Source organism: Pseudomonas costantinii (assembly GCF_001870435.1).
In the GTDB taxonomy this organism is placed as follows: Bacteria; Pseudomonadota; Gammaproteobacteria; order Pseudomonadales; family Pseudomonadaceae; genus Aquipseudomonas; species Aquipseudomonas costantinii.
In genome coordinates this window covers 1-57671 of the sequence record NZ_MDDR01000023.1, presented here as the reverse complement: position 1 = coordinate 57671, position 57671 = coordinate 1, and the positions used below count along the sequence as shown (strand labels likewise).

General features: G+C 60.0%; 49 protein-coding genes. 23 read left to right on the top strand and 26 right to left on the bottom strand.

Going from position 1 to position 57671, the window contains the following annotated elements:
- Nucleotides 1–499: 499 nt before the first annotated feature.
- Together pcsA and BFL40_RS12370 are read right to left on the bottom strand one after the other, a co-directional pair.
- A complete protein-coding gene (pcsA, locus tag BFL40_RS12375; RefSeq protein WP_071484258.1) occupies nucleotides 500–1216 on the bottom strand; it encodes a phosphatidylcholine synthase in 717 nt (238 codons plus the stop codon).
- A 150-nt stretch (nucleotides 1217–1366) separates the two neighbouring features.
- Nucleotides 1367–2293, bottom strand: a complete 927-nt coding sequence (locus BFL40_RS12370) for a class I SAM-dependent methyltransferase (RefSeq protein ID WP_071484257.1) — start codon at nucleotides 2291–2293, stop codon at nucleotides 1367–1369.
- Nucleotides 2294–2485: 192 nt separating this feature from the next.
- Here BFL40_RS12370 and mdeB point away from each other — a divergent pair, with 192 nt between their 5' ends.
- The gene (gene mdeB / locus BFL40_RS12365) at nucleotides 2486–5164 is read left to right on the top strand and encodes an alpha-ketoglutarate dehydrogenase (RefSeq protein WP_071484256.1); all 2679 of its coding nucleotides are present in this window, start codon (nucleotides 2486–2488) and stop codon (nucleotides 5162–5164) included.
- Between the two features lie 62 nt (nucleotides 5165–5226).
- On the opposite strand, the gene BFL40_RS12360 is transcribed toward mdeB, so the two are convergent.
- Nucleotides 5227–5715: a DUF1289 domain-containing protein gene (locus tag BFL40_RS12360; protein ID WP_071484255.1), complete on the bottom strand. Its 489-nt coding sequence runs from the start codon at nucleotides 5713–5715 to the stop codon at nucleotides 5227–5229.
- A gap of 87 nt (nucleotides 5716–5802) precedes the next feature.
- Entirely contained in the window at nucleotides 5803–7053 is a 1251-nt protein-coding gene (locus BFL40_RS12355) for a ribonucleotide-diphosphate reductase subunit beta (RefSeq protein ID WP_071484254.1), read from the bottom strand.
- A gap of 271 nt (nucleotides 7054–7324) precedes the next feature.
- Here BFL40_RS12355 and BFL40_RS12350 point away from each other — a divergent pair, with 271 nt between their 5' ends.
- The 5 genes from BFL40_RS12350 (at nucleotide 7325) to BFL40_RS12330 (ending at nucleotide 12371) form a co-directional block, all read left to right on the top strand.
- Nucleotides 7325–7792: a GNAT family N-acetyltransferase gene (locus BFL40_RS12350; protein ID WP_071484253.1), complete on the top strand. Its 468-nt coding sequence runs from the start codon at nucleotides 7325–7327 to the stop codon at nucleotides 7790–7792.
- 116 nt (nucleotides 7793–7908) lie between these two features.
- Nucleotides 7909–8421, top strand: a complete 513-nt coding sequence (gene fae, locus BFL40_RS12345; RefSeq protein ID WP_016974617.1) for a formaldehyde-activating enzyme — start codon at nucleotides 7909–7911, stop codon at nucleotides 8419–8421.
- 10 nt (nucleotides 8422–8431) lie between these two features.
- The gene (locus BFL40_RS12340; RefSeq protein ID WP_071484252.1) at nucleotides 8432–9466 is read left to right on the top strand and encodes an aldo/keto reductase; all 1035 of its coding nucleotides are present in this window, start codon (nucleotides 8432–8434) and stop codon (nucleotides 9464–9466) included.
- Nucleotides 9463–10896 (top strand): NAD-dependent succinate-semialdehyde dehydrogenase, encoded by a 1434-nt coding sequence (locus BFL40_RS12335; RefSeq protein ID WP_071484251.1) that lies wholly within the window; start codon nucleotides 9463–9465, stop codon nucleotides 10894–10896. Before BFL40_RS12340 ends, BFL40_RS12335 begins: the two co-directional genes overlap by 4 nt.
- Before the next feature lie 98 nt (nucleotides 10897–10994).
- Nucleotides 10995–12371: an MFS transporter gene (locus BFL40_RS12330; protein WP_071484261.1), complete on the top strand. Its 1377-nt coding sequence runs from the start codon at nucleotides 10995–10997 to the stop codon at nucleotides 12369–12371.
- On the opposite strand, the gene BFL40_RS12325 is transcribed toward BFL40_RS12330, so the two are convergent.
- The 8 genes from BFL40_RS12325 to BFL40_RS12290 form a co-directional block, all read right to left on the bottom strand.
- Entirely contained in the window at nucleotides 12318–13193 is an 876-nt protein-coding gene (locus tag BFL40_RS12325; RefSeq protein ID WP_071484250.1) for a LysR substrate-binding domain-containing protein, read from the bottom strand. The two genes, BFL40_RS12330 and BFL40_RS12325, sit on opposite strands and share 54 nt — an antisense overlap.
- Before the next feature lie 138 nt (nucleotides 13194–13331).
- Nucleotides 13332–14501, bottom strand: a complete 1170-nt coding sequence (locus tag BFL40_RS12320) for a hypothetical protein (RefSeq protein WP_071484249.1) — start codon at nucleotides 14499–14501, stop codon at nucleotides 13332–13334.
- 84 nt (nucleotides 14502–14585) lie between these two features.
- Entirely contained in the window at nucleotides 14586–16226 is a 1641-nt protein-coding gene (locus BFL40_RS12315; RefSeq protein WP_071484260.1) for a dipeptide ABC transporter ATP-binding protein, read from the bottom strand.
- A 20-nt stretch (nucleotides 16227–16246) separates the two neighbouring features.
- The gene (locus tag BFL40_RS12310) at nucleotides 16247–17083 is read right to left on the bottom strand and encodes an ABC transporter permease (RefSeq protein ID WP_071484248.1); all 837 of its coding nucleotides are present in this window, start codon (nucleotides 17081–17083) and stop codon (nucleotides 16247–16249) included.
- A complete protein-coding gene (locus BFL40_RS12305) occupies nucleotides 17080–18033 on the bottom strand; it encodes an ABC transporter permease (protein WP_071484247.1) in 954 nt (317 codons plus the stop codon). Before BFL40_RS12305 ends, BFL40_RS12310 begins: the two co-directional genes overlap by 4 nt.
- Before the next feature lie 74 nt (nucleotides 18034–18107).
- Nucleotides 18108–19742 carry an ABC transporter substrate-binding protein gene (locus BFL40_RS12300; protein ID WP_071484246.1) on the bottom strand — a complete coding sequence of 545 codons (1635 nt, stop codon included), beginning with the start codon at nucleotides 19740–19742 and terminating at the stop codon, nucleotides 18108–18110.
- 408 nt (nucleotides 19743–20150) lie between these two features.
- Entirely contained in the window at nucleotides 20151–21374 is a 1224-nt protein-coding gene (locus BFL40_RS12295; protein WP_071484245.1) for a M24 family metallopeptidase, read from the bottom strand.
- A gap of 58 nt (nucleotides 21375–21432) precedes the next feature.
- The gene (locus BFL40_RS12290) at nucleotides 21433–22314 is read right to left on the bottom strand and encodes a HalD/BesD family halogenase (RefSeq protein ID WP_071484244.1); all 882 of its coding nucleotides are present in this window, start codon (nucleotides 22312–22314) and stop codon (nucleotides 21433–21435) included.
- Nucleotides 22315–22430: 116 nt separating this feature from the next.
- Between BFL40_RS12290 and BFL40_RS12285 the strand changes: the two genes are divergently transcribed.
- On the top strand, nucleotides 22431–23339 hold the full coding sequence (locus tag BFL40_RS12285) for a LysR family transcriptional regulator (RefSeq protein WP_071484243.1): 909 nt from the start codon (nucleotides 22431–22433) through the stop codon (nucleotides 23337–23339).
- Here the strand turns inward: BFL40_RS12285 and BFL40_RS12280 are convergent.
- Nucleotides 23283–24515, bottom strand: a complete 1233-nt coding sequence (locus BFL40_RS12280; protein ID WP_071484242.1) for an MFS transporter — start codon at nucleotides 24513–24515, stop codon at nucleotides 23283–23285. The genes BFL40_RS12285 and BFL40_RS12280 overlap by 57 nt on opposite strands.
- Nucleotides 24516–24802: 287 nt before the next feature.
- Between BFL40_RS12280 and BFL40_RS12275 the strand changes: the two genes are divergently transcribed.
- Nucleotides 24803–25732: a LysR substrate-binding domain-containing protein gene (locus tag BFL40_RS12275; protein WP_074851738.1), complete on the top strand. Its 930-nt coding sequence runs from the start codon at nucleotides 24803–24805 to the stop codon at nucleotides 25730–25732.
- Between the two features lie 160 nt (nucleotides 25733–25892).
- Here BFL40_RS12275 and tkt read toward each other — a convergent pair whose 3' ends face one another.
- Nucleotides 25893–27947, bottom strand: coding sequence for a transketolase (tkt, locus tag BFL40_RS12270; protein ID WP_071484240.1), 2055 nt, complete (start codon nucleotides 27945–27947; stop codon nucleotides 25893–25895).
- 175 nt (nucleotides 27948–28122) lie between these two features.
- On the opposite strand from tkt, the gene BFL40_RS12265 reads away from it, so the two are divergent.
- Complete coding sequence (locus BFL40_RS12265; protein WP_071484239.1) at nucleotides 28123–28347, top strand: DUF465 domain-containing protein; 225 nt, start codon at nucleotides 28123–28125, stop codon at nucleotides 28345–28347.
- A gap of 155 nt (nucleotides 28348–28502) precedes the next feature.
- Here BFL40_RS12265 and hglS read toward each other — a convergent pair whose 3' ends face one another.
- Nucleotides 28503–29879 (bottom strand): 2-oxoadipate dioxygenase/decarboxylase HglS, encoded by a 1377-nt coding sequence (gene hglS / locus BFL40_RS12260; protein ID WP_071484238.1) that lies wholly within the window; start codon nucleotides 29877–29879, stop codon nucleotides 28503–28505.
- Between the two features lie 287 nt (nucleotides 29880–30166).
- Between hglS and BFL40_RS12255 the strand changes: the two genes are divergently transcribed.
- Both BFL40_RS12255 and BFL40_RS12250 read left to right on the top strand, forming a co-directional pair.
- Nucleotides 30167–31576, top strand: coding sequence for an OprD family outer membrane porin (locus BFL40_RS12255; RefSeq protein ID WP_071484237.1), 1410 nt, complete (start codon nucleotides 30167–30169; stop codon nucleotides 31574–31576).
- A gap of 145 nt (nucleotides 31577–31721) precedes the next feature.
- Nucleotides 31722–34355 carry an MGH1-like glycoside hydrolase domain-containing protein gene (locus BFL40_RS12250; RefSeq protein WP_071484236.1) on the top strand — a complete coding sequence of 878 codons (2634 nt, stop codon included), beginning with the start codon at nucleotides 31722–31724 and terminating at the stop codon, nucleotides 34353–34355.
- A 140-nt stretch (nucleotides 34356–34495) separates the two neighbouring features.
- Here the strand turns inward: BFL40_RS12250 and BFL40_RS12245 are convergent, their stop codons facing one another.
- Nucleotides 34496–34810 carry an SCP2 sterol-binding domain-containing protein gene (locus BFL40_RS12245; protein WP_048730219.1) on the bottom strand — a complete coding sequence of 105 codons (315 nt, stop codon included), beginning with the start codon at nucleotides 34808–34810 and terminating at the stop codon, nucleotides 34496–34498.
- A 57-nt stretch (nucleotides 34811–34867) separates the two neighbouring features.
- Complete coding sequence (locus tag BFL40_RS12240) at nucleotides 34868–35578, bottom strand: histidine phosphatase family protein (protein ID WP_071484235.1); 711 nt, start codon at nucleotides 35576–35578, stop codon at nucleotides 34868–34870.
- A gap of 205 nt (nucleotides 35579–35783) precedes the next feature.
- Here BFL40_RS12240 and sohB point away from each other — a divergent pair, with 205 nt between their 5' ends.
- Complete coding sequence (gene sohB / locus BFL40_RS12235) at nucleotides 35784–36809, top strand: protease SohB (protein ID WP_071484234.1); 1026 nt, start codon at nucleotides 35784–35786, stop codon at nucleotides 36807–36809.
- A 57-nt stretch (nucleotides 36810–36866) separates the two neighbouring features.
- Here the strand turns inward: sohB and BFL40_RS12230 are convergent, their stop codons facing one another.
- Nucleotides 36867–38399, bottom strand: coding sequence for an MFS transporter (locus BFL40_RS12230; protein WP_071484233.1), 1533 nt, complete (start codon nucleotides 38397–38399; stop codon nucleotides 36867–36869).
- Nucleotides 38400–38549: 150 nt separating this feature from the next.
- Here BFL40_RS12230 and BFL40_RS12225 point away from each other — a divergent pair, with 150 nt between their 5' ends.
- Nucleotides 38550–39431, top strand: a complete 882-nt coding sequence (locus BFL40_RS12225) for a LysR family transcriptional regulator (RefSeq protein WP_071484232.1) — start codon at nucleotides 38550–38552, stop codon at nucleotides 39429–39431.
- 107 nt (nucleotides 39432–39538) lie between these two features.
- On the opposite strand, the gene dhaL is transcribed toward BFL40_RS12225, so the two are convergent.
- From dhaL to BFL40_RS12190, 7 genes are read right to left on the bottom strand one after another with little or no spacing between them, the layout of a single operon-like run.
- A complete protein-coding gene (dhaL, locus tag BFL40_RS12220; protein ID WP_071484231.1) occupies nucleotides 39539–40183 on the bottom strand; it encodes a dihydroxyacetone kinase subunit DhaL in 645 nt (214 codons plus the stop codon).
- A gap of 3 nt (nucleotides 40184–40186) precedes the next feature.
- Nucleotides 40187–41188 (bottom strand): dihydroxyacetone kinase subunit DhaK, encoded by a 1002-nt coding sequence (locus tag BFL40_RS12215; protein WP_071484230.1) that lies wholly within the window; start codon nucleotides 41186–41188, stop codon nucleotides 40187–40189.
- A gap of 56 nt (nucleotides 41189–41244) precedes the next feature.
- Nucleotides 41245–42360, bottom strand: coding sequence for an MDR/zinc-dependent alcohol dehydrogenase-like family protein (locus BFL40_RS12210; RefSeq protein ID WP_071484229.1), 1116 nt, complete (start codon nucleotides 42358–42360; stop codon nucleotides 41245–41247).
- Between the two features lie 26 nt (nucleotides 42361–42386).
- The gene (locus BFL40_RS12205) at nucleotides 42387–43142 is read right to left on the bottom strand and encodes an SDR family oxidoreductase (protein ID WP_071484228.1); all 756 of its coding nucleotides are present in this window, start codon (nucleotides 43140–43142) and stop codon (nucleotides 42387–42389) included.
- Between the two features lie 49 nt (nucleotides 43143–43191).
- Nucleotides 43192–44199 (bottom strand): substrate-binding domain-containing protein, encoded by a 1008-nt coding sequence (locus tag BFL40_RS12200; protein ID WP_071484227.1) that lies wholly within the window; start codon nucleotides 44197–44199, stop codon nucleotides 43192–43194.
- Nucleotides 44200–44256: 57 nt separating this feature from the next.
- Complete coding sequence (locus tag BFL40_RS12195; RefSeq protein WP_071484226.1) at nucleotides 44257–45234, bottom strand: ABC transporter permease; 978 nt, start codon at nucleotides 45232–45234, stop codon at nucleotides 44257–44259.
- Entirely contained in the window at nucleotides 45231–46718 is a 1488-nt protein-coding gene (locus BFL40_RS12190) for a sugar ABC transporter ATP-binding protein (protein ID WP_071484225.1), read from the bottom strand. The genes BFL40_RS12195 and BFL40_RS12190 overlap by 4 nt, the downstream gene beginning before the upstream one ends.
- Nucleotides 46719–47001: 283 nt before the next feature.
- Here BFL40_RS12190 and rpiB point away from each other — a divergent pair, with 283 nt between their 5' ends.
- From rpiB to BFL40_RS12175, 3 genes are all read left to right on the top strand, one after another.
- A complete protein-coding gene (gene rpiB / locus BFL40_RS12185) occupies nucleotides 47002–47463 on the top strand; it encodes a ribose 5-phosphate isomerase B (RefSeq protein ID WP_071484224.1) in 462 nt (153 codons plus the stop codon).
- Nucleotides 47464–47526: 63 nt separating this feature from the next.
- Nucleotides 47527–48507 carry a sugar-binding transcriptional regulator gene (locus BFL40_RS12180; RefSeq protein ID WP_071484223.1) on the top strand — a complete coding sequence of 327 codons (981 nt, stop codon included), beginning with the start codon at nucleotides 47527–47529 and terminating at the stop codon, nucleotides 48505–48507.
- A 439-nt stretch (nucleotides 48508–48946) separates the two neighbouring features.
- Complete coding sequence (locus BFL40_RS12175; RefSeq protein WP_071484222.1) at nucleotides 48947–50512, top strand: TerC family protein; 1566 nt, start codon at nucleotides 48947–48949, stop codon at nucleotides 50510–50512.
- Here the strand turns inward: BFL40_RS12175 and BFL40_RS12170 are convergent.
- A complete protein-coding gene (locus BFL40_RS12170; RefSeq protein ID WP_071484221.1) occupies nucleotides 50442–50858 on the bottom strand; it encodes a thioredoxin family protein in 417 nt (138 codons plus the stop codon). The two genes, BFL40_RS12175 and BFL40_RS12170, sit on opposite strands and share 71 nt — an antisense overlap.
- A gap of 554 nt (nucleotides 50859–51412) precedes the next feature.
- Between BFL40_RS12170 and BFL40_RS12165 the strand changes: the two genes are divergently transcribed.
- The 7 genes from BFL40_RS12165 to BFL40_RS12135 all read left to right on the top strand — a co-directional run bounded on the left by BFL40_RS12165 (nucleotide 51413) and on the right by BFL40_RS12135 (nucleotide 56949).
- On the top strand, nucleotides 51413–52261 hold the full coding sequence (locus tag BFL40_RS12165; protein ID WP_017135917.1) for a transporter substrate-binding protein: 849 nt from the start codon (nucleotides 51413–51415) through the stop codon (nucleotides 52259–52261).
- A 52-nt stretch (nucleotides 52262–52313) separates the two neighbouring features.
- Nucleotides 52314–52976, top strand: coding sequence for an amino acid ABC transporter permease (locus BFL40_RS12160; protein ID WP_071484220.1), 663 nt, complete (start codon nucleotides 52314–52316; stop codon nucleotides 52974–52976).
- Nucleotides 52977–52986: 10 nt separating this feature from the next.
- On the top strand, nucleotides 52987–53649 hold the full coding sequence (locus BFL40_RS12155; protein ID WP_071484219.1) for an amino acid ABC transporter permease: 663 nt from the start codon (nucleotides 52987–52989) through the stop codon (nucleotides 53647–53649).
- Nucleotides 53646–54428 carry an amino acid ABC transporter ATP-binding protein gene (locus tag BFL40_RS12150; protein ID WP_071484218.1) on the top strand — a complete coding sequence of 261 codons (783 nt, stop codon included), beginning with the start codon at nucleotides 53646–53648 and terminating at the stop codon, nucleotides 54426–54428. The genes BFL40_RS12155 and BFL40_RS12150 overlap by 4 nt, the downstream gene beginning before the upstream one ends.
- 15 nt (nucleotides 54429–54443) lie before the next feature.
- Nucleotides 54444–54833 (top strand): RidA family protein, encoded by a 390-nt coding sequence (locus BFL40_RS12145; protein WP_017737239.1) that lies wholly within the window; start codon nucleotides 54444–54446, stop codon nucleotides 54831–54833.
- Nucleotides 54834–54966: 133 nt separating this feature from the next.
- The gene (locus tag BFL40_RS12140; RefSeq protein ID WP_071484217.1) at nucleotides 54967–55731 is read left to right on the top strand and encodes an IclR family transcriptional regulator; all 765 of its coding nucleotides are present in this window, start codon (nucleotides 54967–54969) and stop codon (nucleotides 55729–55731) included.
- Nucleotides 55732–55740: 9 nt separating this feature from the next.
- Nucleotides 55741–56949, top strand: a complete 1209-nt coding sequence (locus BFL40_RS12135; RefSeq protein ID WP_071484216.1) for an amino acid deaminase — start codon at nucleotides 55741–55743, stop codon at nucleotides 56947–56949.
- Nucleotides 56950–57671: the final 722 nt, after the last annotated feature.

The following is a 57671-nucleotide window of genomic DNA, read 5'->3' as shown; positions in this document are numbered from 1 at the left end:
AGTGGTGTGGAGCAAAAGCCAGATCAGAAGCAGGGCGGATTGCAGTCTCCCTGATGTATGGAGAGCAAAAATGTGGGAGCTGGCTTGCCTGCGATGCAGACACCTCGGTGTATCAGGCACACCGAGTTGATGCCATCGCAGGCAAGCCAGCTCCCACATTATTAGACCGCTTTTGATCTACACCACTCAGGTCGGCTTTCAGGCCGCCGTGCTGTTGCTTTTGACTTTGATCTTAGGCGCCCCGTTAAACCACGCTGGCCGCAAGTAGGCACGGTGGAGCGGGGAAACCGGCAAGGATGCCGGTTTAGCCGCGCTGGGCCAGGGATGGCCCATCGCGGCGACCCGCGGAGCCGTGCCGGAGTGCGGGCACACCGAGCCACAGCGAGGTGCCGAGTGGTGGGGCAAGAGCGTTTTGGTTACTTTGCCGCTTTTGCAAAGTGACCCGCCGTAAGGGCGGAACCCATATCAATCACAACCCAAAAAACGGATATACCCCCAATCAGCGACGCGCCTCCAACCACTCCAACCCCGTCCGCCAAACGCAAATCCCAAGAAAGTAAGCCGACATCACCGACCACAACCCAAACGTCCAAGGATTAGTATTCGGATAATCCACCACCATCAAAAAGCTGCACAACAACCAGATCGTCGTCACCGCGATATTCAGCGGCATAAACCGCTTCACCCGAAACGGATGCAAAAACTTCATCGGCGTAACCGTCAGCAGCGCCAACCCAATCACCGTTCCCAATGTCACCCAGGCGTGCGGCTGAATGATGTACACACACAACGCCACTACGTTCCAGGCAGCAGGAAAACCGACAAAGTAGTTGTCCTTGCTCTTCATGTTCACATTGCAGAAGCAGAACAACGACGACACCAGGATCACCGACACCGTAAACAGGTGGGTAAAGTCCGGCAGGCCGATATAGCGGTAGATAAACAGCGCGGGAATAAACACATAGGTCAGGTAATCAATCACCAGATCCAGCACCGAACCGTCAAAGCTCGGCAGCACCGTGCTCACATTGACCCGGCGCGCCAGGGAGCCATCGACGCCATCGACCACCAACGCCAGGCCCAGCCAGAGCAGGCAAGCCTTGGGCGAGTTTTCCAGCAGGGCCAGGGTGGCCAGGAAGGCCAGCACCACACCGGTGGCGGTAAAGCCGTGGGCGCCCCAGGCTTTGAGTCTGGCTACATGCAGGGTCGATATCACGGGCGGCTCTCCAAAAGGTGAAACAGGGCAGCCGACAACGTAACGCCGTCGAGTCTGGCCGGGGGAATGCAGGTATCGACCGGGAAGGGGGTCATAAGGTTCACCACCCCGGTGTATCACTTAGCGTAGCAAGCGTAGGACGTTTCGGCATCAGCCCTGACGGAACACCAGTGCCTTTAACCCACTCTGTGGGTCGATATCGGGAAATTCCGGTGGGTTTTCCAATCGCTCGACAAAGCGCAGGCCCGGTGCCTCGCGGGTTACGCCGTCGATCAGGAAGCCTTCGCCGAACGCCGGGTCGTTCATGCACGCCAATACGCTGCCCTGCGGCGTGAGCAAGTCCGGCAGGCGACGCAGTACACGCTGGTAGTCCTTGGTCAGCAGGAAACTGCCTTTCTGGAAGGACGGCGGGTCGATGATGACCAAGTCATAGGGGCCGCTGTTGGTGACTTTGGCCCAGGACTTGAACAGGTCGTGGCCCAGAAAAGTGACTTTGCTCAGGTCATGACCATTCAGGCGATGGTTGTCGCGGCCACGGCTCAGGGCGCCGCGCGCCATGTCCAGGTTCACCACATGCTCGGCGCCGCCCTCGATGGCCGCCACAGAGAAACCGCAGGTGTAGGCAAACAGGTTCAGCACCCGCAGGCCCTTGGCCTGTTCGCCTACCCAGTTGCGGCCGTAGCGCATGTCGAGGAACAGCCCGCTATTCTGTTTCTTACCCAGGTCGATCAGGTAGCGCAGACCGCCTTCGGTAATGGTCAGCTCGTCGATGGCCTCACCCACCAGCCATTCGGTGGTGCTTTGCGGCAGGTAGCGGTGTTGCAGGGCGAGCGTATGCGCGCCGAACCCAGCCCATTCGATCTGTAGCAGCAGTTGCTTCAAGGCTTCCAGTTGCGCGGCCTCGGGTTCCTTGAACAACGAAACCAGTACCACGCCTTGCAACCAGTCCACCGTCAATTGCTCCAGGCCCGGCCAGCAGCGGCCACGGCCGTGGAACAGGCGGCGGGTTTCAGCCGGAGGGCTGGCCAGCGCGGTGAGCAAGTGAGCGTGCAGGGTAGCGAGTGCGTCTGGGTTCATCGTTTAGCGTCGGTCATTGAGCGGGCGGCATTTTAAACACAGTTGTGAGCTTTCGGGGGGGCTTGAGCACAACGTGCTGGAGAAATACGGATTGGCAGTGATTCATGCTCAAAATGCTGAAACGTACACCTGATAACAGGCAAAAAATCCTTTGGCAGCGACATAAACTGGAAAAAAAGCCCGGAGGTGCCCATGAACGGTTTCGCGAGTGCAGTGAATCACACAGCCTTGGATCAGGCAGAGCTGGACGAATGGCGCGACGCCCTGGCCTCGCTGGTGGCCAACGCCGGGCCTGCGCGGGCGCGGCAGATTCTCGACCTGTTGGCCCGTGAAGGCAGCGCCCCGCACATCGACTGGAAACCGCGTCACGGCACGGCCTACATCAATAGCATCAGCGTCGAGCAGCAGCCGGCCTTTCCCGGCGACCTCGCCACCGAGGAGCGCCTGGCCTCGCTGGTGCGCTGGAACGCCTTGGCCATGGTGGTGCGCGCCAACCAGGCGTATGGCGAACTGGGTGGACATATCGCCAGTTACGCCAGTGCGGCGGATTTATTCGAGGTGGGCTTCAACCACTTTTTCCGGGCACGTAATGCAGGCTTTGGCGGCGACCTGGTGTTTTACCAACCGCATTCCGCTCCCGGTATCTACGCCCGTGCCTTTCTTGAAGGGCGCCTCACTGAGCAAGACCTGGCTCATTATCGCCAGGAAATCGGTGGGCCCAAGGTAGGCGCGCGCGGGCTTTCCAGTTACCCCCATCCTTGGTTGATGCCGGACTTCTGGCAGTTCCCCACCGGTTCCATGGGCATTGGTCCCATCAGCTCGATTTTCCAGGCGCGCTTTATGCGCTATCTGCAGCATCGGGGCTTGCAGGACACCACCGACCGCCACGTCTGGGGCGTATTCGGCGATGGCGAAATGGACGAACCGGAAAGCATGTCGGCCCTGACCCTGGCTGCTCGCGAAGGCCTGGACAACCTGACCTGGGTAGTCAACTGCAACCTGCAACGCCTCGACGGCCCGGTGCGCGGCAATGGGCGAATCATCGATGAACTGGAAGCGTTGTTCGCCGGTGCCGGCTGGAACGTGATCAAGCTGGTGTGGGGTTCGGACTGGGATGCCTTGCTGGCCAAGGACGCCGATGGCTCGTTGGTCAACACGCTATCGAACACCGTCGACGGGCAATTCCAGACTTTCGCCGCCAAGGACGGCGCCTATAACCGCGAGCACTTTTTCGGCCAGAGCGAAGCCCTGGCCAAGTTGGTTGATGGCATGAGCGATGAACAGATCGACCGCCTCAAGCGCGGTGGCCACGACATGGTCAAGATTCACGCCGCCTACCATGCAGCGCAGCGGGTCAAAGGCAGGCCCACGGTGATCCTGGCCCAGACCAAAAAGGGCTTCGGCATGGGCGAGGCCGGGCAGGGCAAGATGACCACCCACCAGCAGAAGAAACTCGATCGCGAGGCACTGATCGCCTTCCGCAATCGCTTCCAGTTGCCGCTGACGGATGAGCAGACCGAGTCGTTGAGCTTCTTCAAACCGGCGGATGACAGCCTTGAATTGCGCTACCTGCATCAACGGCGTAACGCGCTGGGCGGTTATGTGCCCGGTCGCAGTCAGGTTGCAGCATCGGTCAGCGTGCCGCCGGTAGCGGGTTACGCGGGTTTCGCCACGGCAGCCGAAGGCAAGGAAATGTCCACCACCATGGCCTTTGTGCGCATGCTCACCAACCTGCTCAAGGACAAGGGCCTTGGCCCGCGTATCGTGCCCATCGTGGCGGATGAGGCGCGTACCTTCGGCATGGCCAACCTGTTCAAGCAGATTGGCATCTATTCCAGCGTCGGTCAGCGTTATGAGCCGGAAGACATCGGCTCGATCCTCAGCTACCGCGAAGCCACCGACGGGCAGATTCTGGAGGAGGGCATCAGCGAAGCCAGCGCCATCAGCTCCTGGGTCGCGGCGGCTACCAGCTATTCGGTACATGGCCTGCGCATGCTGCCGTTCTACATCTATTACTCGATGTTCGGCTTTCAGCGTGTCGGCGACTTGATCTGGGCCGCCGCCGACCAACGCGCCCGTGGCTTCTTGTTGGGGGCCACCGCTGGCCGCACGACGTTGGGCGGCGAAGGTTTGCAGCACCAGGACGGCAGCAGCCACCTGACCGCTGCCACCGTGCCCAATTGCCGGGCTTACGATCCAGCGTTTGCCGGGGAATTCGCGGTGATCCTCGACCACGGCATGCGCCAAATGCTCGAACAGGATGTCGATGAGTTCTACTACGTCACCCTGATGAACGAAAATTACCCACAGCCGACCCTGCTGCAAGGCGTTGAAGCGGCGATCATCAAGGGTATGTATCGCCTGCAAGGGGCATGCGACGCCAAGGTGCGTTTGCTCGGTTCCGGGACGTTGGTGCGTGAAGCCCAGGCTGCGGCGCAATTGCTGGCAGAGGATTGGCAGGTCGCGAGCGAAGTGTTCAGCGTCACCAGTTTCAGCGAGCTGGCGCGGGATGCTCGGGAGGTGGAGCGCTGGAATCGGCTGCACCCGCAGGAGGCTGCACGGGTGAGTCATGTGAATTCATGCCTGCCCCAAGGTTCGCCAGTGATTGCAGTATCCGACTATGTACGGGCAGTTCCGCAGATGATTGGTTCGTATCTGGATTCCAGCTACACCGTGCTGGGCACTGATGGGTTTGGCCGCAGCGATACCCGGGCGGCGTTGCGTGATTTCTTTGAGGTGGATCGCCATCACCTTGTGCTGGCTGCGCTGACGGCATTGGTGGAGCAGGGGAGTCTGGGGCGGGAGGTGTGTCAGCAGGCGATTGAGCGTTATGGCTTGCAGGCCGAGCGCGATCCGTCCTGGACTTCCTGACTGCCACAAATCCACATGTGGGAGCGAGCAAGCCCGCTCCCACATGGGTTTTGTGGTGATCTTCAGAGAGTAGCTATCAATGCAGCTCCAAACGTCTCGCGCAGAAACCCCGGCGCGATATACCGCTCGTAATGTGCCTCGGACAATAGAAAGAACTCTCGGTCGATCGCATCCCGCAGATCCGCAAGGCTGCGCTCACGAAACTCCGGCAACAACGCCAGCCCATACGCATCCAGCTTGGAGATCACCCTCGCGCCCCGGGCAATCAACTGGTACGCCCAGCAATACGGCGACTGGTGCGGCATAAAACGAATCTTGCGATTTTCAAGTTGCAGGCGCAGCAGGTGCGCATCAAACACCTCCAACTTGCTGGTCATCACCTGTACCAGCAATTGTTCCAGACGCAACCACACCGCCTGTTTTTCCTCGGCGTTGTAGCCGTTCCACTGGATCACTTCATGGTGATAACGCTTGCAGCCCCGGCAGACCAGGTCCCCGTAAACGGTGGAGCACAGACCGACGCAGGGCGTCTTGATGGTTTGGTTGGGCATAAATGGCTTGCTTGCAAAATCTAGAGAACACCGCAGACCCCATGTGGGAGCAGGCGTGCTCCCACATTTTTGGATCTGTGTCGTTGATTAGTCCCAGCTCAGCGCGCCGCCAGTTTGGTACTCGATCACACGGGTTTCGAAGAAGTTCTTCTCTTTCTTCAAGTCCATAATCTCGCTCATCCAAGGAAACGGATTCGTTGTCCCCGGATACTCTTCTTTCAAACCAATCTGCGACAGGCGACGGTTAGCGATGAACTTCAGATAATCCTCCATCATCGCCGCATTCATCCCCAACACCCCACGCGGCATGGTATCGCGAGCGTATTCAATCTCCAGCTGCGTCCCCTGCAAAATCATCTGGGTCGCTTCTTCCTTCATCTCGGCATCCCACAAGTGCGGGTTTTCGATTTTGATCTGGTTGATCACATCGATACCGAAGTTCAGGTGCATCGACTCGTCGCGCAGGATGTACTGGAACTGTTCGGCCACGCCGGTCATTTTGTTGCGACGGCCCATGGACAGGATCTGGGTGAAGCCGCAGTAGAAGAAGATGCCTTCCAGGACGCAGTAGTAAGCGACGAGGTTGCGCAGCAGTTCTTTGTCGGTGTCGACGGTGCCGGTTTCGAACTTCGGATCGGAGATCGAGCGGGTGTACTTGAGGCCCCAGGCGGCCTTTTTGGCGACCGATGGAATCTCGTGGTACATGTTGAAGATCTCGCCTTCATCCATGGCCAGCGATTCGATGCAGTATTGGTAAGCGTGGGTGTGGATCGCTTCTTCGAAGGCCTGGCGCAGGATGTACTGGCGGCACTCCGGGTTGGTGATCAGGCGGTACACGGCCAGGACCAGGTTGTTGGCCACCAGGGAGTCGGCGGTGGAGAAGAAGCCGAGGTTGCGCATGACGATGCGGCGTTCGTCGTCGGTCAGGCCTTCGGGGTTTTTCCACAGGGCGATGTCGGCGGTCATGTTGACCTCTTGCGGCATCCAGTGGTTGGCGCAGCCGTCGAGGTACTTTTGCCAGGCCCAGTCGTACTTGAAGGGCACGAGTTGGTTGAGGTCGGCGCGGCAGTTGATCATGCGCTTTTCGTCAACGGCGACACGGGCGGAGGCGCCTTCGAGTTCGGCGAGGCCTTCGGCGACATCCAGGCTATCGAGAGCGGCCTTGGCGCGGATAATCGCGGCGGAGTCGTTGGCGGTCACGTGACGCGCTTCCAGTGCGGCGGCAGCACCGGCACCGTCGAGGCGGTCCATGTTGGCTTCGGTGGCGTGGCCGGCGTTGGCGCCTTTGATCACCGCTGCACCGGTGTCTTCGTTGTCGACTTCATCCCAACTCAACATTGAAATACTCCTTCCTGGTCTGTTCTGACGGCATGTGAGCCCGTCCAAAAATATGCGGTTTGCAGGCTACTAGGCATTGAAATACTGCGGATAGTGTGGTCGGAAAAAACCGATACTGCACACTATGTAGTGGTCTGTTTTGTTTGTGGGCACACTATATGGTGTGTGGCACAGTAGGTCAACGCACACGATGTGCGGTCTTGGGTCGCTGCCAGACGCCCAGTCGGCTATAAAGCTTGAGTTCATTGATTGCACATGGAAACTCAAGGGAATGAAAAAAATACTGATCCGTCCAGCCACGCTCAAAGACGCTGAAAGCATCTTTGAAGTGCATAAAAATTCCGTCGAAAACCTCTGTAATGACGACTACAGCCCCGAACAGATTGCCATGTGGCTCGACGGCCGTTCGCCCGAGACTTACCGTGAGGCCATCACTGCCGGTAATCTGTGGCTGGCGCACACCGATAGGTTGCAAGGTTTCATCGAAATCGATGGACATGAAGTCAGCAAACTATTTATCCGCGGTGATGCAGCCGGGCAGGGCATTGGTGCGCGTTTGCTGAACGAAGCGTTACAGCGCATCAAAACCGCCGGCCACGCCAAGGCTTACCTGGAAGCGACCCTCACCGCCGAAAAATTCTATGCCGCTTTCGGCTTTCGCAAGGTCGGCGAGGGTACGTTCAGCCGTGGCAACAGCCCGGTTTCCATCGAGATCATTAAGATGGAACTCGACCTGTAACGGGGCCATGAGAAAAACTCACAGCCCCATGACTTTTAATGGTTACGGCCGCTTCGAAGTCCAGTGCTAAAAATTCGCAGACAAGCTCCCCATAACAACAACGAGCGTTTGCGAAAATGAAAGCACTTGATCTGTACATCGGCGAAGGCTTCGAAGGCCCAGGCGTCAATGCTGCCCATATCAACATCCTCATCGGCCCACGTAATGGCCCGGCCGGCCAGGCCTTTGCCAATAGTCTCGCATCCCCAAGCCAGGGCCATTGCCCATTCATGGTGATCGCCCAGCCGAACATCCCGGTCAAACCCATGACCCTCTACGTCAACAAAGCTGAAATCAGCAGCGACCTGCACGGCAATGCCACCTGGGGCGCGTCCCAGGCCGGGATCGCCAAGGCGGTCCTCGAAGCCTTGCTGGATGGCACCTTGCCGCCGGAAGCCGAGGACGAGTGGGCCATCGTCACCGCGAACTGGGTCAACCCGGGCTGCGATGACCTCGACGCGGTTTACCTGAACAACTACAACGCTTGCCGAACCGCGATCCGCGCCGCCCTGACCGGCACGCCGTACACCGCGCAGTTGGCCGATGTGGTCAACCACATCAGCAACCCTTTCTACACGCCAAAGGCCTGAGGAGATTCCCATGCAATACATTCGTTTGGGCAACTCCGGCCTGCAAGTATCGCGTCTGTGCCTGGGCACCATGAACATGGGCACCCCGGACTGGAAACCGTGGATCTTCGACGAAAAACAAAGCGAGCCGATCGTCGCCCACGCCCTGGACAACGGCGTCAACTTCATCGACCTGGCCGACTTCTATTCGGCGGGTGTCGGCGAAGAAGTGGTAGGGCGCATCCTCAAGCGCGTGGCGCGGCGTGAAGACATCGTGGTTACCACCAAGGTCGGCTACGGCACCCGCAGCGGCATCAATGCCAGCGGCCACTCGCGCAAGCACATCATGGACAGCATCGACGCCTCCCTCAGCCGCCTCGGCATGGATTACGTCGACGTGTTCATGCTGCATTACTTTGATGTGAACACCCCTGTCGAAGAAACCATGAGCGCCATGAACGACATCGTACGTTCCGGCAAGGCGCGCTACATCGGCGTGTCGACCATGCTCACCGGCCAACTGGCGAAAATCCTCATGGCTTGCGAGCGTAATGGCTGGGTCAAGCCGATCAATATGCAGCTGCAACTGAACTGCGCCTACCGTGAAGAAGAGCGCGAGATGATCCCGTTCTGCCGCAACCAGGGCTTGGGCGTCTCGGTGTTCAGCCCGCTGGCGCGTGGTTTGCTCACCGGCGAAGTGCAGTCGACCCGTAACCAAACCGACTTCTTTACCCAGCAGATGTACAGCGACCAGGCGTCGTTCGATATCGCCCATTCGGTACAACGCGTGGCGCGTGCCCGTGGTGTATCGAATGCGCAGATCGCTCAGGCTTGGGTCGCCAATCACCCTGGCGTCGACGTGATGCTGGTGGGCGCCGACACCACCGCGCAGTTCGACAGCGCCTTGGCAGCCTTGGACACCCAATTGGATGCCGAAGAGCTGCACGAGCTGGAACGCAATTACACCCCGTGCGATGTGATCAACGACTACACCGCCGGCAAGCGCATCCTGCGTGAGGCCCGTCCGGGCCAGGACCGTTTCAACCTGATTGAGGCCGTGGCATGAACCCGCTGATTCGCACTGGTAATTACATCGATGGCCAATGGTCCAGCGGTGGCCCGACTTACCCGGTGGTCAACCCGGCCAATGGCGCGCTGATCGTTGATGTCCAACGTGCCGCCGCCGAAGAAACAGACCTGGCCATCGACGCCGCCAACCGCGCCTTGCCGGCCTGGCGCAAGCTCACGGCCAAGGAGCGCAGCCAGCGCCTCAAGCGCTGGAGCGAGTTGATGCTCAGCAACCAAAAGGACCTGGCGCAACTGCTCAGCCTGGAACAAGGCAAGCCCCTGGCCGAAGCCATGGGCGAAGTGGTCTACGCCGCGAGCTTTCTGGAATGGTTCGGTGAAGAAGCCAAGCGCGCCTACGGCGACGTGATTCCGAGCCACAAGGCGGATGCGCGGATCATTGTCGTGAAGGAAGCCATCGGCGTGGTCGCCGCGATCACCCCGTGGAACTTCCCCCTGGCCATGGTCACCCGCAAGGTCGGTCCGGCGTTGGCGGCAGGTTGCACCATGATCCTCAAACCGTCGGAAGAGACGCCGTTGTCGGCGTTTGCCCTGGCAGTACTGGCCGAGCAGGCGGGTATCCCGGCCGGTGTGTTCAACATTGTCTCCGGCGATGCCGTGGCCATCGGCGGTGCCCTGCAAGCCTCCAGCGTGGTGCGCAAGCTGTCGTTCACCGGCTCCACGCGCACCGGCAAATTGCTGATGCGCCAGGCGGCAGACACCCTGAAAAAAGTCTCCCTGGAACTGGGCGGCAACGCGCCGTTTATCGTGTTCGACGATGCCGATCTGGACGCCGCCGTCAAGGGCGCGATGGCGTCCAAGTTCCGCAACACCGGGCAAACCTGCGTGTGCGTCAACCGCTTCTTCATCCAGGACGGTGTGTACGACGCCTTCACCCGCAAGCTGGCCGAAGCGGTCAGCGCGATGCGCGTCGGCAGCGCCCTGGACGGCGAAACCGAACAGGGCCCGTTGATCAACGCAGCGGCGTTGGCCAAGGTCGAAGCGCATGTGGGTGATGCCTTGGAGAAGGGCGCCAAGTTGCTCTGCGGCGGCCGTCGTCATGCCTTGGGCGGGACGTTCTTTGAACCGACCATCCTCACCGAAGCCCACGGCGACATGTTGATTGCGCAAGAAGAAACCTTCGGCCCGGTGGCGGCGTGTTTCCGCTTCAGTGATGAGGCAGAGGTATTGCAACGCGCCAATGACACGCCGTTCGGTTTGTCGGCGTACTTCTACAGCCGCGATATCGGCCGCGTATGGCGTATGGCCGAAGGCCTGGAAGCCGGCATGGTCGGCATCAACGAAGGAATTATCTCCACCGAAGTCGCGCCGTTTGGCGGTATCAAGGAATCAGGCCTGGGCCGTGAAGGCTCCAAGTACGGCCTGGATGACTATCTGGAGATCAAGTACCTGCTGATGGGTGGTCTGTAAAACACCACCGCCCCCTGTAGGCGCTGGTAAGCCAGCTCCTGCAGGGAATGCAGCTTGCCCGCTGTTACTCCGTCAAGAAAAACAATATGGAGAACACCATGACCGCTCAACCCGTTAATATCGACGACCTGCCGATCGGCCGCTTTCACCTGAAAATCGCCGGCCTGACCTTCGGCGCGCATTTTACCGACGGCTATATCCTCGGCCTGATCGGTATCGCCTTCACCCTGCTTAGCCCGCAGATGCAACTTGATGCGTTCTGGCAAGGCTTGATCGGCGCTTCGGCCCTGATCGGTCTGTTTTTGGGCAGCCTGTTTTTCGGCTGGATCTCCGACACCCTCGGGCGACAGAAAATCTTCCTGGTCAGCTTTGTGCTGATTACCGTGGCGTCGGTGATGCAGTTCTATGCCGAGACAGCCATGGGCCTGTTGCTGTGCCGCATCCTCATTGGCATCGGCCTGGGTGGGGATTTCAGTGTTGGCCATGCGATGCTCGCTGAGTTCTCGCCGAAGAAACACCGTGGCGTGCTGCTCGGTTCGTTCAGCGTGATCTGGACCTTCGGTTATGTCGCGGCGACCTTTGTCGGCACTGCCATGCTCAGCCTGGGTGATGATGCCTGGCGCTGGATGCTGGCGTCCTCCGCAATCCCGGCCGGATTGATCCTGCTCGCGCGTATTGGCACCCCGGAATCCCCGCGCTGGCTGGTCAACCGTGGTCGCATCGCTGAGGCCCGCGCCATCGTCAAAAAGCACCTGGGTGAACATGTGGTGCTGGATGAGGAACCGTCCATAAAAAAACGTTCCGGCTACGGCGTGTTGTTCAGCCGTGAATACCGTAAGCGCACCGCGTTCAACTGCCTGTTCTTTGTGTGCATCGTGATGCCGTATTTCGCGATCTACACCTTCCTGCCGTCGATCCTGCAGAAGATGGGCCTGTCCCAAGGTTTCGGCACTGAGCTGCTGCTGAACCTGCTGCTGATTGTCGGTGCGCTGATGGGCATCTGGTGCACGGTGAAGTTCTCGCGGCGAGGCTTTTTGATCAACTCCTTCATCATCCTTGCGGCGGCGTTGTTCCTGCTGGCGGTGTTGCCGGGCAGCCTGGCATGGCTGATGGTGTTGACGTTCGGCGTGTTCACCCTGGTGCTGTCGGCGGTCAGCAATCTGGTGGGCGTATTCCCGGCGGAAAGCTTCCCCACCGAAGTGCGCGCCAGCGGTATCGGCCTGGCGACGGCGGTGAGCCGCTTGGGTTCGGCGATCAGTACCTTTCTGCTGCCGGTGAGTGTGGCCGGGATTGGCTTGAGCCCGACCATGGGCATTCTGGCGGCGATCCTGGTGTTTGGCGCGATCATCTCCTGGGCCTGGGCGCCGGAAACCAAGGCGTTGACCTTGAGCCAGGCGTGCAAGGCCGAGGCGCCACCGGTGTCAGGGATTGCTGACCTGGCCCAGCCACTGCGTAAACAACCGAACCTTGGATAGGCCCTGCTTTTCCGTCGCCACATCCAGCCAATAGCCATAGGGGCCGATCACTTCCACGGGAGTGATCGGCAGCAGGCTGCCATTGGCCAGCTCGCGTTCGATCATCTGCCGGTCGATCACGGCTAATCCACCGCCTGCCAGGGCGGTGTGAATCACCTGGTCCAGGGTGCTGAATTCCAGCCCCCGGTCCGCATCGATGTCCTCTCGGCCCATGGCCGCCAGCCAGTTCTCCCAGACCTTCAAACGCTTGCCGTCGTGCAGGATGTGCAGCAATGGAAGGCGACGCAGGTCGGGTGGTTGGCCATCGCTGAACAGCTCCGGGCTGGCCACGGCAATGTGGCGTTCCATCACCAGCAATTCGCTGCTGCACTGCGCGGCGGGCTCAAGGCCAAAGCGAATCTGACAGTCGATTTCCGCCAGGCTGTCGTGGCTGCTCTGGTGGGTAACGCTGAGGTTGATATCCGGGTAACGCTCGCAAAAACGCCGCAGGTGTGCGGATAACCAACGGGTGGCCCAGGTGGGTGGCGCGACGATACGCAGGCGCTGGCGCAGGTTGGGTACGCGCACAGCTTGCAGGGCGCGCTCGATATGGTCGAAGGCGTCGCTCAGGTGCGGGGAGAGGGCGAAACCGGCTTCGGTCAGGGACAGGCCTTGGGGCGTGCGGATGAAGAGGGCGACGCCGAGGTAGTCTTCCAGCTGTTTGATTTGGCGGCTGACCGCGCCTTGGGTCACATTGAGGCCCACGGCGGCCTGGCTGAAGCTGCGATGGCGGGCGACTTCTTCGAAGACGCGGAGCATGTTGAGGGAGGGCAGTTGGCGCATGAAAAGGATTCCACACTTATTGTTTTTATGTTGTTTCTGGCGGCCTCATCGCAGGCAAGCCAGCTCCCACATTTGGTTGGCGGCGCGGTCAAAATGTGGGAGCTGGCTTGCCTGCGATGGCGTCAGTGATGACGCCTATTAGAAGTAATAACCAATGTTCATGTACAGCTGATTCTCCCACTGATTACTACCCCCAGCCCCCAGGCTTTGGGTATAGCTGCTGCCCCCAATATACGGGTCGTTCTTGCCGATCAACCACTCCGTCGCGATCCACAACTTGCTGAACGAAAACGAGGTCCCCAGGATCACCCGCTGCGAGGTCTTGAACTCATTTTCAGACTTGTCGAACGCGCTGTAGTTGGCATACAGCTTCACCCCACTGATCTGATCGAACAGGTACTTGCCACCCACGTCATAACTCAAATCCGCCACGTACAAGTTGCCGCGACTGGCGACGTTGAAGGTGCCGTCATACCCGCCCAGCGTCACCACACCATCGGTGCCTTCATTGCGCGGTGACATTTGCTGGCGCGCCGCCTGCAATTGAATGCCCCACGGGCCGTTTTTGCCCAGGTAGTGGATGGCCACGGCGTTGCGGCGGCCGTCGTTGCCGGTGTCTTTGTTTTCCAGGGTCGAGGTGAGGCCGGAGAGGCCGACTTCGGACTTCCAATTACCCAGGTCCATGGCCTTGGCCACGCGCACCACTACGGTGTTGCGTTCTTGGTTATTGCTGCCATCGGCCACGTAGCTGTCGGCTTTGGAGACCACGCTGGAGTAGGTCACGCCATTGCTCGTGCCCTTGCCTTGCCACGCCGGACGCACGTAGTAACCGGCCTGGATATTCCAGTCGCCACTTTGCTGGATGTATTTGGCGCCGACCTGTTGCACGTCTTCCAGACCGATCACGTTACCCAGGGTTTCGTAGAAGGTGCTGCCGAAATACGGCTGCAAGCCGAACGGCACGGTGTTCAGACCCACTTGCACCTGCTGCTCGGGGTTGAACTTGTAGCCAACCCAGGCAAATTTGGCGAACTGGATATCCCCGTAGTTCTTGGTGTACTGGTAGGGGTACGAACGCCCGTAGAAGCGGTATTGCGCCTCACCGATCCAGGTGTCGGAGTTGTACTTGGCGCTGAGGAACGCGGTGTCGAGGCCGAACTTCTGGATGTCGCGGTCCGGGTCATAGTCCCAACGCGCGCGGACGGCACCGCCGAGGTCGAGGTTGTCGGTGACCTGGATGGCCATGGCCGGTGCCGCAAGGGCACCGAGCACGGGGGCCAGGGCGAGGTAACGTAGGGTTGGTCGCATGATTTCGCTCTCGTTATTGGTTTTTTTTGGCAACAGCAGCCCATTGCCGCAGCGAACGCTGCGACGCAGGGAAAAGGGTCAAACTCAGTGCGCGGCGGGACGGATCAGCCGTAGCGGTGGCCCGCCTGTGGGCAGTTCCGATGCGCCCGGCGCTGCCGCCAGCAACGCCTGGGTGTAGGCGTTTTGCGGCCGCAGCAACACCTGTTCGGCGGTGCCGTATTCGACGACTTCACCCTGGCGCATCACCGCGATGTGGTCGCTGATCTGCGCCGCCACGCGCAGGTCGTGGGTGATAAACAGGATGCTCAGGTTCAGCTTTTTCTGAAGGTCGGCCAGCAGCTCCAGCACTTGTTTTTGCACCGACACATCCAGCGCCGAAACGCTTTCATCGGCGATCAACACTTCCGGGCGCATCGCCAGTGCGCGGGCGATGCCGATGCGCTGGCGCTGACCGCCGGAGAACTGCCGGGGTTTGCGCTGCAACGCGTCGCGCTTGAGGCCCACTTGTTCGAGCAGGTCACCGGCTTCGGCCCAGGCGTCCTTGGCGGACAACCCACGTAATTGCGCGGCGCGGGCGATGATGTCGCCGACGCGGTGCCGTGGGTTCAGGGAGCCGTAAGGGTCCTGGAAGATCATTTGGATACGCCGCCGATTGGCCGCCAGGGCCGAGCCGCGCAAGGCCAGGAAGTCGGTATCGCCGACCCACACATGGCCGCTGTCGCTGTCCACCAGACGGATCGCGGCTTTGACCAAGGTGCTTTTGCCCGAGCCGGACTCGCCCACAATCGCCAGCGTCTTACCCTGTGGCAGGTTCAATGACACATTGCGCAGCGCCGCGACCGAGCTGCCGCCGACGTTGTAGGTCTTGGTCAGGTTTTCGATGCGCAACGCCAACTCGCCATCGGCACACGGCGCGTGTAGTTCCGGATGCAGCGCCGGCACCGCCGCGATCAGCTTGCGGGTGTAGGCGTGGGCCGGGGCATTCAGCACCTGGTCGCGCTCGCCGATTTCCACCAGGCGTCCGCCTTCCATCACGGCGATACGGTCGGCAATCTGCGCCACCACACCGAAGTCGTGGGTGATAAACAGAATGCCGTGCTGACCACGCCCGCGCAGGTCGCGCACCAGCTTCAACACCTGGGCCTGGGTGGTCACGTCGAGGGCCGTGGTGGGTTCATCGGCGATCAACAGGTCCGGGTTCATCGCCAATGCCATCGCGATCACCACGCGCTGGCATTGGCCGCCGGACAGTTGATGAGGAAAGCTGTTGGCGATGCGCGGCGGGTCTGGCAACTGGGTGGATTCCAGCAGCGCGAGCATGCGTTCGCGACGCTCGGCGGCGGGCATCTTTGGCGCGTGGATATCGAAGATTTCTTCGACTTGCTTGCCAATCCGAATCGCCGGGTTCAGCGCCGCCATCGGCTCCTGGAAAATCATCGCGATCCGGTTACCGCGCAGTGCGCGCAACCGCGCGTCACTCAGGGTGCAGATATCGTCGCCGAGGAAGTCGATGACCCCGCCGGCATGCTGCAGACCCTTGGCGTAATCGCCCATGATCGCCGCCGACAGCACCGATTTACCTGAGCCGGACTCGCCGATCACACAGAGGATTTCACCCTTGCGCACTTCCAGGCTGATGCCTTGTACGGCGTGGCTGCGGTCCGCGCCCTTGGGCAGTTCGATGGACAGGTTGTCCACCCGCAATACCGTTTGATGGCTGCTCATGCTCATGCTCATGCTCATGCTCAACTCCTTGCGCCTTGCTGCGCGTGTTCATCCAGCCCGTCGGCGAGCAAGCTCAGGCCAAGCATCAGGGTGGAGATGGCGATGCACGGGAAGATCACCAGGTGCGGAAAGGTAATGGCCATGGCGCGGCCGTCGTTGATCATGCCGCCCCAGTCCGGGGTGGGCGGTGGCAGTCCCAGGCCGAGAAAACCCAGGGCGCCGATCATGATCGCGGTGTAGCCAATGCGCAGGCAGAAGTCGACGATCAACGGGCCGCCGCAGTTGGGCAGGATTTCCACCAGCATGATGCGCAGCGAGCCTTCGCCTTGGGTGATGGCGCTGAGCACATAGTCGCGCGAGCGGATATCAATGGTCAGCGCACGCATGATGCGGAAAATCGCCGGTGCACTGGTGAACGTCACCGCAATCAGGATGTTCAGCGCCGACGCGCCGAGGGCGATGATGATCACGATGTACAACACCAGCACCGGAAACGACAGCACGGTGTCGGCCACATAAGACAGCACTGCATCGACCCAACCGTTGAAGTAACCGGCGCATAGGCCCATGGCAATGCCTACCGCAAACGCGGTGAGGGTGGCGAGGATCGACCAGAACAGCACCGTGCGCGTACCCCAGATCAGCCGCGAAAGAATGTCGCGGCCGATCATGTCGGTGCCCAGCAGGAAGCTTGCGCCGTCATCACCAGCGGTCATTGGCGTGAGCAGTGGGGTAAAGCTTTCCAGCGGATCATGGGGTGCCAGCCATGGCGCACCGAGTGCGATCAGCACCCAGCCGCCCACCAGCAACAGGCCGAGCAGGGCCAGGGGATGTTTGAAGGTTTTCAGGAAGTTCATTGGCTGCCTCCGCCGAGACTGCGCAGGGTGATGCGCGGGTTGAGCCAGGTGTAGGCTAGGTCCGAGAAGATCTTGCTGGTGCCCACCACCACGCCGCTGATCATTGCGCAGGCTTCGATCAGGTAGACGTCATGGTTGAGGGACGCGGTGTAGAGCATTGAGCCGAAGCCCTTGTAGGCGAAAAACACCTCGACCACGATCACGTTCGACAGCAGCCAGGGGATGTACAACATGATCACCGTGACCGGCGCGATCAGCACATTGCGCAGCGCATGCCGCAGCACGATGCGCGTGGTCGACGCGCCCTTGAGCCGCGCGGTGCGGATATACGGTGCCTGCATCACCTCGACCATCGAGGCGCGGGTAATCCGCGCCAGGTAGCCGATGCCGAACAGGCACAGCACCATCAGCGGCAGCACCAGTTCCACGGCGCTGAAACCATCGCTCATGCTGCTCACACCTGGCAGCCAGTTGAGCCAGAACACAAAGATTGCCGAGACAAACACCGCGCTGGCGAAGTCCGGAATCGAGGTGGTGACGATCGACAGGAACGACACCAGCCGGTCGATCGGCGAGCCTTGGCGGACCCCGGCGAGAATGCCCAGGGTCAGCGCCACCGGCACCATCACCAACAAGGCCAGCCCGGCCAGGGTCAGGGTTTGCCAGAGGTTAGGCAGCAACAGCTTGAGCACTGGCTCACGGAAATACACCGAGGTGCCCCAGTCGCCAGTCACAAAATCTTTCAGCCACACCAGGTAGCGCCACACAAATGGCTGGTTGTAGCCGTGTTCCACCAGCCATGCGGCGCGCTGGTCGGCGGCGGAGTAGGGGCCGAGGACGTTGATCGCGACGTCCTCAATATTCAGTTCCAGGGCCAGGAACACGATCAGCGACACCGACAGCAGAGTTGCCACCAGCATCAGCAATTTGCGTAATAGAAATTCAGCCATGCTTGCACGCTCCGGCTAATCAAGGGATTCGCCGCGCGGGCGCAAGCCTGCGCGGCGGGCGGCGGCGCGTTGAATCACGCGCTCAACCACACCTCATCCATCGGGTAGAAGTCGGACGGGTGCACGCGAAAGCCCTGCACCTTTTTGCTGGCAGCGGTGAATTTATCGCCCCAGAACGGCTGCACCATCACGCAAGCGTCTTGCAGGATGCGTTCGACTTTTTCCATGGCCACGGCGCGTTGCTTGGGATCGATGATGCCCATCGCGGTATCCAGCGCGGCGTCGAACGCCGGGTCGCTGTAGTGGCTTTCATTCCAGGCACCGCCGCTGCGGTAGGCCAACTCCAACGACATCACACCCAATGGGCGATGGGCCCAGTAAGTCAGGCTGAAGGCGGCCTTGTCCCAAATCGGCCAGTACTGGGTGGCCGGGATGACCTTGAGGTTGATTCGGATACCGGCTTCCAGGCAGTTCTGTTGCAGGATCTGCGCGCAGTCCTGTTCATAGCGGCCCTGGGTATTGCCGACGATCAGGTCGATGTCGATGCCATTTGGGTGCCCGGCGTCGGCCAGCAGTTTCTTCGCGGCGGCCACGTCACGGTTGCGCTTGGGCAGCGGGAAATATTCGGGGTGGGAGGGTGCCACATGGTGGTCTTCGCCCAGGGTGCCCATGCCGCGATACGCGATCTTGAGCATTTGGGCGTTGTCGGCACACAGCACCACAGCCTTGCGGATGCGCAGGTCGTCGAAGGGCTTTTGGTCGCAGGCCATGCGCATCACCACGGTCTGTGCGGATTTGCAGGTCAGCAACTGTGCGCCGGGCAGGCGTTTGGCCAGGTCCAGCTCGGCCACCGTTACGCGATACAACACATCCACCTGGCCGGCTTGCAGCGCGGCGAGGTGGGTGGAGATATCGGTGCCCATGTCGACGTAACGCAACTCGTCGAGATTCGCCGGTTTGCGCCAGTAATCAGCGCGCTTGGCGAAGGTCGCCTGCTTGTTCACCGCAAACGACACCAGCTTGAACGGCCCGGTGCCCAGCGGGTTTTTGGCCCAGTCATCACCGGCTTTAAAGCTGCGGTGCACAATGGCGCAGGTGAACGCGTTGAGCATCTCCGGGATCGCCAGCATCGGCCGCTTGAGTTGCAGGCGGAACTGGTAGTCGCTGAGTTTTTCGAAGGCTTTGATGTCCTGGAACGCGGTGCGGTTGACCGACTTGGAGTCGGCGGCAATCCAGCGCTCAATGTTGTGTTGCACATCGTCGACGTTGAAGGTATCGCCGTTGCTCCACTTCACGTCCTGGCGCAGGTTGAAGGTCCAGGTGGTGAGGTCTTCGGACGGGCTCCAGCTCTCGGCGAGGTAAGGGTGAGTGATGTTGTCGGCGTCGACCCAGGTCAGGTATTCCAGCGAGTTGCGCAACAGGTTCGAGGCTTCGATCCAGGTGATCAGCATCGGGTCCTGGATTTCCTGGATGGCGCACGCGAACCGCAGGCTGCCACCTTGGCGGGCGGGAGCGGCGTCGGCGGCCAGGGCATCGTTACCCAGTAAGGCCGAGCCGATAAAGCTTGAGGCGCTGGCCACGGTGATGCCCAGCAGGGCGGCGGTGCGCAGGAATTGGCGGCGGTTGATCTCGCCGCTCTGCACTTGGGCACACAGATCATTTACGGCTGGATGCGCCAGGGCGCCGTCCAGGGTCGTCAAGTCTTTCATAAGCCTCTCCGGTACTTGCGAATATGCGTTTTTGTTGAACCGCAAGGGTCAGTGGCAAGCGCGATGCGCGCGCAGCCGAGACCGCTGTGAAACCGGCAGAAGAACAAGGCAAAACGAAGTCAGGAGGCGGGCAATGGGATAGGACATAGGGCAGCTCTCATGTTGTTTTTATTAGAGATGCCCGCAGTTTTGTCATTTGCGCAAAGATCGACAAACGACAAATACTGCGACGTAACCTTCTATAAATGCATGTTACTGGTCCGCCTTGCCTACGCCCCTTGATTGATCGTTCCCACGCTCTGCGTGGGAATGCATCCGTTGACGCTCTGCGTCATCCTTGCAAAGCCAGGACGCAGAGCGTCCGGTGCGGCCTTCCCACGCAGAGCGTGGGAACGATCATGTGAGGTATTACCGCAACAGGCGCGGGTCGAACGGGTAGTCGGAGAGCAACTCGATGCCGTGTTCGTGGATGTAGATTTGTTCTTCGAGCTTCACGCCTTCGCCGCCGTCGTCGTGGCCAATGTAGCTTTCCACGCAGATGGTCATGCCCGCCTCGAACACACCGTCATAGCCCAGCGCATCGATGTCTTCGCGGTGCACCACATAAGGGTATTCACCGGTCATGCCAACGCCGTGTACCAGGGCGAAATAGCGGTTGTTCTTGTAATGGTCGGGAATCTTCCAGGCCATCTCGGCGTATTCCTTGAAGCTGCGCCCGGCCTTGAGCATTTCGACGTTGGTTTGCACCTGCTCGTAGGCGAGTTTGTACAGTTCTTGCTGCTTGGCGGTGGCGGCCTGATCGCCACACAAAAACGTGCGAGAGAAGTCCGCGTAGTAGCCGAAACGCCCGACCACGTCGGTGTCGAGGGCCACCAGATCACCGGCTTCAATCGGTCGGGTGCTGCATTCCTGGAACCACGGGTTGGTGCGCGGCCCGGAGGACAGCAGACGGGTTTCGACGTAGTCGCCGTCGGTGGCGATCACATGCTGGTGCAGGTGCGACCACAGCTGGTTCTCGGTGATGCCGGGGGTGAGTTTGCTTTCCATCAGGCGCACCCCGGCCTCGGTGGCACGCAGGCTGGCGCGGATCATTTTCAGCTCGTTGGGCACCTTGATGCAGCGCGCACGCTCCAGCGGTTCCTGGGCGTCGAACACCTGGTAACCGAGCTTTTGCAGCTCGAACGCGGCTGCCGAGGTGGCGCTCTCGATGGCGATGCGTTTACCACCGCCGCACTTGCGCACCAACTCGTCGATTTCGGCGGCCCAGTCGGCGGTAACATTGCCTAAAAAGCTCTCGCAAAAATAATAGGAGATCGCCTTGGCCGGGCGTACTTCGTCCACGGTATTCAGGGTTTCGGCCAAGTGCAGGCAACCGCCGAATTCGAAGATCACCACCGGGCCTTCCGCCGGGATAAAGGCATAGCGCGCCGGGTTACGCGCCGAGTACACCTGCATGTTGCGTGAGCCAGTGGCGTAGCGCATGTGGGTGGGGTCGAACAGCACGCAGGCGGCGTAGTCGCGTTTTTTCAGTTCGTTGCGTACGCGTTGCAGGCGGTCCAGCTGGATTTGCTGGATCTCGTCGTAGGTTGGTTCGCAGTCGGCGGGGTTGCGGTTCGGGCCGGACAGACTCATGGGGTGTTCCTCGCAGGGCAAATACGGTCGGTGTTTTTCTAGGTATGTGTGGGCGGTGTCAGTCGAGCAATTGGTCGCTGCGCACCAGGTTGCGTTCGGCTTGCAGATGCGCTTCGGACAGGCGTCCGTAAAGCTGCTTGGTGCGTTGCGCACGGCCGATGATTCCGGGCTTTTCCGAGTAGGCAAAGATCGCCGTATTGCGCTCAGTGGCGCCTTCCACGCGGGTCACGCGGTGTACCGAGAAACGGCCCTTGAAGATCTGCAGGTCACCAGGGTTGAGTTCCAGCTCCTGCACCCGCGAGTGGTCTTCACCGCGTACCACTTTGCCTACGGCGCCGAGGTTTTCCTGGGTGCGTGAGCGAATCATCGGCGCGTATTCGAACAGGCCGCCGGCTTCGGGCTTCTGGGTCATCATGCTGACGATGAATTCGTTGGTGTCGAAGTGCCAAGGCTGTTCGGTGCCCTCGGGCATCACGTTGATCACCAGCCCGGCGAAGGGGTCGGCGTATTCGAAAATCTCCGGTTCATCGAGGCAGGCGCCGATAAAGCGTTTCATCATCGGCGACACATACAGGCGGTGGATGATCGCGTCGGGGGCGATCATGTCGCGGGTCACGAAGCCGCTGGTACGCTCCATGAATGTGCGGCGCGGGTCATCCTGGGGCAGGCTGGTATCGTCTTCGGTGAAGTAAGCGTTGACCTTGCGCACCGAATAAAACGTCTTGCCCGATAACGCCAAGCCTTCAAGGCGGGCCTGTTCCAGCGCTTCAGGGCGCAGAAAGTTCTTCAGCAGGCAGCAGCCATCCTCGGCCAGCTCGGCGCGTGCATGTTCGATCAGTGCCCGTAATTGAACATGGCCCGAATCATGTATGGGATAAAGGTCTGTATTAATGATGTCGCTGATATCACCGGTTTCGGCGTCGGCAAGTTTAAGACTCATACAGGGCTCCTGAAGTGATAAATGAACAGGTTGTTCTGTTGAGTTGATAGTTGCGTAAACCGGTTTGAAGTGGAAATTACAAGTTGTGATCGAATCCATCGGCAGGGGCGATAGTTATGTCAGGCGAACTGGATGGCAGCTTACTTAAAGTGTTTGTGGCAATTATCGAGTGCCAGGGGTTTTCGGCTGCGGCCGAGCGCCTGCATAAAACCCAATCCACCGTCAGCCAGAGTTTGCAGCGGCTGGAAGAGATTGTCGGGGCGCCGCTGATACGCCGCACCAGCCGCTCCATCGGCCTGACTCCCGGTGGGGAAACCTTTCTGATCTACGCCCGGCAAATCCTCAAACTGCACAGCGAAGCGGTCACTGCCGCGCAATTACCGAATGAGCAGGTGTGTATTCACTTGGGGATGCCTGAGGATTACGCCGAATACTGCCTGGGCGGGATGCTCAAGGACTTCCAGGCGCAGTTTGCCCAGGTGCGCCCGGATGTGTGTTGTGAAATGTCCACCGCGCTGGTCGGCCGTTTGCACCGGGGCGAGCTGGACCTGGTGTTGGGGGTGGAGCATGCGGGCCTGCAGCCGGGTGAGTTCCTGTGCGATGAGCCATTAGTGTGGGTGGCGGCGCCGAGCTGGAGCGGTGTGGGGCGCCAGTCGGTGCCGTTGGCGGTGTACGCCGAAGGGTGTGCGTTCCGCGCCAACGCCGTGCAGGCGCTGGCCCAGGCCGGGCGCTCCTGGCAGGTGGTTTACACCAGCCAGAGCCCGCGAGGCATCGCGATTGCGATTGAGCAGGGGTTGTCGGTGGGGGTCATGGCGCGACGGTTGGTGCCGCAGGGCTGGCAGATACTGGATGAGCACCAAGGCTTTCCACCGATTGCACCGGCCCGCTTGATGTTCTGGCGCTCAGCCGGTTGCCAGGTGCCGGAGGTGGAGGCACTGGTCGAAATTTTGCAACGCCAGCTGGGACGCTCAGGGTATCTGCACAGTCAGCGGCTCCAGGGCCTGTCGATGAGCCATGCGCTTTAGCAATAAAAGGCTGGCGAACACCCAGGCGGCGATCCAGGCATGTACCACCGCAAACTCACCGCTGGCTTGCAGCAGCCAACCACACATCCCATTGGCCGTGGCGCTGGCCAGGCCATAGCTGACCATACTCAGGCTCACCACTTGCAGGCTTTGCACCGGGTTGAGGCGCGCGCTGAGGTAGGCCGCCATCAGGCCCCACGACGGGAAATAGAACAGCGCGAATAACCCCGCAGCCAACCAGCTCAGCAACAGGCTGGGGTGCCACAGCAGGCCGAGCATGGCCAGGCCGAACGCGCCGATGCTCAGCGCCATGACCCGCAACGCTCCCCAGCGATCCGCCAGTGTGCCCAGCAACAGGCCGCCGATGACCCCGCCGATGCCGATCAGCGTCCACATCGAACCGGTCACCGCCGCGCCGGCGTGCAGGCGATCGCTGACAAACGCCGACAGAAAATTCAGAAACGGCCCACTGATCGCGCCGATAAACCCGCTGAGCAAGACAATCTGCAATGCCACCGGCTGTTCCAGGCACAGGCGCAGCCACTGCGTCAGGACTTGGCTGAATGCCGGCGGGTTGCTGGAGCGGGGCGCCTGCTCGGCGTGTGGGGCCAGCGCCCAAAGCGTCAGCAGCGTGACCAGCAGTGTCAAACCCGCGCAGATCAGCCAGAACTGCCGCAAGGACAGGCCTTGCAACAGCGCGATCAGCAGCCCATTCAAGCAAATCGCAAAGGCCGCCCCTGAGGACGCCAACCCCAATACCCGGCTGCGGTGGGTGGCGGGGATGACCTCTCGCGCCAATGCCGCAATCGCATTCCAGTTCGACACCGCACACGCCGACACCAGCGCCAGGCACAGGGCAAATGGCAACACCCAGGGCGTGGCGACGGCCAGCGCCAGCAGCACGGGGCTCAAGACCATGGTCAGGCGCACCATATTGCGCGGGCTGACCCACGCCGCCGCAATGCCGCTGGCAATCGAGGCCCCCATGTAGAACAGCTGCAACAGCGCGGCAATCAGTGCGGCCTGGCTGTAACTCAGCTCAAACATCAGGCGAATCTGCGGCAATAATGCGGAATACAGAAAAATACTGAAGCCGTGGGTGGTGGCGTTGCACGCGGTAAAAACAAGTGCGAGCAGGCCAATACTTCGCCGCGATGAAACAGCTGTGTTCGACATGGCAAAGTTCCGGGTTGAATGAGGAGAGTTAGTTGGTGTGGAGACTAACTTTTGTAACGAGATACCGACCAATGCTTAATTGTCTTAGTGTGCATGCGTATTACGCGCGCTATTTATTCGTCAGCGACGTCATTGGGCGAAAAGCGACATTGTCAATTTCGGTCGAGTCTTTCTTCCTTCGCAGAGGGTGCTACCCCTGGCCCAATACAAAAAGGTATGTTGTGTGCGAATTCTCCTGCGTCGTCGTGGGATGCCACTTCCTAGTCCACCGCTGTCGAGTGCCCTCCATGAAACGCAAAATGCCCGGTCTCAATGCCCTCAAAGCCTTCGAAGTCGCCGGCAGCACCGGCAGCTTTACCCGGGCTGCGGAGCTATTGAACGTGACCCAAAGTGCGGTCAGTCGCCAGGTACGGCAGTTGGAAGAACAACTGGGGGAGAACCTGTTGGAGCGACGCCACCACTACCTGGAACTCACCAGCGCCGGGCGTGTGTTGCTGCGGGCGTTGAACCAGTCCTTCGACAAGATCGAACTGACGGTGCGCAGCATCCAGCAGAAAACCCACTCCAACCGTTTGCACGTCAACGCACCGCCGACCTTTACCAGCCGCTGGCTGATGCCACGCCTGGGGCGTTTGCGCGAGGCGCATCCGGAGTTGGAATTGAGCATCACCACGTGCTTGCAGGACAGCCTGGCGCAGACCAGTACGCTGGACTGTGCCATTCGTTTTGGCAATGGTGAGTGGGATGGGCTGGACAGTTCGTTGTTGATTCAGGAACGGCATATCGCGGTGTGCGCGCCTTCGTTATATGCGCGTGAGTGCAGTGATGGTGTGGACCTGAATCGCATGACGTTGCTGCATGTGCTGGCTAGTGAGGATCAGCGCTACCTGACGTGGAAGCATTGGCTGGATGCGGCGCGAATTCATGGGGTGGATACGCAAGGTGGGTATGAGTTTGACTTGCTGGACCTGGCGATTCGGGCGGCGACGGATGGGCTGGGGATTACCATTGCGGATTGGCATATGGTCGCGGCGGAACTGGCAAGTGGGCAGTTGACGCAGGTGTTGAACGTGCATGTGGAGGGGCATCAGTCGTATTGGTTGGTGACTCGGCCGGAGCAGACGGATATGCCGCAGTTGCAGGTGTTTGGGCAGTGGTTGCAGGAGGAGATCTGGTTGGCTCAACGGCAGTTGGAGCCTTCTACTGCGGCGGTTTGATTGTGTGTATATGCGCTATATCGGTGATGGCTGATATGGGGTCCGTGACCCAAATAAAGGATATGTACTCAACAGGCCTGCGACAACCATAGAGCCCAAGCCCTAAGCGTTGTGTAGATGCTTATGGCAATCGCAGGCAAGCCAGTTCCCACAGGCGTGATCAGTGTTCAGTCAGTTGGATCTGCTCCTTCGCCCGCTTCACCACATGCTCAACGGTAAACCCAAACTTCTCCTGCAACTTGGGCAATGGCGCCGATGCGCCAAAGCTGTTCATCACCACCTTGGCCCCGGTTTGCCCGACATACCGGTCCCAACCCAAGGGCCCTGCCTGTTCCACCACAACCCGTGCCTTTACCGCCGGCGGCAACACGCTGTCGCGGTAGGCCTGGTCCTGGTCTTCAAACAGCTCCCAACTGGGCATCGAGACGACTTGTGCAGCAACCCCATCAGCCTTCAGTTGCTCATAGGCTGCCACTGCAAGGCTGACCTCACTGCCCGTTGCCAATAAAAGTACTTTGGGATCAGCAGCGCCCGCCAACACATAAGCCCCTTTGGCCGCACCGGATGCAGCAGCATAGTGGGTGCGATCCAGCGTCGGCAGCGCCTGGCGTGACAACACCAGGCAACTCGGCCGATGGGTTTGCGCCAGTGCAACCTTCCACAGCTCCAGGGTTTCGTTGGCATCACCCGGCCGAAGGGTCAGCAAACCTGGCGTCGCGCGCAGTTGAGCGAGGTGCTCGATCGGCTGGTGCGTCGGCCCATCTTCACCCACGCCAATTGAGTCATGGGTAAACACGAACACCACCGGCAACTCCATGATCGCCGCGAGGCGGATCGGTGGTTTCATATAGTCGCTGAACACCAGGAACGTCGAGGTATACGGCCGCAGGTAGGACAGCGCCATGCCATTGGCAATCGCGCCCATGGCGTGCTCGCGAATACCAAAATGCAGGTTGCGCCCACTGTAGTCGTCGGCACTGAAGCGCCCGGCGCCGTCGAAGGTCAGGTTGGTTTTGGTCGAGGGCGACAAGTCTGCCGAGCCGCCCAGCAGCCAGGGAATGTGTTGGGCGAAGGCGTTAAGCACTTCGCCACCCGAGGCGCGGCTGGCGATGCCCTTGGCGTCTGCGTTAAAACTGGGGAGGCCTGCCTGCCACTGCTCCGGCATCTCCCCGGCGCGCATCCGCCGTAGTTCATCGGCCAGTTGCGGCTCAAGGCTGGAGAGGGTCTGGTTCCATTGTGTGTACAACGGCTCGGCGCGTTCGTACAGCGCATCACGCAATACCGTGCGTGCGGCATCGGGCACCAGGAAGCTGGAATCTTGCGGCCAGCCATAAGCGGCCTTGGTCAGGCGAATTTCTTCTTCGCCCAACGGCTCGCCATGGGCGGCGGAGGTGTTGTGTTTATGGGGTGAGCCGTAGCCGATCACGCTGTCGACCACAATCAGCGTCGGCGCGCCGGTCGTGGACTTGAAGGTCTCCAGCGCCGCGCTCAACGCCTGTAAGTCATTGGCGTCGGTGACGTGCAAGGTGTGCCAGCCATAGGCCTGGAAGCGCTTGATGACATCTTCACTGAACGCCAGCTCGGTGTGGCCCTCGATGCTGATGGTGTTGTTGTCGTAGATCCAACACAGGTTATCCAGCTTCAAATGCCCGGCGAGCGACGCTGCTTCGCTGCTGATGCCTTCCATCATGTCGCCGTCACCGCACAGGGTGTAGACGTTGTAGTCGAACAGCACCTTGCCGGTGCGGTTGAAACGTTCACCCAGCCAGCGCTCGGCCATGGCCATGCCGACACTGTTGGCGCAGCCTTGGCCGAGAGGGCCGGTGGTGGTTTCCACGCCGGTGGTCATGCGGTATTCGGGATGGCCGGGGGTCTTGGAACCCATTTGCCGGAACTGTTTGATATCGTCCAGGCTGATCGCCGGCAGGCCGGAGCGCTTGCCATGGGCATCAATCTCCACCACGCCGGCCAGGTGCAGCAGCGAATACAGCAGCATCGACGCATGCCCGACCGACAACACAAACCGATCACGGTTGGGCCAATCAGGATGTTCCGGGTGGTAACGCAGGAAGCGACTCCACAGGGTATACCCCACCGGTGCCAGGCCCATGGGTGTGCCCGGGTGGCCGGAGTTGGCCTTCTGCACGGCGTCCATGGCCAGTGTGCGAACGGTGTTGATGCATTGGGTGTCGACAGCGGTGGCGGCGTGATTCATGAAACCGGTCTCCCTCGGGTGGCGATCTACAGTGGAGGGCAGAGCATGGCAAAGGTTTGATCCCTTCGACTGCGTTGCGACGAACGGAGATGCATTGACCTCAAACATGACAAGACCCTGTGGAATGGGCTAGTTTCAACGGTGTAGACCATTGATCAACTTGCGGAGGTATTCCATGCCAGTGAAACACGACCTGTATCAGGATTTGGGGTTGAGCAAGGAAGACGTTCACAAACGCAGGGCGGGCGATAAACGGCTGGACTCGCTGCTGGCTCAATATGACGCTGCCGACGGCGAGGTGCTCAAGGCGGAGTCAGCCAGTGCCAGCGATGAGGATGTGGAGAAGCTGAAGAAGAAGCGGCTGTTGATCAAAGACAAGGTTGTGGAGCAGCTGGGTTAAACGAGAACTCGTTCTTACAGTGGGATGTGCAGATTTGTTCAGAATTGTCTGAAAGACATCATCGGTACCACTGCCTATGATGCCCTTCGTCCACCCGGCTCTGGGGACTGTTGCGGCGCAAGGATTGTGCTGGTGAGCCGGGCGGGCACCTCAAATCATGCCAGCAGCGCTTGAGTGCATTCATTCATAGAGCGTTGCTGCGTTTCGCCATATAACTTCAATTCATCAATCGTCTGACGGCCCAGTGCCTTCTCAAACTCAGCCTGGTTGGCGTTGGCCGCGTAGTGACTCTGCGCCGCATCCCCCAGGTTTGACTGAAAGATCCCCGCCGCACTGACTGGCAGAAAATCCTCATACACCAACGGCTCCACATCCACGTGGCCGGCCGCAATCAATGCCTCCAGGGTGCGCGGCTGATTGGCTTGGCCGCGTCCCGCCAAACCTTTCTCGGTGGCGAAATAGCGGAAGTACGCCAAGCCCTGTTCACGCATCTGAGCATGGTTGTCGGGGAATGCCTGGAAGTGCTGTTCCATTAAGTCCACATAGCGCCCGGCGTTGCCCTCATTCGGGAAAGCGCCCAGTTCATCGCGCGCGGCGTTCAGCAGTTGGTCGTACAAGGCTCGGCCTTTGGGCGTCAGCGCGACACCGCGTTGTTCGATTTCACCGAAGCGCGCGCTATGGCTGCCTTGGGCGTCAGTGAAGGCGATGGGTTCGTCGAGGGCCTTGAAGCTGGTCTGGCGCAGCAGGATCGGGCAGTGGCGGCGGGGCGGTCCTTCGATCACGGCTTTGGGGGTGATGCCTTTGCCGGGCATGGCGGCCTGCACTTGGTCGATATCCAGGGTGCGGGGCGTCAGGTGGTTGATGTGCGGGCCCTTGAAGGCCACCACGTCGGCGATCAGGCGATGCTGGTCGCTCAATTGCTGGTACTGCGCGCCGGTGACCGTGGCGGTGTGGTGCCAGCGGAAGGTTTCCAGGGCCTGGCGAATAAATTCACCGGCGTCATCGGCATTGAGGCCGCCGTGCTGTTCCGACTGCTCAATCAGCGCCAGGGCGCCAGGGGTGAAGATTGAACGCTTGGCCAAGGCACTTTCGGCGAAGGTACGCAGTTCGAGGTTTTCGATCAGTTCCAGGCGCAACAGCGACGTGAATACGCGGAACGGGCTGGTTTGCAACGAGCGCTCATGCACCGCGCGAAAGGCGGTGGAGTGTACCGGCACACCGGCCGGGGTCAGGTCGTAATAGCCCACGGGCTGCATGCCCATTACTGCAAACAAGCGGCCGATGGTCGCCAGTTCCGCAGCAGTGCCCAGGCGGATGGCGCCGTGGCGTTCCATGTCCAGGCGCTGGATTTCACCGGTGCGCTGCAGGTGCTGGGCCAGGTGCGGGTTGCTGTCCAAAACCCGCGCATTCGTGTCGGCCACCAACTCCATCAATGCGCCATACAGTGGAACTTCATCTCGGTACATGTCGGACATGGCCTTGGAAAAGCCTTTGCGGATGTCGTCGGGGCTGACATGTGCGGCGGTTGGCATAGAAAAATTCCTGAACACTGTGGAGAGGGACGTGGCCGTTATCTGGATTTTGTTGGGCTGGGCGCTGCCGTGCAAACGAAGAATCCTCAGGACTTCATTCTGCAAATGAATGAAATGATGAAAATATGACAAAAAACGGCGGCAGAGAAATTTCATTTTTCAAGGACTTTCCTAACTAATTCTTCACGATGAGCGCCAAGGCCCCCATGAAACAATCGTCACGTTTGTACGGATGAAAGCTGTTCTGCACACAACGCACATAAAAATATGTTTAGGGGCCGTCGTTAATGAAAATTTCTACACTGGCGTTATCCATCACCGCCGCCTTGCTTGCACAGCAGGCGTGCGCCGATGACTTTGGGCTCGGCTCTCTGGGTACCGGTACGGGGCACAGCGGCTTCCTGGAAGACAGTCATGCAGCTATCAGCTCGCGAACCATGTACTACAGTGCGGATAACCGCTCGGGGACCAACAACGATCTGCGCGAAGCCGCGACATTGCTGCGTTTCGACTACAAATCCGGCTTCACCCAAGGCACCGTTGGTGTCGGTTTTGACGTAATGGCCTTCGGCGCCTTGCGTCTGGACGGTGGCGATGGCCACACAGCAGGCCCAGGCCTGGCGGGTAACGGCAACAGCTTCTTCCCGACCAAAAATAACGGCACCGAGCCGGCTGACTCCTTTGGTCGTGCTGCCGGTAACGTGAAGTTCCGTATTTCCCAGACTGAGTTGCACGTCGGTGGTGGTTTGGCCCCAGTGCTGCCTATTCTGGTTTCCAACGACAGCCGTGTTGCACCGCAGACCTTTGACGGCGGCATCCTCACGTCCAGCGACATTCCTAACGTGACCTTCACCGGCGGTGAGCTGAACAGGGCTGAAGGTCGTGCTTCGAGCAACGCCACAGGCTTGAGCGTTGCTGGCGGCACGCGTGACAGCGACAGCTTCAAGTTTGGCGGTGTTGACTACAAACCGTTTGGTTCTTCCGACAACGCCATCGCTAAAAACCTGACGTTGCAGTACTACTACGCCAACCTGGAAGACTTCTACAAACAGAACTACTTCGGCCTGGTTCATGTGCTGCCGCTGGGCAATGACCAATCGTTCAAGACTGACCTGCGCTACTTCGACAGCAGCAGCGATGGCAAAAACGGTTCGGCCGGCTACGCCTTCAATAACAACGGCGGCTATGCCAAGCACGCCGGCGAAGTGGATAACAAAACCTACAGTGCCGCTTTCACCTACCAGTTGGGCGGCAGTAGCTTGATGCTCGGCCACATCGGTGTGAGCGATGACGGCGGCTTCGTTTGGGTCAACCAGGGCAGCCTGGCGGATCCGAACCAACAAGGCGCAGGCGGCAGCGACTTCTACCTGTTCACCGACGCGGTGGTTGGCCAGTTCTCCCGCGCGGGCGAGCAGGTCAATTTTGGTCAGTACTCGTATGACTTCAAGGCCTTCGTGCCTGGCCTGAAAGCGTCCGTGGCTTACCTGGACGGTACCGGGATCAAGTCCAAAGTAGCCGGCGGCCCTGATCAGAAAGAAAACGAAACCGACTTCCGTCTGGATTACGTCGTGCAAGAAGGTCCGCTGAAAGGCTTCGGTACCACCTTCCGTACCGGTACTTACAAGGGGCATAACACTGGAACGCCGGACCAGGATCAAACTCGCCTGATCTTCAACTATACCTACGCGATCTTCTAAGAACGCCCGCACTTTTGCAGCGCCGCAAAACGGAGGTCGCCTAATTGGCGGCCTCTTTTTTTGGGCGGATGGATGAGACTTCATGTGCATCCGGGCGCGGATGGGTTCTACACTGCCCCTCACTGTGTCAGTGATGGAGGACTCAATGCCGGCCACGCCCGTAACCCAGATCCTTGAAACGATTGAAGGCCAACGCCTGGCGACGCAAGGGGCCGAGCGTTGGCGCGAGTGGGGCCCTTACCTGAGTGAACGCCAGTGGGGCACGGTGCGCGAAGACTACAGCGCAGACGGTGATGCCTGGACGTACTTCCCCCATGAACATGCCCGCAGCCGCGCCTACCGTTGGGGCGAGGATGGGCTGGCCGGTTTCAGTGACAAGGCGCAACGCTGGTGCCTGGGTCTGGCGCTGTGGAACGAGCGCGACAGCATCATCAAGGAACGCCTGTTCGGCTTGAACAACGCCGAGGGTAACCATGGTGAGGACGTCAAGGAACTCTACTTTTTCGTCGATGGCGTACCGAGCCATGCCTATATGCGCATGCTCTATAAATACCCGCATGCCGCCTTTCCCTATGCTGACCTGATCACCGAGAATGCCCGTCGTGGGCTGGAAGATGCCGAGTACGAGGTGCTCGATACCGGGGTGTTTGAAGACAATCGCTACTGCGATATCAGCGTCGAATACGCCAAGCATCAACCCGACGATATCTTCATGAGGGTCACCGTGCATAACCGTTCGGACCAGCCGACGCGCTTGCAGGTATTGCCCCAGTTGTGGGCACGTAATGATTGGAGCTGGACCTTCGATGCGCCCAAGCCGCAGCTGACGCTGGACGGTGAGCAGGTGCTGGCCCGTCATCATGAATTGCCCGATCGCCATCTGAGCGTCTGGGGCCAGGACGGGGTGGAGTGGTTGTTCTGCGAAAACGAGAGCAATTTTCCTCGGTTGGATGGGCTAGCGGCGTCGGGGCCGTTCAAGGATGGCGTCAACGATTACGTGGTGGATGGCGTTCAAACAGCGATACGCCGAGACGCGGGCACCAAAGTCGCCGCGCGATTTATCCTCGAACTGGCAGGCCTGGAAAGTAAAACCCTTTACCTGCGTTTTGCCCCCACCGCTGCGCCCGAGGTCAACGCCCGCAAGCTGTTCGAGCAACGCCGCCAAGAGGCGGATGATTTTTACGCCGCCTTGCAACACGGCATCGCCGATGACGACGCGCGCAATGTGCAGCGCCAGGCCCTGGCTGGGTTGTTGTGGTCCAAGCAGCTGTACTATTTCGACGTCAATCAATGGCTCGACGGCGACCCGGCTCAACCGGCGCCATCGCCCGAGCGCCTGCATATCCGCAATACCCATTGGCGGCACCTGTCCAACTTCGACATTCTCTCCATGCCCGACACCTGGGAATACCCGTGGTATGCCTCTTGGGACCAAGGCTTCCAGGCGGTGGCGATTGCGCTGATCGATCCGGGGTATGCCAAGCAACAGTTGCTGCTGCTGGTGAAGGATCGCTTTATGCACCCCAATGGCCAGTTACCGGCTTATGAATGGCGTTTCGACGACGCTAACCCACCGGTGCATGCGTGGGCCAGTTGGCGGGTGTATCAGCAGGACAAAGCGTTGACCGGCGTAGGCGATATGGATTTCCTGGAGCGGATTTTCCACAAGCTGCTGCTTAATTTCTCTTGGTGGGTCAACCGCAAGGACGCCGAGGGCCGCAACCTGTTTCAGGGCGGTTTCCTGGGCCTGGACAATATTGCCTTGTTCGACCGCTCGGCGCCTTTACCGCCGGGCTACCAGTTGGATCAGGCCGACGGTACGGCGTGGGTTGCCGCCTATGCGTTGGACTTGATGCGCATGGGCCTGGAGTTGGCCAAGCGCAATGCGGTCTACGTTGATATCTCGGTGAAGTTTTTCGAGCATTTCCTGTATATCGCCGGCGCCATCAACCGCGTCGATGACAGCGCCGAAGGCCTGTGGGATGAACACGATCAATTCTTCTATGACGTGTTGCACCGCCCCGACGGCCAGAGCGAACCGGTGCGCTTGCGCTCCATTGTCGGCCTGATGCCGTTGTTTGCAGTGCTGGTGCTGGAGCAGCGTGAGCATGAAGGGCTGGAAGGCTTGCGCGAGCGTTTGCTGGGTTTCATGAAGCACCGGCCGGACCTGGCCAAATTGGTCTCGCGCTGGAACGAACCGGGGCAGGGCAATCGTCTGTTGCTGGCGTTGTTGCGGGGGGAGCGCACCAAGGACTTGCTGCGGCGCATGTTGGATGACAGCGAGTTTTTGTCGGCGTTTGGCGTGCGCTCATTGTCCAAGGCTTTTGCCGAGCAGCCGCTGGCGCTGAAGATGAATGGCAACACCTTGTGCGCACGCTACCAGCCTGGCGAGTCAGACTCGCGGTTGTACGGCGGCAACTCCAATTGGCGCGGGCCGTTGTGGATGCCGGTGAACTACATGCTGATCGAATCGCTGCGCGAGTTTCATCGGTACTACGCGGATAACTTCTCGGTGGAGTATCCGACGGGCAGTGGTTATCTGGCCTCTCTGGAAGAGGTTGCCGACAGTCTCAGCCAACGTCTGACGCGTTTGTTTCTGCGTGATGAAGACGGTCTGCGGCCGTCGATGGCGGGGTATGCGCAACTGGAGGCTGACCCGGCCAGTCGCGATTTGGTGTTGTTCCATGAGTATTTTCATGGGGAAACCGGGCGTGGGTTGGGGGCTTCGCATCAGACAGGGTGGAGTGCGTTGGTGGCGCTGTTATTGCAGCCTCGGTAGGGGGTATCCGTTTTTTGGGTGATGGCCACTTAGGGTTCCGCCACAACCACAACAACGGATTTATCCCCGACCCCAGAAACAACAAATCCCGCCATTCGGCAGGATCTGTCGTTGTAAAGTGCATTACACAATCAGCGTTATCAAGCCGGGAACAGTTCGCTCAGCTTCATAGCCAGCATCATGTCGCCTTCGGTGCGCAGTTTGCCGCCCATGAACGCCTGCATGCCGTCGGTGGAGCCGTCGACGATGCCTTTCATGGTGTCGCCATCCATGACCAGGGTCACTTGGGCGTCCGGGTTTTCGCCTTCCAGCAGTTCGCAGGTGTTGTTCTTGACCACCAGCGAGAAGTTCTGGGTGTCGTCGATACGGAAACCGAACACCAGGTCCAGGCCGTCGGCGGCGGCTGGGTTGAATTTGGCTTTCATTGCTTCTACGGCTTTAGCTACGTCAGTCATGGTTTCGATCCTTTTATGGGTGAGTCCAGTGACCTTGGGGTCACGGTTGGCCGCAATTCATCGGAAAGTGATGAGCTGCGGCGCCTTCAACAGTTGTAAGTGGGTATGGCTGTTGAAGGAAGCCAGTGCCACCTCGCGACCGCGGAATTTCAGCTGGTTGAGCGAGGTGTTAACAATTTGCCAGTTCAGTTCGAAGGCCTGGGCGGCAGGCATTCGGGTAATCAGGTGGAGCAGGGCGGTGATGGTGCCGCCGGAAGTGAACACGGCGATCTTGTGCGAGTTGTCGGCCGCTTCAAGAATGCGCTGCAAGCCACCTTGTACACGCTCGACAAACCCCAGCCAGCTTTCCAGGCCCGGTGGGTCATAGGTGCCGGCCAACCAGCGTTCGATGATCAGGGCAAAGATGCGCTGGAATTCGCTGCGGTTCTGCGCGGCATTGCGCAGGATCTCCAGTGCGTCGGGTTCGCTGCTGAGCAAGTCGGGGAGCAGGGCGCGGATGATCGCGTCGGCGTCGAATTCGTTGAAGGCACTGTCGATTTCCAACGCTGGAACCGGCAGGCCGAGGGTGCTGTATTGATCGAAGGCGGCAGTGGCGGTGTGCTGTTGGCGACGCAGGTCACCGGCGACACAACGGTCGAACGTCAGGCCCAGGTCTGCCAGGTGGCGACCGAGCACTTGCGCTTGTTCCACACCGACGGGCGACAGGACGTCATAGTCGTCTGCACCGAAGGAAGCTTGGCCATGTCGAATCAGATAGATGCTGCCCACGTCCGTTTTCCCGGTACGTTGAAAGTCTGGCGAGGTTATGAGGATGCCTTCGAGCTGTCAATGAAAAAACATACGCTTGTTTTAAAAGGTCGTTAGAGGCTCGCTGGTGGCGGTTTGAGCACTGGCCCGAAGAGAGTGCCGTCGGTATGCTGGGGCAATCCGCGCCTGGCGCACATCACATTAATTGTCCTTGATAAGGAGCGACATGGATTTTCTGGCTGAATACGCGAGTTTCCTGGCGAAGACCGTCACCCTGGTGGTCGCTATTCTGGTGGTATTGATCAGCTTTGCGGCCCTGCGCAGCAAAGGTCGTCGCAAATCTGCCGGCCAACTGCAGGTCAGCAAACTGAATGATTTCTACAAAGGGCTGCGTGAGCGCCTGGAGTCGACCCTGCTCGACAAGGACCAGCTCAAGGCCCTGCGTAAGTCCGAAAGCAAAGCCGAAAAGAAAAACCACAAGAAGAAACCTGAGGCCAAGCCTCGGGTCTTCGTGCTGGACTTCGACGGCGACATCAAGGCCTCGGCCACCGAGAGCCTGCGCCATGAAATCACCGCGCTGCTGAGCCTCGCTACACCCAAAGACGAAGTGGTGCTGCGTTTGGAAAGCGGCGGCGGCATGGTCCACAGCTACGGCCTGGCGTCGTCGCAACTGGCGCGTATCCGCCAGGCGGGTGTGCCGTTGACTGTGTGCATCGATAAGGTTGCGGCCAGCGGCGGCTACATGATGGCGTGCATCGGTGAGAAGATCATCAGCGCCCCGTTCGCCATCCTCGGCTCGATTGGCGTGGTTGCGCAGTTGCCCAACGTCAACCGCTTGCTGAAAAAGCACGATATCGACTTTGAAGTGTTGACCGCCGGCGAGTACAAACGCACCCTCACGGTGTTTGGCGAAAACACCGAGAAGGGGCGCGAGAAGTTCCAGGAAGACCTGGACATCACCCATCAGCTCTTCAAGAACTTCGTGTCGCGTTATCGCCCGCAGTTGGCAATTGATGACGTGGCGACTGGCGAAGTGTGGTTGGGAGTTGCAGCCCTCGACAAGCAACTGGTCGATGAACTGCAAACCAGCGATGAATACCTGGCCACCAAGGCCAAGACCGCCGAGGTGTTCCACCTGCACTATGCCGAGCGTAAAAGCCTGCAAGAGCGAGTGGGCCTGGCGGCCAGCGGTTCAGTGGACCGTGTGCTGCTGACCTGGTGGAGCCGTTTGACCCAGCAGCGGTTCTGGTAAGCCCTGCTTCGGTCTGTAAGTAATCTTCATGTGGGAGGGGGCAAGCCCCTTCCCACATTAGTTCCGCGCCAGCACTGAAGGCTGCTGCACCACGGGTATCGGCTTCCTCATCAACATCCCCACCACCAACGCCCCCAGCAACCCCAGCAGTCCCGCCACCCACAACACCCCGCTGAACCCACCGACAAATGCTTGCCGTGCCAGCGGTTGCACCGCAGCCCGTGCCGACTCCGGCAACAAACCCATCGCCGCCGACATATCACCGGCCACCACCCGCGATGCGATACCCGCTACATGCGTCTGCCACTGCGCGTCGATACTCGCGCTCAGCAAGTGTTCGCTATGGCTGTTCAGCAACGCCCCATACACGCCGATCGCCAGCACAATCGCACTGAAACGCATGGTGGTGCTCATGCCTGACGCCATCCCCGCACGGTCCCGCGGCACGCAGGCCATGATGTTTTTCTGCGTATCGCCATTGAGTAGGCCCGCACCCGCGCCGGTGACGGCAATCGCCAGGGCGAAGGGCAGGTAGCCGCCGAGACTCACCGCCCAGGCGCTCAACAAGTTACCGCAACCCACCAGGATCAGACCGGTCGCCATCATCGTGGCGGGTGCAAAGCGTCCTGCCAGGCGTGCGCCGATGCGTGGGCAGATCAGCATGGTCAAGGCAAACGGCAACATGCCCAGGCCCGAAGCAATCGCGGAGAAGCCCAGGCCGTTCTGCAGGTAGAACGGCAGCAGCGTCATCATCACCTGGGCGCAACCGGCGTAGGCAAACATGCCCAGCAGGGCGCCGATAAAGCGCGGATGGCGAAATAGTTGCAGATCCACCATGGGCCGCTGTTGCGCGCGCTCGACGAGTACAAACACGCCCAGCAACACTGAGCCGCCGATCAGGCGCGCGTAGGTCAGGGGATTGTCCCAGCCGATGCGGTTGGCCTCGATCAATCCCCAAATCAGGCACAGCAGGCAGGCGCTGAATGCCAGGCTGCCCCAAGGGTCGAGCCGCGCGGACTGGGCGTCACGGGATTCCGCAATAGCGTGCAATGCCAGCGCCATCAGCCCTAGTCCCACAGGCAGGTTAAGGTAGAAAATCCAGCGCCAGCCCAGGTACTGGGTGATCAAGCCGCCCAGGGTTGGCGCGGCGGTCATCGCCACTCCCATGCACGCGCCCCAGAACGCCCAGGCTTTGGCGCGCTCCACTTCATCGTGGAAAGCGTGGCCGATGGAGGCCAGTGCCGAAGTCAACAGCAATGCCGCGCCGACGCCTTTGACGGCACGGGCGATGTCCAAGAACAGCGCGTTGGGCGCGGCACCACAACCCAGGGATGCCAGGATGAAGATGCTTAAACCCCAGATCAGGGTTTTTTTGCGGCCAAAACGGTCTGCAATGCTGCCGGCCGGCAATAGCAGCGCGGCAAAGGCGAGCATGTAAGCGCTGACCACCCACTCGATATCGGCGAAGTCCGCCCCGAGGTCGCGGGCGATGCTCGGCAGGGTCACCGCGACGATATTGGTATCTAGCACGATCAGCGAGCAAACGCCGGAAGCAGTAAGCAGTGTCAAGCGTGGACTGACACGGTTCATGATTGAATTACCTTGCAGGCAATGTGGAAAAGGCGGTTGACGTACATTGCCAGGGCTCTTTAGTGTTCAGGTACTGCGAGCTTATCCCTGGTTTCGGATGTCTTTGTTAGGCACTGCCAAGCACTTCATTACCTTTGAGCTAATCCAACGATGGAAATACGCCATTTCCGCTACTTTCTGGCCGTTGCCCGGCAGCGAAATTTCACTCGCGCGGCTGAGCAGCTGGGCATTGCACCGCCCACGTTGAGTCGACAGATCCAGGACATGGAAGCCAGCCTGGGCACGCGCTTGTTTATCCGCCGGCAACGCGAGGTCAGCCTTACCGAAGCGGGCGCTGCCTTGTTGATCGAAGCGGAGGCCACCGTACGCCAGTTCGAATTCGCCCAGCGTAATGCGCAACGGGCAGGGCGTGGCGAGATAGGTCATATCGAACTGGGGTACGTGGCGTCAGCGGTGTACTCCGGGCTGTTGCAGCGGCAAATGCAGGCGTTCAGCCAAGCGTTTCCGGATGTCAGCGTGAACGTGCGCGAATGCGCGATGGCCACCCTGCCAGGCGCCGTGGCGGACGGGCGTTATGACATTGGCTATATCCGCTCACCCATGACCTTGCCCAATGGGGTGGAGGCGCTGCGCCTGGACAGCGAAGGTTTTGTGTTGGCGCTGCCCCAGGATTCCTGGCTGCTTGGGCTCAAAGCCATCGGCTGCGAGCACCTGCAAAACGAGACCTTTATCCTGCCGGAACAAATCAGCGGCACTTTGCAGGTCGCAGCCCAAGGTGGTTATGCGCCGCGTCTGGGCCCGCAACCGGGTGGGTTGGTCGCGGTGATGGCGCTGGTGTCGCTAGGGCAGGGCGTGGCGGTGGTGCCGGCGTCGATGGTAGGGCATGTGAGTTTGCCGGGCGTGGTGTACCGCACTATTCAGGGCAGTGAGGCGTCGTCGTGGCTGTCGCTGATCCACCGGCGCTTCGAAAAAGCGCCGGCGGTTGTTCGCTACATTCAACAGGTCAAACAAGCACCAAACGTCCCGTCGTAGCAGCTGTCGAGCGCCAGCGAGGCTGCGTCGGGCGCGCTACCGATTCAAAATCGAGGCGCGCCCGACGCAGCCTCGCCAGGGCTCGACAGCTGCTACGCGGGTTTGGGTCAGGTGAGGCGGGGCTGAACGGAGTCCGCCAGGCGCGTGAGGATCAGGCAGCACGACACTGCCCCTGCATCCAGCACCCCCAGTGAGCGCTCGCCCAAACGGCTGGCTCGGCCGATTTTTGCCACCAGGTCCTTGGTTGAGTCGCGCCCTTGTGAGGCGGCGATTTTCATCGACTCCAGGGCATCATTGAAAGAGGCTCCGCCAGCGTGCGCTCGCTCAAAGGCTTCAACCGCCGGGATCAGCGTGTCCATCAGGCACTTGTCGCCCACACCTGCCTCGGTAATGTCCTGCAACGAGGTCAAGCCACCGCGCAGCAGGTGGGCAAAGGTTGCGGCGTCGATGTCGTCACTGCTGCGCACTTCATCGGCCATGCCGATAAACAGGCTGCCATACAGTGGCCCCATGGAGCCGCCGATGCCTTCCATCAAGCTCAAAGTCAGCTCGTCCAGCGCTTCGGCCAAGGTCAATTGACGGCCCTCGATGGTGCGTCCGCAATGGGCGAAACCCTTGGCCATGTTGATGCCGTGGTCGCCGTCGCCAATCGCGCCGTCGATTTCGCTGAGGTACTCACGGTTGGCCACGATCACGCTGACCAGATCGGTCACGATGGCGCCGCCGTCGCGGGTGGAAAAATGCTGGCTCATGGTTCACTCCGCCTGGGTCATGCCGATGGAACGGCAGGGTTGGTCGATCAGGGTTTTAAGCTCCGCGTCGAGGCCGAGCAGGGTCAGGGTTACGCCCATCATTTCCAGGGAGGTGAAATAGTTGCCCACGTAGCAGCGGTGAATCTTCAAGCCCTTGGCCTTGAGCTGGCGCTCCACCTCGGCGTAGAAAATGTACAGCTCCATCACCGGCGTGGCGCCAAGGCCGGAGACCAGCACCACGATGCTGTCGTCCTTGCTGAAATCACGGTCGGCGAGGATCGGCGCGAGCATGCGTTCGGCCATGGCGGCGGCGGACTCGATGGGGATGACTTCGATACCCGGTTCGCCGTGATGGCCGATCCCCAGCTCCATTTGGCCGTCGGGGATCTGGAAGTTCGGCTTGCCCACCGCGGCAATGGTGCAGGGCGTGAGGCCGATCCCAATCGAGCGGCAGTGATCGACGGCCTTCTGGGCGACACGAATCACGCCGTCCAGGTCGTAATGTTGGGCGGCAGCCGCACCGCCGACCTTCCACATGAAAATTTCCCCGGCCACCCCGCGCCGCTTGGCAATATCGGCCTTGGGCGCGGAGGCCACGTCGTCGTTGGCGACCACGGTGCGGATGCGCATGTCTTTGCTGGCGGCCATCTTCATTGCCAGCTTCACGTTCATATTGTCGCCGGCGTAGTTGCCGTACAGGCAGGCCACGCCCGCGCCATGATCGGCGGCGCGGAAGGCGTCGAAAAAGCTCTTGGCGGTGGGCGAAGAAAAAATCTCGCCGACGGCCACGGCGTCCACCAGGCCTGGGCCGACATAGCCGAGAAAGGCCGGCTCATGGCCGGAACCGCCGCCGGTGACGATACCGACGCGGCCTTGCCCGGACGGCTTGGCCTTGCCGATGACCCGTGGGTTGGACTCGTATTGGCGCAACTCAGGGTGCGCGACCAGGATGCCGCGCAGCATATCCTCGACCACTTGGTCCGGATCGTTGATGACTCGATTCATAACGCGGGTTCCTGTGTTTTTGTTCTATATGAGCGATGACAACCCAATATGTGTTCTTAAGGTTCGAGGACTACCTTCAGCGACTTGTCCCCGCGCTCCATCACCGCAAAGGCTTCCTTGAAATCCGCCAGCGCAAACTTATGGGTCACCACGTCGCGCATATCGATCTTGCGATTGCCGATAAAGTCGATGGCGCGTGGGTACATATACGGCCCCAAGTGCGAGCCCAGTACGTCCAGTTCCTTGCGGTCGCCAATAATCGACCAGTCCACCGTGGCTTCGTCATTAAATACGCTGAATTCGACGAAGCGTCCCAACTTGCGCAGCATCGCCAAGCCTTGGTTTACCGCCTTGTGATGCCCGGTGGCTTCGATATAGATGTCGCAACCGTAGCCCTCGGTAATCTCGCGGATCTTGGCCAGCACGTCCACCTCGGCCGGGTTCCACACTTCATCGGCGCCCATACGCAGGGCGAGGGCGGCGCGCTCGGGTTTCATGTCCAGCACAATGAGCTTTTTCGGGTTGCGCATGCGCACCGCGCCGATGATTCCCAGGCCCAGGGTGCCGGCGCCGGCGACTACTACGACATCGTCAAAATCCACGTTGGCGCGTTCCGCCGCGTGCAGCGAGCACGCCAGCGGTTCAATCAGGATCGCTTCATCCGGCGCAATGGAATCCGGCACTTTGTGGATAATGCCTTCCTTGGTGAAGATCATGTACTGAGCCATGGCGCCCTGCACATTGTTCTGGAAACCATAAAGGTCATGCTTCTGGCACATCCAATACTGGCCGTGGTTGCAGAAACGGCAGCCCCAGCACGGCACGATTTGCTCGGAGATTACCCGGTCGCCGACCTTCACCCCGCGTTTCTCTGCGCCTGGGCCCAGGGCGACCACGCGACACACGAATTCATGCCCGGGAATCATCGGCGGTTTCACATAGCGCGGTTGCTCGGCATCGCCCCAGAACGAGGGCGCGCCGCGATAGGTCTTGATGTCGCCCATGCAGATGCCGCACAGCTCAACCTTGGTGAGGATTTCATCGGGTCCTGGGGTAGGCACGTCGACGGTTTCCAGGCGGTAATCTTCCGGGCCATGGCAGACCACCGCCTGCATGGTCTTCGGGATAGTCGGGGACAGTTGTTCAGGTGTACGTTCGGTGACGGTGGACATGACAAAACCTCACGACAAAAAATGAATTACTGGATGCTGTAGCCGCCGTCGATCACCATGTTCGCGCCGGTGATCATCTGGGCGGCATCGCTGAGCAGGTACAACGCCAGCCCGGCGATTTCTTCCGGTTGCGCAAAGCGGCCTGCCGGGATCTGCAATTTGGCGCGTTCGCCCACTTCACCGGCCCAGGCTTTCTTGCCCAGCGCGGTTTCGACGATGGTGGGGGAGATGGCGTTGACGTTGATCTGCGGCGCCCATTCCATGGCCAACACCTTGGTCATGCCGACGATCGCCGCCTTGCTCGCGCAGTAGGCAACGTGGCGGTCCAGGCCAATCACGGCGGCTTGGGAGGCGAGGTTGACGATGCGCCCACTGCCCTGGGCCAGCATGTGTTTGGCGCAGGCTTGGGCGACGAAGAAGCTGGCCTTTAGATTGATATCCAGGGTGATGTCCCAGGCGCTTTCGTTGATGTCGATGGCTTTGTCCAGCAGGACGACACCGGCGCTGTTGATCAGGTAATCCAGGCGCTGGAAGTGTTCGAAAACCGTGTCGATGGTGTGTTGTACCTGGTCTATTTGGCTGAGGTCGACGGCAATGCCCAGATGCCCGGCGCCCAGGCTGGCCGCGACTTGCGCCACTGCCGGGTCGCGGTCGAGCAGCGCTACGCGGGCGCCGCGTTCCACCAGCAAGTTGGCACAGGCCAGGCCGATCCCGGCGGCCCCCCCGGTGATCACCGCGCAACGGCCGGTGAGGTCGAAGGCTTGGTTCCAGAATCCAGACATGAATGACTCCTCTATGATCGTTCCCACGCGGAGCGTGGGAACGATCAGGTTACTTACCGCCGCTGACTTGTTTGTACAGCGCATCCGCATTGGCATTGGTTACCGGCACCCAGGGCAGGATGTAGTTCTTGGCGGTGCCATCGCCCCATTTCACGTCCTTGGCATAGCGCTCCCAGATCACCGACTGCGGCTTGTAGTCCTTGCCGGCCAGTGCGCGCAGCGCCACATCCAGCGCACCTTGGGATTGGGCTTGGGCGTCTTGCAGGAAGGTGGTGACCTCGTCTTTTTTCGCTGCCTGGATCGCGTCCGGCATGCCGTCGATGGAGGTCACCGGCACGTCCTTGGAGGACAGCCCATGGGATTTCAGCGCTTGCACAGCGCCCAGTGCCATGTCGTCGTTCTGCGCGATCACGCCGTTGATGCCTTTGGGGTGGGCGTTCAGCCAATCCTCGGTGAGGGTCATGGCCTGGGCGCGGTCCCAGTTAGCGGTTTTTTTCTCGATGATCTTGATGTCCGGGTGCTTGCTCAGCACTTCCAGTTCGCCTTTTTCCCGGTCGATCTGCGCCGACTGGCCAATCGGACCCTGGATGATCACCACGTTGCCTTTGCCGTTGAGCTTGTCGACCATGGCTTGTGCCTGCAGGCGGCCGCCTTCCACGTCGTCATTGCCCACGTAGGGCACAGAGGCATCGGCTACTTTCGTATTGGAGGCGATGACCACCACGTCGTTGCTCATGGCTTGCTTCACGGTGCCCACGCCGGCCTTGGTGTCGATCGGCACGAACAGGATGGCGTCGTAGTGCTGGGTCACCATGTTTTCGATCTGGTTGTTCTGGGTCAGGGCGTCATAGTTGCCGTCGAACACGGTCAACTGCACAGTGCCGTCCTTGACGGCCGGGTGCTCCTTCAACTCGCGGACCCAGTTCTGCATGAACTGGCCCTTGAGGCCGTAGACGGCGGCGCCGATTTTGTAGGTCTTGCCATCGGCCGCGAGGGCAATACTGCTGGCGAGCAGGGAGAGGGCCGCGACGGCAGCCAAAGACATTCCAGGTTTCATGGTGAGAACTCCGCTTATTGTTGTGGGTCGTTCAGTTCATTTTTCGAGGCAAAGCGACTAGCGTTTTTTCTTGCGCCACACGTCGATCAGTACGGCGAACACGATGATCAGGCCCTTGGCGACCTGCTGGTAATAGGAGGAGACGCCGAGCAGGTTCAGCCCGTTGTTGATCACCCCGATCAACAGCGCACCAAACAGCGTGCCGACGATGCTCCCGGTGCCGCCCGACAGGCTGGTGCCGCCGATGACCACCGCGGCGATCGCGTCCAGCTCATAGGAAACCCCGGCCTGGGGCAGGGCGGAGGTGGTGCGTGCCGACAGCACCACACCCGCCAGTCCGGCGAGCAAGCCCGACACCACGTACACCGAGAACATCACCTTGCGCACCCCAATGCCGGAGGTGCGCGCGCTCTTTTCATTGCCGCCCACCGCATACACATAACGGCCGTAGGTGGTGTAGCGCAGCACCATCCAGAAGATCAGTGCGACCACGGCGAAGATGATGATCGGGATGCCAATCGGGCCGATCTTGCCGATGCCCAGCGCCAGGTAGGCGTCGGGCAAATCGGTGATCGGGCTGCCGTCATTGAGGATGAAGGTCATGCCCCTCGCGACGCTGAGCATGCCGAGGGTGGCCACGAACGGTGGGATCGACAGGTTGGCGACCATAAAGCCATTCACCACCCCGAGCATCGCCCCGGCAAACATCCCGGCGCTGACGGCGGCGAGCAGGCCGTAACCCTGGGTCGCGACCATCGCGCTGCACAATCCGGCAAACGCCAGGATCGAGCCCACCGACAGGTCGATGCCCTTGGTCAGGATCACGTAGGTCATGCCTACGGCGAGGATGCCGTTGATCGAGGTCTGGCGCAGGATGTCCATCCAGTTGCGCCAGGTCATGAAGTATTCGCTGGAAAACGCCATCACCACGCACAGCAGGATAAACACCAGCGGCAAGCCGAAACGGTCCAGGGACAGGCGCAGACGATTGCGCGGTGGGGCGGTCATGGGTGGGGCGATGGTTTTGGCATTCATGAGGCAAGACTCAATAAAGCTTCCTGGGAAAGAGCGGTGTCAGTGCTGATGGTCACCAGCCTGCCGCCTTTGAATACAGCGATGCGATCGCTCAGGTGCAACAGTTCCGGGGCTTCCGACGACACCACAATGGCGGCGCCACCGGCGCGTACGAACTGGTCCAGCAGGTGATAGATCTCTTGCTTGGCGCCTTCGTCGATGCCTCGGGTGGGCTCGTCGCACAGCAGGCACACCGGCTCGGTCGACAGGCATTTGGCGAGCACCACTTTCTGTTGGTTGCCGCCGCTCATGGAGGCCACCGGCAGTTCCAGTGACGTGGTCTTGATCTGCAGGCGCTTGACCATGTCCTGGGCCAACTGGGTTTCCTTGCGCGCATTGATCAGTGACCAGCTCGACAGGCGTTTGTAGGCCGACAGTGCAATGTTCGACAGAATGCTGCCGGTCAGCACCAGGCCGCTGTCTTTACGGTCTTCGGTAACCAGCGACACGCCGGCGTTGATCGTGGCTTTGGGCAGGCCGATCGGCATGGGTTTGCCTTGCAGGGTGACGCTGCCGGAATCCGCGACCGTCAGGCCGTAGATGCAGTTGAGAAACTCGCTGCGCCCTGAACCCATCAAGCCATAGATGCCGAGAATTTCGCCTTGGCGCAGTTGCAGACTGATGTCGTGGAACTCACCGTTGCGGCTCAGGTTGTCGACTTGCAGGCAGGTATCGGCCGCGCATTCGCGGCCGACCTTGTGGTCGATGCGCGTCAGTTCCTGGCCGACGATGCCGCGCACCAAGTGGTTGCGGTCGATGTCGGCCATGCGTCCGCTTTCCACAAAAGCCCCGTCGCGAAAGATGCTGTAGTCGTCGGCGATCTGCGCCAGTTCGCTCAGGCGGTGGGACACATACACGATGCCGGCGCCGCGTGCGGTGAGGCGGCGGATGGCCTTGAACAGTGTTTCAGCCTCACGCTCGCCGATGGCGGAGGTGGGTTCGTCCATGATCATCACTTGGCAGTCATGGCTGAACGCCTTGGCGATTTCCACCAGTTGGATCTGCGCCACGCTCAGGCGGTGCATGGGGCTGGTGGCGTCGACGTCGAATTCCAGGCTTTCCAGCAGCTCGCGGGTGCGGCGGTTGAGGGTCTTGCTGTCGACGATGCAACCGGCGCGACGCGGTTCGCGGCCCAGCCAGATGTTTTCGGCGACGGTCATATAGGGGATGGGTTCCAGCTCCTGGGTGATCATCGCGATCCCCGCCGCCAAGGCTTCGCTTGGGCGGTTGAACCGTACGGGTGTGCCGTTGAGCAGGATGGTCCCGGCGTCACGCGCGGTGATGCCCATCAAAATACTCAGGAAAGTCGATTTGCCTGCGCCATTGCCGCCGCACAAGGCGTGGACGCTGCCGGCCCGCAGAGAGAGGCGCCCGTCACGCAGGGCAGGGACCCCGGCGTAAGCCTTGGCGACGTGTTCAGCCTGGAGCAGTAATGGCGTGGCCATCGGCGTGTCCTCGTGCTGTGAATTCTTATTAGGTCGCACAGTCATGTTTCGCTGTGAGCATATGTGTATCAAATGAAATTCTGATCAGTCAATCTCTTTCACTTAAAAGGTGTAAATCTCATCTTGCGTGCCAATAAAGCCCTTTTAGGCTGCTTTGACTGTGAGGTCAGTTAAAACCTGCTTGACATAAAGGGGTGAATGCCTGAGAAATGACTGAGCGAAATTTCACTGAATGATCATATGATCAGTCATAAGTACGATCACGGCAGCGGAGCCAGACGCCATGAACACACCTTTCCCGGTGGCTATCGGATGCGATGAAGCGGGTTTTGAGCTCAAAGAGCTGTTGAAGCGCCATATCGAGGCACTGGGTTACCCGGTGACCGACTTCGGTACTCACTCCACGGCGCCGGTGTTGTACCCGGACATCGCCCTGGCGGTGGCCACTGCTATCAATGCCGGGCAACAGCGGCTGGGGGTGTTGGTGTGCGGCACGGGAATTGGCATGGCTATTTCAGCCAACAAAGTACTGGGCATTCGTGCAGCGCAGGCCCATGACACCTATTCGGCGGAGCGCGCGCGCAAGAGCAATGACGCGCAGATCCTGTCCATCGGTGCGCGGGTGATCGGCGCAGAGCTGGCCAAAAGCATCGTCAAGGCGTTCCTGGAATCGGAGTTCGAGGCAGCGCGTTCCGGGGCCAAGGTCGACCGTATCAATGCGATCGAGCGCGATGGGCATCAGTAGTGGACGGGACGGGGCAAGAGTCGGGAGAATGCGCCTTTGACGCCGAAACGGAAGCCCGTCCCCATGAGTGACAGTACCCAGCGCATGGCCAGTGATATCGATCAGATGACCGAAGTGGCGATGCTCTATTACCTCGAGAACGTCACTCAGGAAGCCATCGCCAAGCGCTTCGACCTGTCGCGAGCGAAAGTCAGTCGCTTGCTCAAACGTGCGCGCGATGAAGGGATTGTCGAGGTGCGCGTGTTGCAGCACCCGGCGATGAACAACGAGCTGGAGCAGGCGCTGGTGGAGCGCTTCAAGCTCGACCGCGCGTTGATTGCCGTCGATCACAGTGAGCCGGATACCCAGCGTTCGGCCGTCGCCAGCCTGGTGGCCAACTACCTGAACAAGACCTTGAGTGACGGCATGATCGTCGCGGTGGGCATGGGGCGTAACGTGGGCGCAGTGGCGGATAACGTGTTCCTGCCGGTGACGCGCAATTGCACATTTGTCTGTGCCATCGGCGGTTCGCTCAAGGCGGGCGAATACATGAACCCCGACCACATTTGCCGACGCCTGGCCCTGCGCTTTGGCGGTGAGAGTGAAAGTTTGTACGCCCCAGCTTTGGTGGCCAACCCGGAATTGCGCAGTGTGCTGATCAATAACGACACGGTGCGCTCGACGCTTGATCGTGCGCGCCGCGCCGATATTGCGCTGATTGGTATTGGCGATATGAGTGAGAACAGCAACATGGTGCGCATGGGCTGGTTTTCACCGCAGGAAATCGCTCAGGCGCGGTTGTCCGGCACGGTGGGTGACATGATGGGCTATGACTTTATCGACATTCACGGGCAGCCTGCGGTCAACGCTATTCAAGGGCGGGTGATCGGGCTGACGGTGCAGGAGTTGTTTCGCATTCCTGATGTGGTGGCAATTGCCAGTGAGAACACCAAGGCGGCGGCGACGCTTGGCGCGTTGCGCTCGGGGGTGATCAATACGTTGGCAACCACGGTGACGAATGCGCATACGATCCTCGCGCTCGACGACGCCACCCGCAAGTCCTGATTTATCGAGGCGAGAGGGCTTTGCGTGGCGAGCGGGGTTGCCCCGCGTTGGGCTGCGAAGCGGCCCCAGAGCCTGCCACGCAGGTTTAACAGGAAAACCACAGCGTTCCTGATAGGGCTGCTACGCAGCCCAGCGCGGGGCAAGCCCGCTCGCCACAGGAAACAAGTGCTACCGGAGGTGTTTGGCGTGGGCTACAGATCTTGTAATAGTTTTGCATTGTAGGAAATTTGTATTTCGCCTGTACGATTCAAGTCCTTTTCTCATTGCAGGACTTGCATGAACACCCTCTCGGAGCCTCCCAGTCGTCTTTCCCCAAGACATCCGCTGCCGCTGTTCCCTCTGAAGCACCCCGTATTCCGACTGCTAACCTTGTCCCGGTCCACTGACCGCGCATTGCCGTGCCCGGCATTCTGAAAACCTGAATACAGAGACTCTTTAAATGGAATGGTTGGCGGATCCAACGGCCTGGCTCGGCCTGTTGACCTTGATTGTGCTGGAACTGGTGCTGGGTATCGACAACCTGGTGTTTATTGCGATCCTGGCGGACAAGCTGCCGCCGGAGCAGCGCGATCGTGCGCGGTTGATCGGTTTGTCCCTGGCATTGCTGATGCGCCTGGGCTTGTTGGCAAGTATTTCCTGGTTGGTGACCCTCACTCAGCCGTTGTTTGAGGTGTTTGACAAGAGCTTCTCCGGCCGTGACCTGATCATGTTGTTTGGTGGTGTGTTCCTGTTGTTCAAGGCCACCATGGAGTTGCATGAGCGCCTTGAAGGTCATGTGGCGCAGCGTTCGGGCAATGTGGCCTATGCGATGTTCTGGCCGATCGTGGCGCAGATCGTGGTGCTCGACGCGGTGTTCTCCCTCGACGCAGTGATTACCGCCGTGGGCATGGTCGATGAACTGGCGGTGATGATGATCGCGGTGATCGTGTCCATCGGCCTGATGATTGTTGCGAGCAAGCCGCTGACCCGTTTCGTCAACGCCCACCCGACGGTGATCATGCTGTGCCTGGGCTTTTTGATGATGATCGGTTTCGCCCTGACCGCCGAAGGCCTGGGTTTCCACATTCCGAAGGGCTACCTGTATGCAGCGATTGGTTTCTCGATTCTGATCGAAGTGTTCAACCAAATTGCCCGGGCTCGCCGCAAGAAGTCGGCGCAAGGTGTGTTGCCGATACGTGAGCGTACCGCCCATGCGGTGATGCGCTTGCTGGGCGGTCGCAGCCTGGCCGTGGAAGAAGTCGGTGAAGAGGTGGCGGACCTGCTGGGCGAGCCGGATGCGAACCGAGGTCCGCTGTTTGACCGACGTGAGCGCGTGATGATCAGCGGTGTGCTGCAATTGGCCGAGCGACCGATCCGCAGCTTGATGACCCCGCGGGCGAAGGTGGATTGTATTGATTTGGCGGACGATCCCGAGACGATCCGCCAGAAACTGATGCATTCGTCCTACTCGCGCCTGCCGTTGATCCGCAACGGCGCTGTCGATGAGCCATTGGGCTTTGTGCACAAGAAGGAATTGCTCAAGGAGTACCTGGCGGGCAATGAGCCGAACCTGGAGCATCTGGCGCGCCGGGCGGTCAACCTGCTGGAAAGCTTTTCGATCCTCAACGCCTTGGAGCAAATGCGCCAGGAGTCGACCCACATCGCGTTCGTGATCAACGAATTCGGCGACTTTATGGGTGTGCTGAGCATGACCGACATCCTTGAATCCATCGCCGGTGAATTGCCGGATGCCAGCGAAATCGAAGGGCCGGATATCGTCGAGGAGGGTGAGGGTTTTCGTGCCAATGGCGCGTTGAATCTGAACCTGGTTCGTCAGCGCACCGGCTTCAAAGCCGTTGCTACCGAGGATTACCAGACCCTTGCGGGTCTGGTGATGAGCCTGCTGGACCGTTTGCCGGTGGTGGGCGACAGCCTGGAGCATGAAGGCTGGCGCCTCACCGTGGCGGCAGTGGAGGAGCGGCGGGTGACGCAGGTGCTGTTGGTACCTGTGGCAGGTCGAATGTAAACGACCCCGAGTGACCGTTGGCGTAGTGAATAAACAGCTGTTCAAAGTAGCTGTCTTGATACTCTGGGTCGACAACCCCTTTGATGTTGTCGACCACCTGGGCATTTTTGTACACCACTAGGGTCGGCGTGCCGCTCACCCCGTCGATTTTTGGGGTTTGGGCGGTGTCGAGGATCAGGCCTTTTACACGCCCCTCGTGCACTTCGGCGGCGCGATTAAAGCGTGGCGCAACCCCCATGCAGGCGTGGCAGGATTGAGCAGTAAACAACGCGATAACCAGTGGGTGTTCATCCAGCATTTGTTGGTATTCGTTGTGGTCGTTGATGACCGCGTTTGCGATACCCATGATGATCTCCTTGTGCGCTGGTCGGAAGGGTTGCTCCGAGTACGCTAAATCGCGAGATCACCACCGTCTACTGTCAACCTTCACAGGTAGACACGCTCACGCATCACCCTCACGTTCCTTGCATTCGTGCCGGTCATTGCTGGTCGAGGCCGTAACAACACAGCAAAACAACCAGAAGGCTTAACTTCATCACACCAGGCTCCTACAGACAGATATTCCCCCAGCCTAGCCCAGCCCAAAAACAGCCACACACCTGTGGCAAGAAAACCTCGTAGCGAGCCCGCTCGCCACAGAGAACAGCCACGGTGCACGGTAACGCCGTCGTGGTGCACGGCATCCAACTGTCACCGCCGTGTGGGGTCTTGAGTAGCAACATGATTGCGGCTGCTGGCATAGCGCCTCGTGCCAGCTGAATATTTATCTAATTGATTTAAAACAACTTTATCCCCGTCATGTTTTTTTGCTGCTTCGTGTGGCACACTTTCTGCTGTCTATTCCGTTGTTACATACTAAGTTCCGGTATAGCGGAATACACAACTCCTGGAGTGCTTGTCATGCATCACCGACCTTCCGTGTTTAAAGCGTGTGTTTTTCTCTTCGCCGCATCGGCTTCCCTCGCAAGCGTTGTGCACGCGGCGGACAGCAAGCTCGACGATGTGCTCAAGCGTGGGCATCTCATCGTGGGTACAGGCAGTACCAATGCGCCGTGGCACTTCCAGGGAGCGGATGGCAAGTTGCAGGGGTTTGATATCGACATCGGCCGCATTGTGGCCAAAGGATTGTTCAACGACCCGAGCAAGGTCGAGTTTGTGGTGCAGTCGTCCGACGCACGGATTCCCAACCTGCTGACCGACAAGGTCGACATGAGTTGCCAGTTCATCACCGTCACCGCCAGCCGTGCGCAGCAGGTTGCCTTTACCCTGCCGTACTACCGCGAAGGCGTGGGCCTGCTGCTGCCGAACAACAGCAAGTACAAAGAGATCGAAGACCTGCAAGCGGCGGGTGATGGCGTCACCGTGGCCGTGCTGCAAAACGTCTACGCCGAAGAACTGGTGCACCAGGCATTGCCCAAGGCCAAGGTCGACCAGTACGACAGCGTTGACCTGATGTACCAGGCCGTGAACTCCGGTCGCGCCGATGCTGCGGCCACCGACCAGTCCTCGGTCAAATACCTGATGGTGCAGAACCCAGGCCGCTACCGCAGCCCAACCTACGCCTGGAGCCCGCAAACCTATGCGTGCGCGGTCAAGCGTGGCGACCAGGACTGGCTGAACTTCGTCAACACGGCGCTGCATGAAGCCATGACGGGTGTGGAATTCCCAGCGTACAAGGCTTCGTTCAAACAATGGTTCGGTGTAGACCTGCCAGAGCCTGCGATTGGTTTCCCTGTTGAATTCAAGTGATGTGTAAACCGGGGGCGCAGCGTTTTGCGCCCCGCTTTAGGTACTGCCGACCATGAACTATCAGTTGAACTTTGCCGCCGTCTGGCGCGATTTCCCCAGTTTGCTGGCGGGACTCGGCCTGGGCCTTGAACTGGCTTTGCTGTCGATCGCGATTGGCTGCGTGATCGGCCTGCTGATGGCGTTTGCCATGCTGTCCAAACACCGCGCGCTGCGAGTCTTCGCCTCGGTGTATGTGACGGTGATCCGCAATACGCCGATCCTCGTGCTGATCCTGTTGATCTACTTTGCGCTGCCGAGCCTGGGGATTCGCCTCGACAAAATCCCTTCCTTCATCATCACCTTGTCGTTGTACGCCGGTGCCTATCTGACCGAAGTATTCCGTGCCGGGCTGTTGAATATTCCCAAGGGCTTGCGTGAGGCCGGGCTGGCTATCGGCTTGGGCGAGTGGCGTATCCGCGCCTACATCACCGTGCCGGTGATGCTGCGCAACGTGCTGCCCGCGCTGTCGAACAACTTTATTTCGCTGTTCAAGGACACCTCGCTGGCGGCCGCCATCGCGGTGCCGGAGCTGACCTATTACGCCCGTAAGATCAACGTCGAAAGCTACCGGGTGATCGAAACCTGGATGGTTACGACCGCGCTCTACGTGGCTGCCTGTTACCTCATTGCCATGCTGCTCCGTTACCTGGAACAGCGTCTGGCGATCCGTCGTTAAGGAGGGTTCCATGTACGAGTCCCCCAGCTGGTTGCATGAGTTGTGGATCGCCCGGGATACGCTCTGGGCGGGGTTTCAGACCAGTATCTATTGCTCGGTGCTGGCCATTATTTTTGGCACGCTGATCGGCATTTTCGCCGGGCTGATCCTGACCTACGGCAAATTTTGGATGCGCGCGCCGTTTCGTTTGTACGTCGATCTGATTCGTGGCACGCCGGTGTTTGTGCTGGTGTTGGCGTGTTTCTACATGCTGCCGGCGCTCGGTTGGCAAATCACCGCGTTCCAGGCCGGTGCCGTCGGGCTGACGCTGTTTTGCGGCTCCCACGTCTCGGAAATCGTGCGGGGCGCGCTGCAAGCCATTCCCCGTGGGCAACTCGAAGCGAGCAAGGCGATTGGGCTGACGTTCTACCAGTCCCTGGGCTATGTGCTGTTGCCCCAGGCGCTGCGCCAGATCCTGCCGACCTGGGTCAATTCCTCCACGGAAATCGTCAAGGCCTCGACCTTGCTTTCGGTGATCGGCGTGGCCGAGTTGCTGTTGAGCACTCAGCAAGTGATCGCGCGCACTTTCATGACCCTGGAGTTCTACCTGTTCGCCGGGTTTCTGTTCTTTGTCATCAACTACGCCATTGAATTATTCGGGCGTTACATTGAAAAGCGGGTGGCCTTGCCATGAACCAACCTCAAACAGACCAACCGCTGCTGAACATTCGCGGCCTGCGTAAACAATACGGCCAAGTGGAAGTGCTCAAGGGCGTCGACCTGTCCATGCAGCGCGGCAACGTGGTGACGTTGATCGGTTCTAGCGGCTCGGGCAAGACCACGCTGTTGCGTTGCGTCAACCTGCTCGAAGAATTCCAGGGCGGGCAGATCACTCTGGATGGCGAGTCCATCGGCTACAGCGAAATCGCCGGCAAGCGCGTGCGCCACCCGGAACGCGTGATCTCCCAGCACCGCGCGATGACCGGCATGGCGTTCCAGCAATTCAACCTGTTCCCGCATTTGACCGCGCTGCAAAACGTTACCCTTGGCCTGCTCAAGGTTAAAAAGATGGGCAAGGACGAAGCCGTGGCCCTGGCGGAAAAATGGCTGGACCGTGTGGGCTTGCTGGAGCGTCGTAATCACTTTCCCGGTCAGTTGTCTGGCGGCCAGCAACAGCGCGTGGCGATTGCCCGCGCCATTGCGATGAACCCCAGCTTGATGCTGTTTGATGAAGTGACGTCGGCCCTCGACCCGGAACTGGTGGGCGAAGTGCTCAGCGTGATCAAGGGCCTGGCGGAAGAGGGCATGACCATGTTGCTGGTCACCCACGAAATGCGCTTTGCCTATGAAGTGTCTGACAAAATCGTATTCATGAACCAGGGTCGCATCGAAGAGCAGGGCAGCTCGAAGGACATCTTCGAGCGCCCACAGTCGCCGCGCCTGGCGGAATTTTTGAAGAATATTCGTTTTTAATCAGGAGTTATTTTTATGAGCATTACTCGTTACGGCACCGGCAGCACCGCCGGCGGCGGCCAGCCACGTCCTTTCGCCCGTGCGGTGGAAGCCGACGGCTGGCTCTACGTCTCGGGCCAAGTGCCGGCGGTGGACGGTGAAATCATCAGCGGCGGGATCGTCGAGCAAACCCGCCAGACCTTGCGCAACGTGGTGGCAATTCTTGAAGAGGCCGGCTACGAGTTGAAAGACGTGGTGCGCGTGGGCGTGTGGCTGGAAGACCCACGAGACTTCTGGAGTTTCAACAAGGTGTTCGGCGAATACTTCACTCCGGAACACGCCCCGGCGCGCGCCTGCGTGCAGGCCAATATGATGGTCGATTGCAAGGTTGAGATTGATTGCGTGGCCTATAAGAAAAAAGGCTAAATGATCGTTCCCACGCTCAGCGTGGGAACGCCGCTCTGGATGCTCTGCATCCGCTTCTGTGACGCAGAGCGTCACGGTATGCATTCCCACGCAGAGCGTGGGAACGATCATCTGTAACGGAACCGACACTGCCATGACCGAAGACACCATCAAACGCCGCGCCAAAGGCCTCGATCGCGCATTCGATATCCTCGATTTCCTCAAGGAAATCGGCCAGCCCCTGCGCCCGAATGATATTGCCAGCGGCATCGGCAGCCCCAAATCCACCGTCTACGAATTGGTCGCGTCCTTGCTTGAGCGACGTATCCTGGAAACGGTGGGCAAGGACGGTCACGTCTACCTCGGCCGCCAGTTGTACTTTCTTGGCCAGGCCCACCTGCGTCATTTCGACCTGACCCGCGAGGCCGACCACGCCTTGCAGGAAATTGTCAGCCAGACCCACGAAACCGCGCAGATGTGCCTGCTCAACGGGCGCAAATACACGGTGGCGCTGATGCGTGAAGGTGAGCGGCACTTCAGAATTTCCTCGGACATCGGTGAAAACGCGCCGATCCCGTGGACCGCGTCCGGGCGTTTGCTGCTGGGGCACCTGAGCGACCAGCAGATCATTGACCTGATCGACCACGACGATTTCATCCTGCCCGACGGCCAGCGCCTGCCACTGGAAACCTTTCTGGCGCAAATCCGTCAGGCCACCCTCGATGGCTTTTTCTCCTTCGACAGCGTGGCCGACACCTTCACCCATTGCTTTGCGGCCCCCGTCCGGGACGCGCAAGGCATCAGCATTGCGACCTTGTGTATCGTCGCCCCACGCGCCGATGCCATCAACCATTACAACGACTATCGCCGGGTGTTGATCGACAGCGCCAACAACCTGGCCCGTCGCATCAACGAATAGGAGTTTTCCATGTCTGCCATCAACGCCGTTGAAAAAGGCGCCGCCGCCGTCGGTGCCCACCTGGTCCGTGACGTCAGCCTGCCGGCCCTGGTACTGCACCGCGATGCCCTGGAGCACAACATTCGCTGGATGCAGGCATTCGTCAGCAACAGCGGCGCAGAACTCGCGCCCCATGGCAAAACCAGCATGATGCCGGCGCTGTTTCAGCGCCAGATCGCCCAAGGCGCCTGGGGCATAACCTTGGCCAATGCGGTGCAGACTCGCGCTGCGTATGCCGGTGGTGTACGCCGCGTACTGATGGCCAACCAACTGGTTGGCGCGCCGAACATGGAATTGATCGCCGACCTGCTGGCGGATAAGGATTTCGACTTCCATTGCATGGTCGACCACCCGGATAACGTCGCCGATCTCGGCCTGTTTTTTGCTGCCCGTGGCCTGCGCTTGAATGTGATGATCGAGTACGGCGTGGTCGGTGGCCGTTGCGGTTGCCGCAGCGAGCAAGAAGTGCGCGACCTGGCCAAGGCGATCAAGGCCCAGCCGGCCCTGGCCCTTACCGGTATCGAAGGTTATGAAGGCGTGATCCATGGCGAGCACGCTATCAGCGGCATCCGTGAGTTCGCCGCCAGCCTGGTACGCCTAGCGGTCGACCTGCAAAACAACGGCTCTTTTGACCTGCCAAAACCCATCGTTACTGCGTCAGGTTCGGCCTGGTATGACCTGATCGCCGAGTCCTTCGAAACCCAAAACGCCGCCGGTCGTTTCCTCAGTGTGCTGCGCCCTGGCAGTTACGTGGCGCATGACCACGGTATCTACAAAGAGGCGCAATGCTGTGTGCTCGACCGTCGCAGTGACCTCAACGAAGGCCTGCGCCCGGCACTGGAAGTCTGGGCTCACGTGCAATCGTTGCCCGAGCCAGGTTTTGCGGTGATTGCCCTGGGCAAGCGCGACGTGGCCTACGACGCTGGTTTGCCGGTGCCGCTCAAGCGTTACAAGGCGGGTATTGTTCCGGCTGAAGGTGATGATGTGAGCGCCTGCAAGGTGACTGCAGTGATGGACCAGCATGCGTTCATGACGGTGGCGCCGGGTGTGGAACTGCGCATTGGCGACATCATCTCGTTCGGCACCTCCCACCCATGCCTGACTTTCGACAAGTGGCAAGTGGGCTGCCTGGTGGATGAGCAACTGCAGGTGATTGAGTCTCTGCATACCTGTTTCTAGACCGGGTCGTTCCCATCGCAGCATGGGTATCTACACATCTCTTGGAATTGCGCTAAACCGTGGGGAGGGAGCTTCGGGTGGGCCATTTTTCTTAGGTAGATTGAGTACATATCCGTTGGTGTGGTAACGGCTGAAATGGGTTCCGCCCTTACGGCGGGTCACTTTTGAACAGCGCAAAAGTAACCAAAACGCTCTTGCCCCACCACTCGGCACCTCGCTGTGGCTCGGTGTGCCCGCACTCCGGCTTGAATCCGTGGGCCGCCGCGATGGGCCATCCTTGGCCCAGCGTGGCTAACCCGGCGTCCTGCCGGGTTACCCACGGATTCAAGCCTGCGTGCGGCCATCGTGGTTAATGGGGCGGCTGAGATCAAGATCACAAGCAGATCAAAAGCAGAGCACGGCGGCCTGAAAGCCGACCTGAGTGGCGTGGATCAAAAGCCAGATCAGAAGCAGGGCAGATTGCAGTTTCCCTGATGTATGGAGATTAAAAATGTGGAAGCGGGCTTGCTCGCGCACATGTTTTACCGCTTTTGATCTACACCACTCAGGTCGGCTTTCAGGCCGCCGTGCTCTGCTTTTGATCTTTTTGATCTTGATCTCAGGCGCCCCATTAACCACGCTGGCCGCAAGTAGGCACGGTGGAGCGGGTAAACCGGCAAGGATGCCGGTTTAGCCGCGCTGGGCCAGGGATGGCCCATCGCGGCGACCCGCGCAGCCGTGCC

Coding starts and splice junctions, on each gene's coding strand:
- BFL40_RS12205 (WP_071484228.1), bottom strand. CDS start 43,142: ATGTCTGGATTCTGGAACCAAGCCTTCGACCTCACCGGCCGTTGCGCG.
- rpiB (WP_071484224.1), top strand. CDS start 47,002: ATGAACACACCTTTCCCGGTGGCTATCGGATGCGATGAAGCGGGTTTT.
- BFL40_RS12355 (WP_071484254.1), bottom strand. CDS start 7,053: ATGTTGAGTTGGGATGAAGTCGACAACGAAGACACCGGTGCAGCGGTG.
- BFL40_RS12175 (WP_071484222.1), top strand. CDS start 48,947: ATGGAATGGTTGGCGGATCCAACGGCCTGGCTCGGCCTGTTGACCTTG.
- BFL40_RS12335 (WP_071484251.1), top strand. CDS start 9,463: ATGAACCCGCTGATTCGCACTGGTAATTACATCGATGGCCAATGGTCC.
- BFL40_RS12215 (WP_071484230.1), bottom strand. CDS start 41,188: ATGAATCGAGTCATCAACGATCCGGACCAAGTGGTCGAGGATATGCTG.
- BFL40_RS12245 (WP_048730219.1), bottom strand. CDS start 34,810: ATGACTGACGTAGCTAAAGCCGTAGAAGCAATGAAAGCCAAATTCAAC.
- BFL40_RS12265 (WP_071484239.1), top strand. CDS start 28,123: ATGCCAGTGAAACACGACCTGTATCAGGATTTGGGGTTGAGCAAGGAA.
- BFL40_RS12275 (WP_074851738.1), top strand. CDS start 24,803: ATGAAACGCAAAATGCCCGGTCTCAATGCCCTCAAAGCCTTCGAAGTC.
- BFL40_RS12305 (WP_071484247.1), bottom strand. CDS start 18,033: ATGGCTGAATTTCTATTACGCAAATTGCTGATGCTGGTGGCAACTCTG.
- BFL40_RS12190 (WP_071484225.1), bottom strand. CDS start 46,718: ATGGCCACGCCATTACTGCTCCAGGCTGAACACGTCGCCAAGGCTTAC.
- BFL40_RS12370 (WP_071484257.1), bottom strand. CDS start 2,293: ATGAACCCAGACGCACTCGCTACCCTGCACGCTCACTTGCTCACCGCG.
- BFL40_RS12290 (WP_071484244.1), bottom strand. CDS start 22,314: ATGAGTCTTAAACTTGCCGACGCCGAAACCGGTGATATCAGCGACATC.
- BFL40_RS12135 (WP_071484216.1), top strand. CDS start 55,741: ATGTCTGCCATCAACGCCGTTGAAAAAGGCGCCGCCGCCGTCGGTGCC.
- BFL40_RS12295 (WP_071484245.1), bottom strand. CDS start 21,374: ATGAGTCTGTCCGGCCCGAACCGCAACCCCGCCGACTGCGAACCAACC.
- BFL40_RS12145 (WP_017737239.1), top strand. CDS start 54,444: ATGAGCATTACTCGTTACGGCACCGGCAGCACCGCCGGCGGCGGCCAG.
- mdeB (WP_071484256.1), top strand. CDS start 2,486: ATGAACGGTTTCGCGAGTGCAGTGAATCACACAGCCTTGGATCAGGCA.
- BFL40_RS12330 (WP_071484261.1), top strand. CDS start 10,995: ATGACCGCTCAACCCGTTAATATCGACGACCTGCCGATCGGCCGCTTT.
- BFL40_RS12285 (WP_071484243.1), top strand. CDS start 22,431: ATGTCAGGCGAACTGGATGGCAGCTTACTTAAAGTGTTTGTGGCAATT.
- tkt (WP_071484240.1), bottom strand. CDS start 27,947: ATGAATCACGCCGCCACCGCTGTCGACACCCAATGCATCAACACCGTT.
- BFL40_RS12340 (WP_071484252.1), top strand. CDS start 8,432: ATGCAATACATTCGTTTGGGCAACTCCGGCCTGCAAGTATCGCGTCTG.
- sohB (WP_071484234.1), top strand. CDS start 35,784: ATGGATTTTCTGGCTGAATACGCGAGTTTCCTGGCGAAGACCGTCACC.
- BFL40_RS12195 (WP_071484226.1), bottom strand. CDS start 45,234: ATGAATGCCAAAACCATCGCCCCACCCATGACCGCCCCACCGCGCAAT.
- BFL40_RS12310 (WP_071484248.1), bottom strand. CDS start 17,083: ATGAACTTCCTGAAAACCTTCAAACATCCCCTGGCCCTGCTCGGCCTG.
- BFL40_RS12230 (WP_071484233.1), bottom strand. CDS start 38,399: ATGAACCGTGTCAGTCCACGCTTGACACTGCTTACTGCTTCCGGCGTT.
- hglS (WP_071484238.1), bottom strand. CDS start 29,879: ATGCCAACCGCCGCACATGTCAGCCCCGACGACATCCGCAAAGGCTTT.
- BFL40_RS12155 (WP_071484219.1), top strand. CDS start 52,987: ATGTACGAGTCCCCCAGCTGGTTGCATGAGTTGTGGATCGCCCGGGAT.
- BFL40_RS12200 (WP_071484227.1), bottom strand. CDS start 44,199: ATGAAACCTGGAATGTCTTTGGCTGCCGTCGCGGCCCTCTCCCTGCTC.
- BFL40_RS12180 (WP_071484223.1), top strand. CDS start 47,527: ATGAGTGACAGTACCCAGCGCATGGCCAGTGATATCGATCAGATGACC.
- BFL40_RS12255 (WP_071484237.1), top strand. CDS start 30,167: ATGAAAATTTCTACACTGGCGTTATCCATCACCGCCGCCTTGCTTGCA.
- BFL40_RS12165 (WP_017135917.1), top strand. CDS start 51,413: ATGCATCACCGACCTTCCGTGTTTAAAGCGTGTGTTTTTCTCTTCGCC.
- BFL40_RS12300 (WP_071484246.1), bottom strand. CDS start 19,742: ATGAAAGACTTGACGACCCTGGACGGCGCCCTGGCGCATCCAGCCGTA.
- BFL40_RS12150 (WP_071484218.1), top strand. CDS start 53,646: ATGAACCAACCTCAAACAGACCAACCGCTGCTGAACATTCGCGGCCTG.
- fae (WP_016974617.1), top strand. CDS start 7,909: ATGAAAGCACTTGATCTGTACATCGGCGAAGGCTTCGAAGGCCCAGGC.
- BFL40_RS12325 (WP_071484250.1), bottom strand. CDS start 13,193: ATGCGCCAACTGCCCTCCCTCAACATGCTCCGCGTCTTCGAAGAAGTC.
- BFL40_RS12160 (WP_071484220.1), top strand. CDS start 52,314: ATGAACTATCAGTTGAACTTTGCCGCCGTCTGGCGCGATTTCCCCAGT.
- BFL40_RS12250 (WP_071484236.1), top strand. CDS start 31,722: ATGCCGGCCACGCCCGTAACCCAGATCCTTGAAACGATTGAAGGCCAA.
- BFL40_RS12350 (WP_071484253.1), top strand. CDS start 7,325: ATGAAAAAAATACTGATCCGTCCAGCCACGCTCAAAGACGCTGAAAGC.
- BFL40_RS12360 (WP_071484255.1), bottom strand. CDS start 5,715: ATGCCCAACCAAACCATCAAGACGCCCTGCGTCGGTCTGTGCTCCACC.
- BFL40_RS12315 (WP_071484260.1), bottom strand. CDS start 16,226: ATGAGCAGCCATCAAACGGTATTGCGGGTGGACAACCTGTCCATCGAA.
- BFL40_RS12280 (WP_071484242.1), bottom strand. CDS start 24,515: ATGTCGAACACAGCTGTTTCATCGCGGCGAAGTATTGGCCTGCTCGCA.
- BFL40_RS12170 (WP_071484221.1), bottom strand. CDS start 50,858: ATGGGTATCGCAAACGCGGTCATCAACGACCACAACGAATACCAACAA.
- BFL40_RS12210 (WP_071484229.1), bottom strand. CDS start 42,360: ATGTCCACCGTCACCGAACGTACACCTGAACAACTGTCCCCGACTATC.
- BFL40_RS12225 (WP_071484232.1), top strand. CDS start 38,550: ATGGAAATACGCCATTTCCGCTACTTTCTGGCCGTTGCCCGGCAGCGA.
- BFL40_RS12140 (WP_071484217.1), top strand. CDS start 54,967: ATGACCGAAGACACCATCAAACGCCGCGCCAAAGGCCTCGATCGCGCA.
- BFL40_RS12320 (WP_071484249.1), bottom strand. CDS start 14,501: ATGCGACCAACCCTACGTTACCTCGCCCTGGCCCCCGTGCTCGGTGCC.
- dhaL (WP_071484231.1), bottom strand. CDS start 40,183: ATGAGCCAGCATTTTTCCACCCGCGACGGCGGCGCCATCGTGACCGAT.